Origin of the sequence: Lysobacter sp. CA199 (genome assembly GCF_052078715.1) — a bacterium.
Classification (GTDB): Bacteria; Pseudomonadota; Gammaproteobacteria; order Xanthomonadales; family Xanthomonadaceae; genus Lysobacter.
Map to the genome: position 1 here is coordinate 167,874 of NZ_JBQJIL010000012.1, position 56,740 is coordinate 224,613.

Sequence of the window (56,740 nt, forward strand, 5' to 3'; positions counted from 1 at the left end):
GCCCAGCCCAGGCCGGTGGTGCGGGTGGAGGTTTCGAACACGATCGGCGCCAGCGCGTACAGGCCGGCCATGGATCCGAACACCGTGGCGCCCAGCACGAATGCGATGGGAAAGGCCAACGACAAGTTCTGGCTGGCGGCGCCGAACGCGAACAGCGCGAGCGAGGCGAGCAGCATGCACGCGATGGTCAAGGTACTGAGCGATCGCCGGGCGGCGAACCAACCGAACAAGCTGCCGCCGACGATGCCGCCCAGGTTGAGCAGCACGCCGCCGGTGATGCCTTGTTGCGCCGACAGGCCCGCGGACACCAGCAACTTGGGTGTCCAGCTCAGCACGAAGTAGAAGCTGAACATCAACAGAAAGAATGCGGCGGCGATCAGCAGCGAGGTGCGCAGCAGATGCGGCGCGAACAGCGCGCGATAGCCGCTTCGTTGCGCCGGATCCGCGACCGCCGCGGCCGGCAGTTCAGTCAATGCCGGCAAGCGCATGCGCTGCAGCAGGTCGTTCAATCGCGGCAACGCGTTGGACGGCCGCCGGCTGATCAGGAAGTCCATCGACTCGGGCAGCATGCGCAGGACCACGGGGATCGCGATCAGCGAGGCCAGCGCGCCGGTGGCGAAGACCGCCTGCCAGTTCCAATGCTCCAGCAAGGCCGACGCGATCAAACCGCCGATGGTCGCGCCGACCGGGTATCCGGTGGCCTGCAGCGCGACGGCGGTACTGCGCCATTTATCCGCGGCGTATTCGGCGGTGATCACGCCGACGCTGGCGAGCATGCCGCCGATCCCGACGCCGGTCAGCGCACGCAACAAAGCCAGCTCGCCGACATCGCGCGCGAACGCTGAAAGCCCCATGCCGAGCGTCAACACGATCAGGCACCACAGGATGATGGTGCGGCGTCCGTAGCGATCGGCCCATGGCGCCAGAAACAGCGAGCCGGCGGCCATGCCGAACAGTCCGGCGCTGAACAACCCGCCCAATTGCGTGCCCGACAACCGCCATTCCTGCGAGATGTGCGGGGCAGTGAACGCCATGACCATGACGTCGAAGCCGTCGAGCATGTTCAACGCGATGCACAGCCCGATCGCGATCCATTGGAACCGGCTCATGCGCTGCAAACTGACCGAAGGGCTCGCTGTGACTGTGCTCATGATGCTCCACCGTAGTCGTTGATTCGGTGCGAATCGGCCGAGCGCTCCCGTCCGTGCCCTGTGTGGGCGCCGGGTGTGGATGAGCGATGAGCGGTCGATCCCGTCCCGCGCTCGGCATCGGTTGAGGCCGCGCGCCATTCCGGCGAATCGTCTGGCGTTTCCACGAGGGCGAAGACGACAACCCGCGAAACGGACGAGCGCCTGGAACGCAGGCAACGCTAGGGGTATCGCACTGCAGCATTCAAGTGCGAATATCGAATGCGTGTGCGGTATTCGCACAAGCGGTTGGGCGGCGGATCGTTGCGGCTCCGCTAGGCGGGCATCGATGCGCGGCGGATTTGTTTCCGGCGCGACAGGATCGGCAAGAGCGAATCCCCTCATCCGCTTTCAAGAGGGGAACGGCGACGGCAAGGCCAACCTCTTTAAGCCGCGGTTACGTCGCGCAGTTCCCATCCGCCGCCGGCCAGCAAGCGCAGACGATGCTTGAGCACCGTGCCCGACAGTGCGGTGACCGCCACCAGGTCCATGCGCAGATCGCGCTGCTCGCCCTGCACGGTCGCATTCGGATCGGTCGCGCCCAGGCTCGGGTCGACTTCGTCCGGATCGGGTTGCTTCGCGCGCCAGCGTTCGAACAGCGCGTCGCCGCGCAACGCGGCTTGCAACTGCGCGGCGAAACCTTCCGCGCTGACCGCTGTGAACGACAGATCGGCGTCGTTGCCGCGCGCGCGTTGGCTGTCGGGAATGCTGAGATAGTAACGAGTGGCCATCGGTTGTCTCGGGAGAGAAGCAGCGGTCAGATTAATCACGGCCGCATACGCCGAGCGTGAATGCCGGGTTGCCGAATCGGGATTCTGTCGACCGCTGTCGCGGTTTCGGTGCGGTGGATGTGGGGCGCCTGGATCCGCTCACGCCGGCGCGCAAAGAAACAAGCCCCGCCAGCGTGCGGGGCTTGTGATTACGCGGCGCCGATCAGTCTTCCTCGCTGTCGTGCGCCGCATGCGGCCCATGCCCCTTCGGGCAATGACACACCGAGGTCGGCCCGAATTCCACGCCGAAGGTCTGGCCGTCGCGATGGCGCTGCCAGTAGAAGTTCGGCGCCTTCTCGGCCTTGTTGCCCAGCTCGGCCATGTCCGCGTCGACGTCGAACAAACGGCCGTCGACCATCACATAGCGCGTGTCGATGGTGGCGCGGATGTTTTCCAGCGGATTGGAATTGAGCACGACCAGATCGGCCTTCTTGCCCGGCTCCAGCGAGCCCAACTGCTTGGACAAGCCCAGGTAGTCGGCGCCGTCGATGGTCGCCGCGCGCAGCGCTTCGAAATGGCTCATGCCGCCTTGGGCCAGCATCCAGATTTCCCAGTTCGCCGACAGGCCCTGCAACTGGCCGTGGCCGCCGACCTGGATCTTGACCCCGGCATCGCGCAGCTTCTTGACCTGCTTGGACACCTGGACATGCCAGTAGTCCCAATCCGGCGCGGTTTCGCGGCGGATCGAACGCGCATCCAGGGTCTCGCGCGGGAAGAAGCGGTTGAGCTTCTTGTCTTCCCAGACGTTGTCGCGCGCGTACCACCAGTACTCGCCCGACAAGCCGCCATAGCTCACCACCAGGGTCGGGGTGTTGCGCACGTCGGTCTGTCGCCACAGTTCGGTCACGTCCTTGTACAGCGGCGCGACCGGGATGTTGTGCTCGATGCCGGTAGCGCCGTCGAGGATCATCGGCAGGTTGTGGTTGAAGGTCGATCCGCCTTCCTCGACCACCAGCATGTTCAATTCGCGCGCGGCCTGGTTGATCTGCTGATGCTGCTCGCGGCGCGGCTGGTTGTAGCTCTTGACCGAGAACGCGCCGTTGGCCTTCATTCGGCGCAGATGGCTGAGCGCGTCGTCGATGGAGTTGATCACCGCCTTGAAGTCGCCGTCGGCACCGTACAGGATCGTGCCGGTGGAGAACACGCGCGGGCCGACCATCTTGCCGGCCTTGACCAACTCGGCTTCGGAGAACACGAACTCGGTGGTCGCCGAGGGGTCGTGCATGGTAGTGATGCCGAAGGCGAGGTTGGTGTAGTACGCCCAGTTCTGTTGCGGCACCACGCCCTGGCCGAAGTGCGCGGCGTGCGCGTGCACGTCGATGTAGCCGGGCAGGATGGTCTTGCCGCTGGCGTCGATGCTGCGCGCGCCGGCCGGGATATCGACCGAGCCGCTCGGGCCGACCGCGACGATTTCGTCGCCGCGCACCACCACGGTGCCGTCCTCGATCACTTCCTGCTTGCTCTGCGCATCGCGCATCGTCACCACCCGCGCATGGGTGAAGGCGACGGTGTCCTTGGGCGCGTACACCGGGATATGCAGGCCGACCCGGATGCCGGGCTCGTCGGCCGAAGGCTTGGCCAAGGTGGCCGGCGCGCCGGGCAGGAACGAGAATGCCTGGTTCAGCGGTCGCGAGTAGTAGCGATTACCGACCATCCAATGCAGCGACTTGGAATCGGCCGACCAATGCAGATAGCTGCCGACATCGGCGCTGACCTGAGCCACTGGCAGCGCCTTGCTGTCCTTGCTCAATTCCACCGACGCGCTGGCGGTCATCAGCGGCGCGACATAAGCGTTGAACAGTTCGGTGAACGCCACCCACTTGCCGTCGGGGCTGAGGCTGACCGAGTCGACGTACTTGAGGTTGAACGCCTCGCGCTCGTCCTCGCCGTTGAGCCCGACCGACATCAGTTTCTTCTTCAGGCCGCTGCCGGTGAGGTAGTACACGCGGCTGCCGTCGGCGCTGAACTGCGGGGTCTCGCCGCTGGTGGCCACGCGCACCGGGCGGCTGCCGTCGGCGTTCATCACGTAGATGCCGCGATCGACCGACCACAGGCTGCCGGTGAGGCCGCCGCCGCCGGTCTTGGCGTAGACGATGCGGCGGCCGTCGGGCGAGAAGCGCGGGCCGTAGTAGAAACCCTTGTCCTGGGTCAGGCGCTTGCCGCCGCCACCGCCGGCGCTGGTCACGTAGATCGCGCTGAGCGCCTGGTCCGACCAGGTCGTATAGAGCAGCTTGCCGCCGTCGGCGCTGAAGCTGGGCTGGTATTCGTAAAGGTTGTCGTTGCCGGTCAGCCGTTCGGGCTGGCCGTCGGGCAGACGCTTGCGCCACAGCTGACCGACCGCGTGGAAGATCAGGGTCTTGCCGTCGGCGCTGGTGGCGACATCGCGGATCATCTTCGGATCGAAGCGGCCCGCGTCCAGGGTTTGTTCGAAGCGCAACGGCTCGGCGACGGTTTGCTCGACGTGGGCGGTAAACGGAATCGCCGCATGCTTGCCGTCGGCGATCGCCACGCGCCACAGCTTGCCCTGCGCCCAGATCACCACCGATTTGGAATCGGGCGTCCAATCGAAATTGGCGTAGGGGCCGAAGATCGCCCAGGCTTCCTGCATGTCGTGCGAGAGCCCGTCCCACACCGGCCGTGCTTCGCCGCTGGCCAGATCGAGCACGTGCAGCACCGATTTGTCGCGGATGCGTTTGACGAAGGCCAGCGACTTGCCGTCGGGCGAAGGCTGCGGACGCACCGCGCCGCCAGCGGTATCGACCACCGTCGTGCTCTTGCCGCTGGCGCGCTCCAGGCGTTTGATCGAGTAGATGGTGTCGTGCGGGTTCTTGTTGTATTGGAAGGTGGGGCCGCTGCTGACGTCTTCGGAGTAGTAGACGTAACGCCCGTCCGGCGACACCGCCGGTTCGCCCAGGTCCTGCTGGTCGTTCTTCTGCTTGGTCAGCTGCAGACCGCCGCCGCCGCCGGCGGCGTGGTAGATCCACAACTCGCCGGCGCCGAGCGAGCGTTCGCCGGTGAAGTGCTTGCGGCCGATCAGGTATTGGCCGTCGGGCGTCCAGGCCGGGTTGTTGAGCAGGCGGAAGTCTTCCTTGGTCACCGCGGTGGCGCCGCTGCCGTCGGCCTTCATGCGCCACAGGTTGTTGCCGCCGCCGCGGTCGGAGGTGAAGGCGATCTCGCGGCCGTCGGGCGAGAAGCGCGGTTGCACGTCCCAGGCCGGGCCGCTGGTGATACGCCGGGCCTGACCGCCGCCAATCGGCAGCAGGTAGATGTCGCCGAGCAGGGAGAAGGCGATCTCGCGGCCGCCGGGGGCCACGTCCAGGTCCATCCAGGTGCCTTCGTCGGTGTCGAAGGCGATGGTCTTGGTCGGGCCGTGCGCGGCGGAGACGTCCCACTTCTTCTCGTCCTTGTCGCCGGGCTTGGCCGCGCCCTTGGCGGTCTGGGCCGAGGCGCGCGCCGGATCGGTGCCGGCGGGCTTGAGAGCGTCCTGCTCGAGTTGCGCGGCCGGTTTGTCGCCGTCTTTCTTCTCCTGCGGCGCGGGTTGCGGCGGAGTCTGGGCGAGGGCCGGGGCGGCGAGCGCGCTGGCGAGCGCGAGAACGAGCAGGCGGTGACGGGTCATCGGGCGGGTTACCTGGACGGACAAAGTCCGCAGGCTAACCCGCGAAGGCCCGCGCGGGCCTGGGCTGGAAGTCCTGGCTCTGCAAAAGAGCCTCGTCGCCCTCGATGCAGACTGTAGGAGCGGCGCAAGCCGCGACTGCGACATCACACCTACGACGCAAGCGCGGTATCGCAGTCGCGGCTTGCGCCGCTCCTACAGTCGCACGCCGGGATCGCGCCGGCTCAGGCTTCCCAATCGGCCTTCTCGGCCGCCAAGCCCAACACAAGCGCACCCTTGCCGACGTTGACCATGCCGGTCAGACTCATCACGCTTTCGTAGAGTTCCACGTTGTGCTCGCGGCAGGCCAGGCGCAGGGTCTCGTGGCCGGGCAGGGCGCGCAGTTCGCTGAGTTCGCCGCCGTAGCTCAGGCACACCGTCGGCGTCATCAGCTCATTGCGGCTCACCCGGCGCGCGGCGAATTCGAGCAGTTTCTGCGCGGCGTTCTCGTAGCCCTTGATCTTGGCCACCGGCCCGGTTTCGCCGCGGTTGCAGTGCAGGACCGGCTTGATGTCCAGCGCCGTGCCCAAGGTCGCACTGAGAAAACTCACGCTGCGGTCGCCGCGCACGCGGGTGCGCGCACGCAGGTAGTTGAGGTCGCGCGGAATCAGATAGCCGTGGGTGTGCAGCGCCAGATGTTCCAGGCGCGCGCGGATCTTCGGCGGGCCCTCGCCGGCATCGCGCAGGCGTACGGCTTCGACCGCGGTGATGCCTTGCGCGGCGAACAGGTTCAAGGTGTCGATCACCCGCAACGAGAACGGCGTGTTGATGCCGGCCGCGCTGCGCACCGGGCGGTAGTCGTTGAGGATCGCGAAACTGGCCTGATTGGCGTTTTCGAAGACCGGGCTGCGGGTCTTGGTGATCGTCATGCAGAACACGTAGTCGTAATCGATCGCCAATTGGCTGACGAACAGATCGCGCACCTGCTGCACGGTGAACGGCGTGGTCTCGGCCTCGAACCCGCGCTCGGCCAAGTGCGCATGCAGGAACTGCAGCGTGGCTTCTTCGTTGCGATGGTCGGCGAGCACGGCCTGGCCGATGCGCACGGTGATCGGCAGCAGATGAATATTGTGCTGCTGGAGGTAGTCGAGCGGCAGATCGCAAGCGGAGTCGACGACGATTCCAATGCGCATGGGTCCCCCCCGGGTCTTGGCGCGTGGCTATCGAATGTGTCCGCAGCATACCGTTTCGCGACGGAAGTCACGCAAGGACGCGGCTGCATCCTGTCGGGCTCGTTCAGGCCCGGCGTTGCACTCCTACCGGCAGCTGCTTCAGGCGTTGCATTTCCGAATCTTCAAGCCGTTCCGGGTGTTGCAGTGCGTCAAGGGCGAAATCGTGTGCGTCGTTGCCCCAGAACAACTCACTACCAATGCTCAGCGTAGGCACGCCGAATACACCGGCCAACAAGGCCGATTCGGTGTTCGCCCGCAGCGCCGATTTGGTCGCCTCACTGCCGACGGCCTCGCCGTCGACCTGCAACTGTGCGATCAGCGGGCTGAGCGCCTCGACACTGTCGCCTGCCTGTCCACGTCGCCAGATCCAGTCGAAGATCGCCTCCACCGCCTCGGGCGTGTTGCCGGCGGCCACGCACAGCCGCAGCGCGGCCAGCGGATTGAACGGATGCGCCGGCGGGAACCGCAGTTCGACCCCGTCGCGTCGCGCCTGCCACAGCACGTGGCGGTAGGTGAATTCGCGCTTGCCGGGAATTTCCGCCGGACCCTTCTGGCCGTGCGCGGCGAGGATCGCGCCGAACGCCACCGGCACCAGCTGGATCGAATGCTCGCCCAGCATCGGTCGCAATTTTTGCCATTGCAGATACGAGAACGGCGAGATGAAGTCGAAATACCAACGCAACGCGGTCTGCTCGGAAACCATGGCCGGACTCCTTACTTCCAGGCGCCGATGATCACCCCGTAAAGGATGAACTGAAGGATGTGGTAGCCGCTGTCGATCATCCACAGTTTGAGGCTGCGCTGGGCGAAGGCGTAGTTGATGCCGAAGCTCATCGACACGAAGAACACGCCGACCACGAAGCCGATGCCGAAGCCGTCGACCGCGGTTGCGAGGGGCGGCATCAGGATCGAAAAGATGGTGGCGGCGAGGAACGCGCAGACGATGGCCACTGCGAACACCCGTCCCGGATGGCCGGGCTTGGCGTTGGGATCCATGCCGGCCTCGCGGCACCAGGCGTTCTTGAACAAGGGGCCGTACCACAGGCCGCCGAGCACGAAGGCCGAAGCGGTGGCGGCGATGATCGCGAGCCAGTTGAGGTGGGCGATGGGCAGGTTCATGGCGGTGCTCCGGCAGCGGCCACGCCGGGAGCGTGCGTGGCGATGGCGGCAAGCATACGCCGAGGGCTGCGTGATTCGCCTTGGCTATTGCCGTTCCCGCTTTTTTGCTGTTCCCCCCTTTGAAAAAGGGGGGAAGGGGGGATTCGCTTTTCGCTTCTAGAGCGAAAACGCCAAGTCAAAAGCAAATCCCCCTAACCCCTTTTTTTCAAAGGGGGGAATCGGTAGGAGGGATTCGAAGGAACTGGCGGGCGATTTCGCTGCGTTTTGAGCCGCCGCCTCAACGCACTTCGGGCGTCGGATAGGCCCGCGGCAACCCGTTCTCCGGCCGCAGATAGCGATCGCGCAGTTCGGTCTGGCGGCTGCGCATCGGTATCGCGCGGCCGTCCATCCACACCTGCAAGGCCACGCTGCTGACGTCGAGCGGATCGCCGCTCCACAGCACCAGGTCGGCGCGGCGGCCCGGCGCGATCGAGCCGACTTCGCCGGCCACGCCGAAGGTTTCCGCCGGCACCCGGGTCAGTCCGGCCAGACCGTCGGCCCAGGGCAGGCCCGCGGCGACCGCGTTGCCGGCCAACTGGCGCACCTTGCGCGCGTTGTGGGACACGCCGCCTTCGCTGAAACCGACCGGCACGCCGGCCGCGCGCAGCCGTGCGGCGTTTTCCATGCTCGCGCCGATCTGATCGAAATCGCTGGGCAGGTTGGACAGCGGATTGACGAACACCGGCACCTTCGCCGCCGCCAGCTGCGGCGCCAGGCGCCAGGCCTCGCCGCCGCCGGCGATGGCGATGCGCAATTGGTGCCTGGACGACCAGCGCAGCAACTGACGGATGTCGGCGGCGCGATCGACGCCGAACACGATCCGCCCGCCGCCGCCGAAATATTTCTGCAGCGTCGCGCGGCCGGCCGGGGTCAGCAGCGCGGCGTGGTTGTCCGGGCCGATCCGGCCGCGGACTTCGTCGATCAGCTGATCCAGGATCATCCACTGAGCCGCGCGCGAGCTGCCGCTCAGGCCCAGGCTGTCCTTGCCCAGGCGCACGAACAGCACGCGTGGGCCGATCGGGTCCGGACCGCCGTCCAGGCGCTCGATGCCGCCTTGTCCGGCGACGATCGAACCGCCGGTCGCAGTGCCCGCGCCGAGCAGGGTCCAGCCGATGCCTTCGATGCGGGTGACCGGGATCACCACCGAATCCGGGTTGTAGGCCAAGGTCACGTCGAACTCGGGCCGCACCGTCATTTCCTTGGTGTCGGCGCCGAGCGCGACGGTCTGGTCGACGGTGGTCTTCTCGCCGGAGACTTCTTCCAGGCCGATTTCGGTGATGCCGGCGAACAGCGTCGGCGTCACCGGCTTGCCTTGCGCGTCGATCACCTGCGCGCCGGCCGGCGCGACCAGGCCCTTGCCGACCGCGCGCACCGCGCCGCCGGAGACCAGCACGTCGGCGTTCTCGAGCGAACCCTGCGCGCTGGCGGTGTGGACGGTGGCGTTGCGAATCAGCAGGTTCTGCGCGGACGCGGCGAAACTGACGCAGGCGAGCAGCGCGGAGAACAGCGGCGCGCGCGACAACACGGACACGCGGCTCATCGCACACCTCCTTGCGTGACCGTCTGCGCGGCCGGTTGCCCGAGCATGAAGTCCGACTTGGGCTGGCGCGACGGATCGGCGCGGTCGTAGATGCGCGCACCGTCGATGTAGACCTGCTCGGCCTTGGCGTAAACGCTGAACGGATTGCCGTTCCACACCACCACGTCGGCCATCTTGCCCGGCTCCAAGGTGCCGGTGCGTTCGGCGATGCCCAGCGATTTGGCCGGGTTCTGGGTCAGCCAGCGGATCGCGCGCTCGGGCGCGATGTCGATGCCGGCCAGGCGCGCGTGGGCGATCACCTTGGCCGCTTCCTGATTGAGCCGCTGGATGCCTTCCTCCGAATCGGAGTGGACGATCGCGCAGCTGTTGGCCGGACGGTCGACCAGGGCGATGTTTTCCTGGATGCCGTCGAAGGCTTCCATCTTGAAGCCCCACCAGTCGGCCCACAGCGCGCCGCAGACGTTTTCCTGCGCCAGGCGGTCGGCGATCTTGTAGGCCTCCACGCCGTGGTGGAAGGCGGCGACCTTGAAGCCGAACTCCTTGGCCAGATCGAGCATGGTGGTCATCTCGTCGGCGCGGTAGCAGTGGATGTGCACGCGGATGTCGCCCTTGATCGCCCCGGCCAGGGTGTCGAGCTTGAGATCGCGCTTGCCGCCGGTGTCCTTCTCGCTGTCGGCGGTGTTGGGCGCGGCGGTGGAGCTTTGCCACCAGCGCTTCTTCTTCGGCTCACTGTTCTTGGGCGAGGTCTTGCGCAGGTACTCGCTGGCGTCGATGAAGGCCGCGCGATAACCGGCGACGTTGCCCATGCGCGTGCCCGGCGAGACGTTGCGGCTGCCGTAGACGCGCTTGGGGTTCTCGCCGCAGGCCATCTTCAGGCCCCACGGCGCGCCGGGGAATTTCATCGCCTGGTAGGACGTCGCCGGCACGTTCTTGAGGGTGACGCCGCGGCCGCCGATCAGATTGCCCGAGCCGGGCAGGATCTGCAGCGAGGTGATGCCGCCGGCCAGCGCGGTCTCGAAACCCGGGTCCTGCGGCCAGATCGAATGCTCGGCCCAGACGTTGGGGGTGACCGGGCTGGTCATTTCATTGCCGTCGGCGTGAGCGCTCACGCCCGGGCTGGGATACACGCCCAGGTGGGAGTGGACGTCGATGATGCCCGGGGTGACCCATTTGCCGGTGGCATCGACGCGGGCGGCATCGGCGGGCGCGTCCAGCGCGCTGCCGACCGCGACGATCTTGCCGTCCCGCAGCAGCACGTCGGCGTTGTCCAGGCGCTGGCCGGTGCCGGTGAGCACGGTGGCGTGCTGCAGCAGCACCGGGCCGGCGCTCAATGCGCGGTAGGTGCTGGGATAAGGGTCCTGGGTGTAGCGCGAACTGGGCGCGGGCGAGCCGGACGCCGGCGCCGCGGCGGTTGCGGCCTGCACGGCGCCGGCGAGCAGCGCCAGGCCGCAGCCGGCCAAAAGCGGTCGAAGCATGATTTCCCCCGGGGAAAGCGGACAAAGGTGTCGAGCGGCGGGTAACCGGGGAACCCTAGCGGCCGGTTCATGCGCTGCCAACCCTGACTATCGTCATGGGCGGTGCGACAATGGCCGGACAACAACAAGAAAAAGGCCGATACGCATGAAAGACAAAGAACAGATCGTCGAAAACTGGCTGCCGCGCTACACCGGCGTGCCCCTGGACCAGTTCGGCCAGCACGTCCTGCTGACCAACTTCAGCGGCTACCTGCACACCTTCGCCCGCCTGACCGGCGCCGAAGTGGTCGGCCTGGACAAGCCGATGCCGAGCGCGACCTTCGACGGCATCACCATGATCAACTTCGGCATGGGCAGCCCGAACGCGGCGACCATGATGGACCTGCTCTCGGCGATCATGCCGCAGGCGGTGTTGTTCCTGGGCAAGTGCGGCGGCCTCAAGCGCAAGAACGAACTCGGCGACCTGGTCCTGCCGATCGCGGCGATCCGCGGCGAAGGCACCTCCAACGATTACCTGTTGCCCGAAGTGCCGGCGTTGCCGGCGTTCGCGCTGCAGCGCGCGGTTTCGACCATGATCCGCGACCTCGGCCACGATTACTGGACCGGCACCGTCTACACCACCAACCGCCGGGTCTGGGAACACGACGAAGCCTTCAAGGAACGCCTTCGCACGATGCGCTGCATGGCCATCGACATGGAGACCGCGACCGTGTTCGCGGCCGGCTTCGCCAACCGCATTCCCTGCGGCGCGCTGTTGCTGGTGTCGGACCAGCCGATGATCCCCGAAGGCGTCAAGACCGAGGCCTCCGATGCCAAGGTCAGCGCCGAGTTCGTCGACAACCACATCAATGTCGGCATCGAGGCCCTGAAGCTGATCCGCCGGCACGGCAAGTCGGTGCGGCATTTGCGCTTCGACGAGTAAGCCGGCCGCTTGAGCCGGCCCGCCCGCCCGCGCGCGACCGCGCCGTCGGAACGGCGCCGGCATTCGCTTTTGCCGCAGGCAGCCGACGCGGCTCGGATCAGGTGACGTCGATCAGGCCGAAGGTCCGTATCACCTCCGGGCCATGCGCCGGAAGCGGCGATTCGCGACGATGCGAGTGCAATCCCGCATCGTTGAGGAAACGTGCCATGGATGAGGTTTCCATTTGGCGGCTGTATGTGCTCAGAGGCATGTATCTGCTTCTGGTCGTGGGGCTGGGCATCACCATCTGGCCGGGCATCGTGTCGCCACCGCCGCATCTGTCGCATATGGGTGGTGTGGTGCGCGCCGTGCTCGGCGCGATCGCGCTGCTCGCGGTGGTCGGAATCCGCTACCCGCTCAAGATGCTGCCGTTGCTGTTGTTCGAATTGTTATGGAAGTGCGTCTGGGTGCTGGCCTTCGGCGTACCGCTGTGGCTGAACCGGCAGTTGGACGCGGGCACCGCCGAGACGCTCAACGATTGTCTGTTCGGGATCGCGGTGGTCGCGATCGCGCTGCCCTGGGGCCATGTGTTCAGACACTATCTGAAAGCTCCGGGCGACCGATGGCGCGCTCATCGCGCATAGAGGCGCAAGCTGGCTGGCGTCCCGTTGCGCTCGCCCGAGCGATCTGCAGGCGAGCCTGGATCACTACGTCGGCGCGCTCGGTTTCGCCACCGATTGGAAACACGGCGACGACTATGCATGCGCGTGCCGCGGTCGGGCCGCATTGACGCTGTGCGCGGACGACCAGTGTGCGCCGGGCACCTGGGCCCATGTCGGCATCAGCGATGCCGATGGGTTTCGCCGTGCTGCATGGCGCGGCGTTCGCGCGCCTGAACGGTTTACCCTGCGACGGCACGCGGAACCGCTGCTTTCATGAGGTTTTGCGACGCGCGACACGCGACATCCGAAGGGCTGAGACCTCAGCCGACGACAATGTCTTCCACGACCGGAGGACAGGTCATGGAACAGCTCATCTTCACCGTCATCGGCGCCCTGCTTACCTGGGCCTTCTACTTCATCCAACGCATCGCCGAACGTCGCGGCACGGTCGACGCGATCGAGCGCGGCAAGCAATTGCTGGCGCTCAAACAGGAACTCGACGGCGCGCACACCAGCGTGGAGGAACTGCGCCGGTTCGAGAACAAGCTGATCGGCAAGGCCGAGACCGCCGCGCGCATCGCCGACAATTATTTCGGCAAGGCCGAGGCGATCGCGCGCGACAGCGACGACGAGCGCGTGAGCCAGGCCGACATGAGCCAGCAGGCGATCGCCGAACTGGGTCGCGAGCAGACTCGTCTGGACGGGTTGGTCGAACACCTGCGCAAGCAGCTCGACGGCGAGGATCTGCGCGCGTTCGAGCAGGCGCATCAAGCCTGGTTGGCGTTTCGCGAACGCCATGCGCGCTTCGTCTCGCAATCGTACTCGTCCGGCCCGATCCGGCCGCTGATCTACGCGGTGACGATGGAAAGCGTTACCGTGGCCTGGATCAACGAGTTGGAAACGCAGTTGGGCGAGGACGCATGAGCCGACCGACGCAGTGACGACCCTCCTGTAGGAGCGGCGCGAGCCGCGACTGCGAAACCGCATAGACGTCGTAGGCGTGGTTTCGCGGTCGCGGCTCGCGCCGCTCCTACCGTCGCCTCGGCGAAGATCGCCTGCACGGTTTCGACACCTGGGCGGGGCGATGCTACGGTCTGGCCCATCCCACCCTGCACAGGCCGCTTATGTCCGCCACCGCTAAACACGTCGTCGATTTCTGGCGCAACGCCGGCCCCGCCCGCTGGTTCGACCGCGACGACCAGTTCGATCATCAATGCCGCAACGGCTTTCTCGAAACCCACCACGCCGCCGCGCGGCGCGAGCACGACGACTGGGTGGAACGCGACGCCGAGTCGGCGCTGGCGCTGTTGATCCTGCTCGACCAGATTCCGCGCAACGTGTTCCGCGGCAGCGCGCACTCGTATGCCACCGATCCATTGGCGCGCCACTACGCCCGGCGCGCGCTGGAACTGGGTCACGATCAACGCATTGATCCGGCGCTGCGCTCGTTCTTCTATCTGCCGCTGGAGCATTCGGAAGATCCCGCCGACCAACAGCGTTCGGTCGAACTGCACCGTGCGCTGCCGCCGGACGGCGACGGCAACGATGCCGCGCAATGGGCGGTGCAGCACCAACAGATCATCGAACGCTTCGGCCGCTTTCCGCATCGCAACGCGGCCCTCGGCCGACAGAGCACGGCGCAGGAGCAAGCCTATCTCGACGGCGGCGGCTTCAAGGGCTGACTCCGCCAGCCGGGGTATCGGTGAAAACCGGAGCGGCCGCGACGGTGATGTCGCGGCCGTTCTGTTTGGTGGCGTAACCAGCGAAATCGCGCTGGCGGTGCGCCGGAAAACTCAACCCATCGAGCGCGATGGCCGCACAGTTTCGTCCTGCTGCATCGCCAGTTGCTGATCACGCTGCGTCGATTGCGCCTGCGCGCTGCGGTCGACCGCCTGAGTGCTTTCGGCCAGCGGCTGCTGCATCGCCACCGTGGTCGGCACGGCCACGGCGTTGTGATGCACCGAGTGGTGATCGCCCTCCACGGCGAACAGATTCTTGGCGTCGGTGCCGAGCACCACCTTATTGATGTCTTTGAAGTTGGCGTTGACCGCGGCCGCGGTCAACGCGCCGGCCGCACGCGCGGTCGCGTCGTCGGAGGGCCGGCCGTGGCGCGAGTCGATCTCGTGCATGCCGGCCAAGGCCTTGTTGAACATCGGGTTATGCGAGTGGCCGGGATCGTTGAGCAGCGGCGTGCCGCGCGAGTCGTTGGCCGAGATACCTGGGAAGTTGATGCGCGGAATGCTGTTCTGCAAACGGTCCCAGCCGTCCTTGACCGCGCCGCGCACGCGGTCGCCGGCGTCCTGGATGCGCTCGCCGGCGTCCTGCACGCCCTGCTTGGCTTTGTCGTAGCCGTCCTGCACGCCCTGTTTGGCCTTGTCGTAGCCTTGCTGGACGCCCTGCTTGGCTTTCTCGTAGCCGTCCTGCACGCCTTGCTTGGCCTTTTCGTAGCCCTGGTGCAGGCCTTCCTTCGCGTCGTCGTAGCGGTGCTGAATCTCGCGCTTGAGCACGTCGGGCATGCCCGCGCCGGGCTCCTTTGGCAGCTTCCAGTCCGATAGATCCTTGCCGTTGGTGATGACTGCGCGCATCTGGTAGATGTCGTGGCGGAACGAGTCGAACATTTCCTTGTTCTTGCCGTAGGTCTGGCGGTTGGCGTCGCTGAGCAGCGGCGGCCCGGAGATCTCGTTTTGTTTGTAGAACTGGGTGACGCTGTGCGGATCGAAGCCGACTTTCCGGATGTCGGCGACGAATCCGCCGATGCCCTGGGTGCGCGGATCCTGTTTGTCCGCCAATAGATCCTTGGCGTCCTTGTCGATCGCGTACAGACGCACTTCGCCCAGATGCTTGCTGGCGGCGCTGACGATGTCGGTGGCGCGGACGTGGTTGACGATGTCGAGTTTGGCGCCCTTGGGCAGGTCCAGGTCGAGGCTGGCCGCGCCGTAGGCGTTGTAGGTTTCGCCGTGCAGGCCGTATTTGGCAGCGGTGATCTGCGCCAGCGTGCCGCCTTGCGAGTGGCCGGTCACCGAGACTTGTGCGGGATGGCCGTTGACGGGGAAGCGCTTGGCCAGTTCGAGCGCTCTTTCGGTAAGCGCGGATGCGGGTCCGATCTGAGGATTGGTGCGGTTGAACACCATGTTGCCGTTGCCGCCGACCCAGTCTTGTACGACTTGATTCAGTCCACCTTCCGAACCGCGGTGGGCGACGATGATTTCACCGGATTTCATGTCCCGGTAGATCGTGCCTTGATAGCCGCTGATGTGCGACTTAGTCTCCAGGACCATGTAGTCGCGGTCCCCGATCCTTTCTTTTTTCGAAGGGTCGGCGACACGATTCTGATAGGAGTCGTCGGCCAGGGCAGCATAAGAGCGGCTGGGCAGGGTCATTGTTCAATCTTCCTTGATTGGAAATTGACTTGGAAATCGCTGGCGGTCGGGAACTGTTCGCCAGCGAGTGTCATCGGGTGGAAATCAATCGGATCGGGCGAGAGGTCGAACAGCGATTTCTGCGCGAAGGTCACTTGCTCGTCGCCGCTCAAGATCGCTTCTTGCCAGGTGCCGGTGGAAAACACCGCGGGCTTGGCGAACAACATCACGCCCACCGCGGTCAACTCCCACGGGCAGACGCCGAGTCCGTAGTAATCCTCTTCCAGAATCATGTCGGTGAAGAAAATTCCGCGGTATTCGGTGTCCGATACTTTGCGCAGCTCCAGCGGGATGTCCTTGGTGGGGCGGTTGCGGACTCCTCCCAGCGCACGGGTCTGGTCGAGCGGGATGCAGGCATCTTTGTCGCGCGGAACGTCGAATTGCAGGTTTCCGGTGATCTTCTCGAACGGCCGCGGTACATCGCGGATCGTCATGACCACTTCGTACTGATGCTTCGGATTGGGATTGAGTTTGATCTCCGGCAACGGCACCGGTTGTTGGCAGGCGGCGGTCGAAACGGTCATCAAGGTCACCACTGAGGAAAGAAATAGGGACTTCACGGGCAGCATGCGGGAGGTCTCAGGGCAGCGCGGCCGGCGCCGGCGGACGCCGCATCGAGCGCGCCGATGGCGGTGCGGACCTGAGCGGTACGAACCAAGGCGGTAGCGTCGAGGGCGGGCGGCGGCGATAGCGGGGGAGGAAGCGGCCGGCGGCGCGGGCGCGCGGCTCGGGTGCAAACGCGGGACGGCGGGCCCGGCTCGCGAGCGGCGAGGCGGTTTGGAGCAAACCGGATGCGATTCGTCCTGAATCCATGGTGGGGCTCATCGCGCCGAATCAGGCGCATCGTGGATCGAGTATCCACGGGCCGTCCGAGGGAGGCAAGCCGCGGCGGCAGGCACAAAAACCAGCCTGAACCCGTTGCCGCGGCCTGCGTGGGAGAGCTTTCGGGCCCGCTGCGCCGCGGTAACCCGCCCCACAGACGACAAAGCCGCGCCCCTGGGGACGCGGCTTTCAGCACCGGCGTAATCCGCGCTCAGTACTTGGCGATGGCACTGTCCAGATCGGCCCAGGCATCGATGCCGCCTTCGACGTTGTAGATCTCGCGATAGCCCAGCTGACGGAAGTGCTCCGCGGCCTGGGCGCTGCGGCCGCCGTGGTGGCACAGGAACGCGATCGGGGTGTCCTTGGGCAGGGTTTCCAGCGCGTCGGTGCCGTGATCGAAGGTGTCGAAAGCCAGGGCGAGTCGGGCGATCGCACGTTCGTCGGGCGGACGCACGTCGACCAGGCGCAGCGAACCGGCGCGCAGACGCTCGCTGGCGTCGGCCGGGCTCAGCGCGCGTACCGCCGGCGGCGCGTTGGGGTTGGTGATGACCAGGCCGCGGCCGCGATCGTCGTCGGCCCAGTCGATCGACACGCCGTCGGCGCGGCGCGCGTTGATCCAATCGGTCTGCACGCGCACGCCTTCGACCTCGGTCGCCACCGCGCCGGCGTCGACCGGGGCCAACTGCAGGCGCACGTTGTGGCGCGCGTCGACTTCCAACTGCACCGCGTAGTTGTCGCCGGCATTGGCCACCGCTTCGCGCAGCATCTGCGCCGCCGCGGGGGTGATGCTCAGCCGCGGCGGGCTGCGGTCCGGCGCGGGCAGGCCCAGCGCGCCGTGCAGTTCGCCGCTGCCGGCCATCTGCTCGATGATGTCGCTGCCGCCGACCAACTGGCCGTCGATGTACAGCTGCGGGATCGTCGGCCACTCGCCATAGGTCTTGATGCCTTCGCGGATCTCCGCATCGGCCAGCACATCGACGTGGGCGTAGCCTTGCGGCAGCAGCGCGTTCAGCGCGCCGGAAGCCTTGGCCGAAAAACCGCACTGCGGCGCGTTCGGCGCGCCTTTCATGAACAGCACGACGCGGTTGGACTGGAGCAGGGTTTCGATGCGCGAACGCAGGGCGGGATCAAGGGACATGACGGTCTGTCTGGCGGGAATCCAGCCCACATGGGGGCGGCTCCGGCGTGCCGCAAGGTAGGATGGGCCGTTCGCGAGGCCGGCCGCGCCCGTATCGCATCCCGCCCGGAGCCCCGTCCCATCCGCATGAGCGTTCTTGCCCCCCATCGTTCGCCTCGCCGCCCCTGGGTCTGGCTGTGGCTGTTCGCCGCCTCGCAGTTGGCGGTGGCGGCGCTGTGGTGGCGGCTGGGCTGGGGCGTGGGCCTGACTGCGTTGCTGCTCAGCCACGCGGCGATGTTCTGGGGCACGTTGTGGCCGCGCTCGCGCCTGTTCGGCCCGGTGCTGACCCGGCTGTCGACCGATGCGCGCGCACTGTGGCTGACCATCGACGACGGTCCGTCCGAGGACACGCCGGCGATCCTGGACCTGCTCGATGCGCACGACGCCAAGGCGACATTCTTCCTGGTCGCCGAACGCGCCGCCGCGCGCGCCGAGCTGGCGCGCGAGATCGTCCGCCGCGGCCACGGCATCGGCAACCACAGCCTGTCGCATCCGCAGGCCTGGTTCTGGGCGCTGGGCCCGCGGCGCATGGCCGCGGAAATCGAGCAGGCCCAGTCGCGCCTGCAAGCGGTGACCGGCGTGACCCCGCGTTGGTTCCGCGCGGTGGTCGGCATGGCCAATCCGTTCGTGTCGGTGTCGTTGAAGAAACTGGCGCTGGCGCGGGTGGCCTGGAGCGCGCGCGGTTTCGACGGCGTACTTGGCGAACCGGACAAGGCGGTGGCGCGGATCGTCGCCGATTTCCGTCCCGGCGCGATCGTGTTGCTGCACGAAGGCGCGCCGCATGGCAACAACGTGGCGATCGTCGCAGGCGTGCTCGAGGCGATGAGGGACGGCGGTTACCGGGCGATCGTTCCGGAGTGATCGCGCCGGCCGAACGCTATGCGTTCGGGCGGGGAGTGAAGGCAGCCACGCTGGATGGCAACAGCATTCACGCCTGCGGCGCTCATCCCCTCACCCTAGCCCTCTCCCGCAAGCGGGAGAGGGAACACATACAGTGCGGGATCGCCGTGTTCTGGCAAATTGAGCGCCTCTCCTGTTGACGGGAGAGGGGTTGGGGTGAGGGCGGCGAAGTCGGTCGTAACAGCATTCGCGCCTTCGGTGCTCATCTGCGCCGCGCGACGATCAGCCAATTGTTGAACGGCGTATTGCCGTACAGCGGTGCCACCGTGGTGTCCAAGCCGTAGCCTTGCAACTGCGCGTGCAGGGCCTGCGCATCGGGATAGCAGCGCGGTGCCGACTGCATCCAGCCGATCAGCTTGGCCAGGCGGTCGGTGGTCTGGCCGAGACGGCCGCGGCGGCTGCCGTCGGCCACCGCGGTGCGGATCACCAGCCTCGCGCCGGGCGACAGCATCGCCGCGGTGAGCGCGATCAGATCGTGCTGGGTCGGCGCGTCGAGGTATTGCAGGACATCGAGAATCGCCACGCTGCCGCGATGTTCGGGCGGCCCGAGTGCCAGATCGACCACATCGAAACGCGCATCGGCCAGAGCGACCTTGGCCACGACCTTGCGCGCGCGGGAAATTTTGGCCGCGTCGTTATCGACGCCGCGATAAGCCATGGTCTGCCCGTCCAGGCGCAGCGCATGCGCCAACAGGCCCAGGCCGCAGCCCAGGTCCAGCACCGGCGCCTGGCTGCCGCGCAAGGCCTGCAGCACGCCCGGATACAACGGATCGCTGCCGAGCTTGGCGCGGCTGTAGTAGTAATCCCAGCGATTGCCCAGCGGATGCACCGGCAGAAACGCGCGGGCGATGGCTTGCGCGCGTTCGGGCGGCAGCGGCCGCGCCGCGTCGCCGGCGGCGTTCATCGTGGTTCTGCGTCTTGCAGCAGATCGCGCGCCACCGGCAGCGCCAGCGCGGTCCATTGCGCGTACATCGCCGCCGACGGGTGCAGGCCGTCCTCGGCCAGCATCTGCGGCTCGCTCGCGCGATCGCGCGATGCCGGGGCGATGTCGACGAAGGCCACGCCGTGGCGCGCGCAGACTTCGCCGGCGCTGATATTGAACACGTCCAACTCGGCGCCGATCGCGGCCGCGCCGCGTTTGTCGGTGGCGCCGAACGGAGTGGCGCCCCAATCGGGAATCGACAACACCAGCACCCGGTCGGCGCGGCCGCGCGCATAGCCGATCGCGCGTTCCAGCAGCTCGCGGAACTCGGCCGCGTATTGCACCGCGCTGCGGCCGCGGTACTGGTTGTTGACCCCGATCAGCAGGCTGACGAAATCCCATTGCCCCAACGGTTCGGCCAAGTCCAGCGCCAGCGCCAGCTCATCGGTGGTCCAGCCGGTGGTGGCGATGATCCGCGGCGCGGCCAGGCCGATGCCGTGTTCGCGCAACTGCACCGCCAACTGCACCGGCCAGCGGCCGGCTTCGGGCACGGCCTCGCCGATGGTGTAGCTGTCGCCGAGGGCCAGATACGTCAGGGCCATCGCAGCCTCAGGCGACGGCGGCCGCGCGTTGGCCCTGGCTGCGCGCGGCGTAGCGGTCGAGCACGCGCTCGATCCGGCCGAAGACTTCGCGCACATCGCTGGGCTGCGGCAGCAGGGTCACGCGGAAGTGATTGCGGTAGGGCACGTTGAAGCTGGAGCCTGGGACCACCAGCACGTCCTCGGTTTCCAGCAGCTCCAGGGCGAACTTGTGATCGTCGAAGCCTTGCGCGGCCGCGCCGGTCACCGCCGGGAACGCGTACAGCGCGCCGGCCGGGACGACCAGATCCAGATGTTCGCTGGCCTGCACCGCATCGATCACCGCGCGGCGCGCTTCGTACAGGCGTCCGCCCGGTTCGCACAGCGGGGTGATGGTGTCGGTGCCGTTGAGCGCGGCTTCGATCGCGAACTGGCCGGGCACGTTGGCGCACAGGCGCAGCGCGCCGAGCAGATCCATGGCGTGGTGGAAATCGCCGCTGGCGACCGGATCGCCCGACAGCACCGCCCAGCCCACGCGCCAGCCGCAGGCGCGGTGGACCTTGGACAGGCCGCCGAAGCTCAGGCAGGGCAGATCGCCGGCGATCGGCGCGACCGGAGTGAACTGCGCGCCGTCGTAAAGAATGGAGTCGTAGATCTCATCGCACATCAGCAGCAGCTTGTGCCTGGCGGCGATGGCGACGATGCGTTCGATCAGCGCACGCGGATACGCCGCGCCGGTCGGGTTGTTGGGGTTGATCAGCACGATCGCGCGGGTGCGACTGGAGACCAGTTGCTCGATCTCGTCCGGATCGGGCAGGAAGCCGTTCTCCGGCTGGCAGCGGTAGTACACCGGGCGGCCGTCGTTGAGGATGGTCGCGGCCGACCACAGCGGGTAGTCGGGCGAGGGCAGCAGCACTTCATCGCCCGGGTTCAGCAGCGCGCGCAGCGACAGGTCGATCAGCTCGCTGACGCCGTTGCCGATGAACACGCGCTCGGGCGAGGCATTGGGCGTGCCGCGCTTCTTGTGGAAGGCGGCGACGGCCTCGCGCGCGGCCGGCAGGCCCTGCTGGTGGGTGTAGGGGTCGGTGTCGGCGATGTGGTCGGCGATCGCGCGCTGCAGGTGCTCGGGCGCGCGGAACCCGAAGGCGCCGGGATTACCGATGTTGAGCTTGATCTGCTTGCGTCCCTGGGCCTCCAACTCGCGAGCTCGCCGGGCCAGTTCACCGCGGATTTCGTAACGGACTTCAGACAGGCGTTCGCGGGTTTTCAGGGGCGGAAGGGACATTGGAGCGGGCAGGGTCGGTGGATGGGCCTTCAGACTAGCTGAATCCGCCCGACTAAGCAGCTTGGCCGGGCCTGCGGCCGGGCCCGGCGTCTGCGGCGGCGCGCACGGTTCCCGGCTTTGCTCTGCGCCCGGGCCGGAGCGGAGCGCCGGGCGGGGGCGGGCGGTCCCGAGCGGTCCAAAGCCGGACGCGAAAGGCAAAACCTGCGGGCGGCCTATGTAGAATCGGGCCATGCCTGCCATCTGCCCGCGCCTTTGACCCCCGAACTCGCCGCCTTGCAGGCGATCGGATGGCCGATCACGGCCGAGGATATCTTGCCGGCCGACCCGGTCTGGCGCCAGCTGTTGGCCGATCATCCGCAGGCTCGCCCCGCGCGGGTCACCGAGCAGCACCGCAGCGGTTACGTCGTCTCCGATGGGCCCGACAGCGGCTATCGGGTCGAGTCCCTGCCCGAATGGCAGCGCGCGGCGAGCTACAAGAAAGGCTCGCTCGCGCCCGAACAGCGGCCCGGCGTCGGCGACTGGATGTTGGTCGAAGGCGAGCCCGAGCGCGCCAAGGTCGTGGCGTTGCTGCCGCGCTACAGCGCGATCAAGCGCGGCGCGGCCGGCGAGCATTACAAGCAGCAGCTGATCGCGGCCAACATCGACACGGTGTTCGTGGTCTGCGGTCTGGACGCCGACTTCAATCCGCGCCGGATCGAGCGTTATCTGTTGCTGGTGCGCGGCGGCGCCGAGCCGGTGATCGTGCTGACCAAGGCCGACGAAGCCACCGCCGCCAACGAACACGCAGTCGCGCAGGCCATCGGCGCCCTGATCGAACTGGCCCAGGGCGTGGCGATCCGCGCGGTCAACGCGCGCGATCGCGACGGCAGCGTCGCGGCGATGTCGCCGTGGCTGCAGCCGGGCCGCACGGTGGTGTTGGTCGGTTCCTCGGGCGCGGGAAAATCCACGCTCACCAACAGCCTGCTCGGCGTCGAACGCATGAAGACCGGCGCGGTGCGCGAGAGCGACGCGCGCGGCCGCCACACCACCACCCATCGCGCGCTGATTCCGCTGCCGTCGGGCGCGTGTCTGATCGACACCCCGGGCATGCGCGAACTCAAGCCGACCGGCGAAGAAGACGTAGCCGAGAACTTCAGCGACGTCGAAGCCCTGGCCGAACAATGCAAGTTCCGCGATTGCTCGCACGCCAGCGAACCCGGCTGCGCGGTGCGCGAGGCGATTCAGAGCGGCAAGCTCGATCCGCAGCGTTTCGCCAGTTATCTGAAATTGAGCGGCGAAGTCTCGGGCGCGGCCAGCAAGCTCGCCAACCGGCGCGCGCAGAAGGCCGACATCAAGACGCCCGGTAAGCCTTCGGGCAAGCGTTCGGACGATAAGCATGGGCGGCGTTGAGCGCGGGCGTGGTTTGAGGATCAGTCGCGTGGATGCGCTCTTCGCCTTTGCTTCCACAACATCCAAGAAGGCCGCCGCATGAGCGCCCTCCCCACCGATCTGAGTCCCGACATCCAGCACCACGCCGCGCTGGACGCGCGCATGGTCCGCGCCGCGCGCGGCATCAAGCTGCTGACCATGGCCAGCTGGCCGGCCGGATTGGAAGACGCGTTCCTGGCCGACTACGCGCGCGGCACCGCGGTGCTGCCGGTCATCCAGTACCCCAAGCACGACTTCAGCGAAGTGCGCGCCGAACTCGATGCGATCGCCGACGCCGCCGACCGCGATCATCCGCTCGGCGAGTACCTGATCGAATCGGCGCACTCCTGGGGCATCGCCGCGCAACTGCTCGAATGCCTGGGCACGCCCGCAGTCACAGATTACTCGGTGCAACTGTTCGGCAAGCCCGACGCGGCCCTGCCCGGGCAGGGGCCGAGCACGCGCGAGGCCGCCAATCACTTCATCTCCATCGCCAACGAACTCGACCGCGAGCTGATGTCGCCGGCCGAAACCGTTGAGATATCCGCGACCGCGCTGAGCCTGCAATTGCAGCGCGATCTGGACGACTATTTCGATGCCCGCGTGATCGAGGTGATCCTCGATCCCGACCTGATCGCCAAGGCCGCCGCCGGCGCTACCCGTATCCGCCTGCGCACCGGCGCGGCCTTCAGCGACTACGACCGCCACCAGTTGCTGCAGCACGAGGCTTTCGTGCATTCGCTGACCGCGCTCAACGGTCGCTTGCAGCCCATTCTGCCGAGCCTGGCGCTGTCCTCGCCGCGCAGCACCGCCACCCAGGAAGGTCTGGCGACCTTCGCCGAGCAGATCACCGGCAGCATCGACATCGGCAGGATGAAGCGGCTGAGCCTGCGCATCGACGCGGTGGCGATGGCCCTGGACGGCGCCGATTTCATCCAGGTGTTCCGTTACTTCATCGACGCCGGGCAATCGCCGGCCGACAGTTTCGCCTCGGCCCAGCGCGTGTTCCGCGGCGTGCCCACCGGCGGCGGCGCGGCCTTCACCAAAGACACCGTGTACCTGCGCGGCCTGGTCGGCGTGCACACCTTCTTCCGCTGGGCGCTGCGCCAGCAGAAGCTGCACCTGTGCCGCTGGCTGTTCGCCGGCAAGATGACCTTGGGCGACGTGCAGCGTTTCGAACCGCTGTTCCAGGACGGCGTGATCGCGCCGCCGCGCTGGATGCCGCCGTGGATCACCCGCGCCAACGGCTTGGCCGGGATGCTGGCGTTCTCGCTGTTCGCCAATCGGATTCGCCTCGATCACATGGCCGAGGGCGATTTCAGCGAGATCGGGTGATCGGGTCTTGCCCTATCCGACGGTAGGAGCTGCGCAAGCTGCGACCGCGAAACCTCGCTTACGCCGCATGTGGGGTTTCGCAGTCGCAGCTTGCGCAGCTCCTACCGTCGCTTCGATGCGGGATTACCCCATCCGCAAGCCGCCATTGACCGCATAGTCCGCGCCGGTCACGAAGGCCGCATCGTCGGACGCCAACCACGCGCACAAGCTCGCCACTTCCTCCGGTTTGCCCAACCGCCGCACCGGTACCGAGGCGGCCAGGCGATCGAGCACGTCGGGCGGGAACGCGCTGATCGCCGCGCTGGCGACGTAACCGGGCGAAAGCGTGTTGACGGTGACGCCGCGCGCGGCGAATTCCTGCGCCAGCGCGCGGGTGAAGCCGTGCATCGCCGACTTGGCGGTGGCGTAGTTGACCTGACCGATCTGGCCCTTCTGCGCGCTGACCGAACCGATGTTGATGATCCGGCCCCAGCCGCGCGCGGCCATGCCGTCGACCACTTGCTTGGTGATGTTGAACAGCGTGTGCAGGTTGCCGGCCATCACCGCATTCCAGTCGTCGCGGGTCATCTGCCGGAACAGCACGTCGCGAGTGCCGCCGGCGTTGTTGACCAGCACGTCGACCTCGCCGACCTCCGCTTTGACCTGGGCGAAGGCGGCCACGGTGGAATCCCAGTCGGCGGCGTTGCCTTCCGAGGCGATGAAGTCGTAACCCAACTCGCGCTGTTCGCGCAGCCAACCGGCCTTGCGCGGCGAATTGGGGCCGCAGCCGGCGACCACGGTGTGACCGCTCTGCGCGAGTTTCTGGCAGATCGCGGTACCCAGGCTGCCCATGCCGCTGGTGACGTAGGCGATGCGGAGTGTCATGGCGTCAGGTTCCTGTGGGTGAGCTCCCTGTAGGAGCGGCGCGAGCCGCGACCGCGACATCGCGGCTACGACGCAAGCGCGGTTCCGCGGTCGCGGCTCGCGCCGCTCCTGCAGGGGGCGATCAAGCGGCGAAGGGGTAGAGTGCGAACGCAAGCGAAGCGAGCATCAGGATCATCGAAATCATCACCGCCCATTTCAGCGTGAACTTCTGATGGTCGGCGAAATCCACGTTCGCCATGCCGACCAGCAGATAGGTCGACGGCACCAGCGGGCTCAACAGATGCACCGGTTGGCCGGCCAGCGAGGCGCGCGCCATTTCCACCGGGGTGATGCCGTAATGCCCGGCCGCTTCCGACAGGATCGGCAGCACGCCGAAATAGAACGCGTCGTTGGACATGAAGAAGGTGAAGGGCATACTGGCGATCGCGGTGATCACAGCCAGATGCGGACCCCAGGCGTCGGGAATCACCGCCAGGAAGCTGCGCGACATCGCCTCGACCATGCCGGTGTTGGACAAGATGCCGGTGAAGATGCCCGCGGCGAAGATCAGCGAGACCACCGCCAGCACGTTGCCGGCGTGGTTGCCGATGCGGCGGCGCTGTTCGGCCAGGTCGGGGTAGTTGATCACCAGCGCGATCGCGAAGCCGATCATGAACAACACCGGCAACGGCAGCAGGCCGAGAATCAGCGCCGTCATCAGCGCCACGGTCAGCCCGGCGTTGACCCACAGCAGCTTCGGCCGCTTGGTGTCCTCGCTGTCGGCCAGGGTCGGCAGATTGTCGCTGGCGGTATCGAGCTCGGGATTCCAGTCGGCGGCGTGGCCGTGCAAGGTCACGATGCCCAGGCGCCGGCGCTCGCGCAGACCCAGGTACCACGCCAACGCGATGATGCCGAGCAACGAGATCGCCATCGCCGGAATCAGCGGCACGAACACTTCGCTGGGATCCACGTGCAGCGCCGTCGCCGCGCGCGCGGTCGGTCCGCCCCACGGGGTCAGGTTCATCACCCCGCTGGCCAGGATGGTCACGCAGGTCAGGTTCAAGGCGTTCATGCGCAGGCGCTGGAACAGCGGCAGCATCGCCGAGACGGTGATCATGTAGGTGGTCGAGCCGTCGCCGTCGAGCGAGATCAGCATCGCCAGCACCGCGGTGCCGACCACGATCTTGACCGGATCGCCCTTGACCAGTTTGAGGATGCGCTTGACGATCGGATCGAACAGTCCGGCGTCGATCATCACCCCGAAGTAGAGGATCGCGAACATCAGCATCACGCCGGTCGGCGCGATCTTCTTGATCCCCTCGATCATCATCTCGCCGATGCCATGGCCGAAGCCGCCGGCCAGGGCGAAGACGATCGGGATCACGATCAGAGCCACCAGCGGCGACAGCCGCTTGCTCATGATCAAGTACATGAAGGTCAGGACCATGCCGAAGCCGAGGATGGTCAACATGAGGCGATTCCTTTGGATTTGATCGCGATGCGGATCGATTCGATTCGATGCGGCACGATCGGAAACGGCGAAACTCTTATCCCGTCGAACGGCGAAGCGATCACTCCGTCAAACGACGAAACTCCCACCCCGTCATTCCCGCGAACGCGGGCTCTGCTCCACTTCGGCGGAGCCGAATATCCAGGGCCTTTCGAGCGAAAGACTCAGAAGTCGTACTGAAACCGCCCGGTGATCGCACGCGTGCGATCCAGCGTCCTATCCGCCAACCGATCGCGATTGCGGCTCTCGATCCAGTCCAGCATGAAGCGCAGATTCGAGCGAAGATGCCAGTTCACGCCCAGGCTGGTCTGCTCCATCGACACGTCGTTAAAATCCGCTGCGCCGTTCAAATGCTGCTTGCCGCGAATCGTGTCGTAGCGCGCCGCCAACACCCAGGCGCCGCCACTACCAGCGGGTTTGACCCGGCCGAAGCGCCCGGACTTGCGGTCGTACGGCATGTTCTCGCCGGTGATGAACCAGCCGATCAGGCCGTAGGCCGAACGGATCTCGCCGCGCTGCGAACCATCGTCGAAATCCGCGCCGCTGAGCTCGGACTGCAGATAGATCGGCCCACGCGCCAGGCCGAATTCCAGCGAGTACTTGTCCACGTCCGTGTCCAGGCCGCGGCTGAAATTGACCAGCGTCGCGCGGCTGTTGTCGGACAGATGCCCGGCCGGGCGCGGCGCGATGCGCAAGCCGTTGGCGCCGTCGCGGCCGGGATGGTCGTAGTACTCGCGCGCCAGCGACAGGCCCAGATGCAAGGTGTCGCCGTCTTCGTTGCGCGGCGCCCAGGTGCCGCGCGCGCCGAACGCGCGGCCCTTGACCTGCCATACGTCGATGCTTTCCAGGCTGTAGACGCTGCCGCCGACGGTGTAATGATCGCGCGCGGTGATCCACGCCGCGCCGAGCCGGTACAAGGGCGCGACCGAACTGGCGAACATGCTGCGCTCCATGAACACGCCGTAGTTGGAGCTGATCCGGTCGTCCAGGGTGAAGTACTGCTTGAACTGGCCGATGGTCAGCTTGCCGGCCTTGAAATCGCGGGTGACGTAAACGTCCTTGGCCTCGACGTTGTCGCCGCTGAACTTGTCCTGCAAACCGGCGAAGTCGCCTTCGATCTTGTAGCCCCAGCCGTAGAACCGGCCGGACACATCGAGCCAGAGACGGCGCACTTCGGTGTCGTCCGGGTTGGCGGTGCCGCGGCGGTCGTCGTCGAACTCGGCGAAGTCCCAGTGAATGCGTCCGCCGAACTCGGCGGTGACGGGGCTTTCCTCGCCCTGCGCCGCATGAACGACGCCGGACGCGGCAAGCAGGCACAGCGCGACACACGCGCCGGCGTGGTGGACAACAGCCATCGATGTTTCTCCCGGCCCTGTATTCCCGCTGCATTTGCGCGACATGCGCGCGCCGCAGCGCTTATAGTTGGGCCGTCCCGACTGGACCGTCCCAACCCCTCCAGCGCAGGCTAGGCGGTCGAAGCTGTCAACGACCTGTCATCGCCGAGGGTTTTTTCTAAGGCCGCTGATTGAGTGCGGCTTCTGACTGGGCGACGGAGCCCGTTTAATGCGTATTCTTTTGGTGGAGGACAACGCGGATCTGGCCGACGCCATCGTCAGGCGCATGCGCCGCGACGGGCATGCGGTGGACTGGCAGCCCGACGGCCTGCAGGCGGCCAACGTGCTGCGTTATCAGAACTTCGATCTGGTCGTGCTCGACATCGGCCTGCCGCGGCTCAACGGCCTGGGCCTGCTGGCCGGATTGCGCGAGCGCGGCGACACCACGCCGGTGCTGATGCTGACCGCGCGCGACGGCATCGAGGATCGGGTCAAGGCGCTGGATTCCGGCGCCGACGACTACCTCAGCAAGCCGTTCGATTTTCGCGAATTCGAAGCGCGCTGCCGGGTGCTGCTGCGGCGCAACCGCGGCCAGGCCGCGGGCGTGGTGCAGATCGGCGGCTTCGTGTTCGATGCCGGCGCGCATCGGGTCACCCTGGATGGCGAGGCGATCGAGGTACCCAATCGCGAGTTCCGCCTGCTCGAAATCCTGATCGGAAAACTCGGCCAGGTGGTGAGCAAGGACGAGATCGGCAACGGCCTGTTCGGCTTCGACGATGAAGCCGGGCCCAATGCGATCGAACTCTACGTCGGGCGTTTGCGCAAACGACTCGCGCCGGCGCCGCTGCGCATCCTCACCGTGCGCGGCGCGGGCTATATGATCGAACACGTCCTGCCCGGCGCGGAGCGCGACGATGGCTGAGCCCGCGCGCGCAGTGCCGCCGCGTCGCGATTCGATACGCAAGACGCTGCTGATCTACCTGGGCGCGTTGTCGCTGATCGGCGCGGTGCTGTTGTTCCTGGCCGCGCGCAGTTACGGCCGCGACGCCGCCGATCGTTCCTACGATCACCTGCTGATCTCCTCGGCGCTGTCGATCGCCGACAGCGTGGCTCTGGTCGACGGACAGTGGCAGGTCGATCTGCCCTACGCCGCGCTGGATCTGTTGGCGATGGCGCCGGAAGACCGCGTCTACTACCGCGTCGCCAGCCGCGAGGGCCTCACTATCACCGGTTACGCCGATCTGCCCGCGCCGCCATCGCCGCCGGCCGACGGCAAACCGCGTTTGTTCGATGCGATGTATCGCGGCGAGCGCACCCGCTTCGTCGCGGTCTCGCGCTGGGTGGCGGGGCCGGTGGGGCAGGGGCAGGCGATCGTGCAGGTGGGGCAGACCCGGATTGCGCGGGAGGATTTGGCCGAGGATGTGGTGTTGCGGGCGCTGGTGGCGATCGTCGCAGTGTCATTGGCGGCGCTGCTTTTGGTCTGGATCGGCGTGCAGCGCGCGCTGCGGCCCTTGCGCAAACTCGAACGCGATCTGTCGCTGCGCGAGCCGTCGGATCTCAAACCGGTGGCCGGCGACGTCCCGCTGGAACTCGATCACATGGTCGGCGCGCTCAACCGCTTCATGGCGCGGCTGTCGGCCAGCAACGAAACCCTGCGCGCGTTCATGGGCGATGCCGCGCATCAGATGCGCACGCCGCTGGCGGCGCTGCGCGCGCAGGCGCAACTGGCGCTGGACGAGGACGATCCGGGCGAACAACGCCGCAGCCTGGTGATGATCGAGCGCAACGCCAGCCACATGAGCCGGCTGTTGAACCAGTTGCTCAGCGACGCCAGCGCGATCCACCGCTCGCATCTGCAGCAGTTCGAAACCGTCGATCTGGCCGAACTGCTGCATCAGGCGATCTTCGAATCGATCCCGCAGTCCGGCCCGCGCCCGGATCTGCGACTGGCCGCGACCAATCATCCGGTGCTGGTGCGCGGCGACGCGCTGTTGCTGCGCGAGGCGATCAAGAACCTGATCGACAATGCGCTCAAGCACGGCCAGCCGCGCCAGGCCGATCAGAAACAGAGCGGCGAGGGCGGTCCGTTGCAGATCGCCCTGACCGTAAGCGGCGAGGACACCGCGCCGACCGCGGTACTGACCGTGGCCGACCACGGGCCCGGCATCGCCGCGGCCGATGCGCAGACCGTGTTCGAACGCTTCGCCCGCGGCCGCGACGCCGCCGACGGCGGCGCCGGCCTCGGCCTGGCGATCGTCAAGCGCATCGTCGACAGCCACGGCGGCCGCATCGACCTGTCCAACCGGGTCGGCGGCGGTCTGATCGTCACCCTGAGCCTGCCGAGGGTTCCGGCATGAACCGTCCGATCCGTGTGCGATGGCCCGTCCGGTACGCACTCCTGGCCGCGCTCGCCCTGTTGCTGGCGCTGGCCGCGACCGCGCCGGCCCAGGCCGAGCCCGGCGACGTGCGCACCTTCAAGGCGCCGCAGACCCGCGCCGCGCAACTGCGCATCCACGGCTCGACCGACATCGAGAACTTCGCCGCGGTCATCGCCGACTACCAGCGGCTCAATCCCGGCACCGAGGTCGAATACTCCGACCTGGTCGCGCAGGACATCTACGCCCGCCACCTGCAGGCCGGCCCGCGCAGCGCCGATCTGCTGATCAGCAGCGGCATGGACCTGCAGACCAAGCTGGCCAACGACGGCCACGCCCTGGCTCATCGCTCGCCGGCCACCGCTGGGTTGCCGGCGTGGTCGCAATGGCGGCACGAAGCCTTCGGCATCAGTTACGAACCCATCGTCATCGTCTACAACAAACGCCTGCTGCCGGCGGCGCGGGTGCCGCATACCCGCCGCCAACTGCTGGCCCTGCTGCGCGATCCGGCCGCCAAGCTGTCCGGGCGGGTCGGCACCTACGATGTCGCCCGCAGCAGCGTGGGCTATCTGCTGGCGACCCAGGACCACCAGTTGGGCAGCATGGCCGGCGCCCTGCAGGCCGCGCTCGGCGACAACCGGGCGGTGCTGGAGGAACGCACCGGTCCCTTGCTCGACCGGGTCGCCCGCGGCGAACTGGCGCTGGCCTACAACGTGCTGGGTTCCTACGCCCAGGCCCGGATCGACGACGGCGCTCCGCTCGGCATCGTCCTGCCCGAGGACTACACCCTGGTGCTGTTGCGCACTGCGCTGATCCCGCGCACCGCGGCCAATGCCGCCGAGGCCGGGCGCTTTCTCGACTATCTGCTGTCCCCGCGCGGGCAGGCCATGCTGGCTCGCCACGTCGGCCTGCAGCCGGTGCTGCGTGGTCCCGGTGCGCCGCAGGGCCCGCAGGCCCGCGACGGCACCCGGGTGCGGGCGCTGCGGCCGATTCCGCTGGGGCCGGGCCTGCTGGTGTACCTGGACGGGCTCAAGCGCCGGCAGTTCCTGGAGGCCTGGCGCAGCACCGTTCAGCCGCAGCGCAAGGACGGGAGCGCCGTGCCGTGAGTCACCATACCCGGGCGTCGGTTGTGTGCGCGGGTTCGCGAATCGCGGACCGGCCGTTGCCGCAAAGCCCGTCCGCCCGGCACCGGCTACAAACGCAAACAACCCCAAAGTACTAATGAATGCCGCATGGCGGCGGCGCGAATCCGCCATGACGATCCATTAGACTGCTGATCCAACACCCTCGCGCCCTTGCCACGGTAGCCCCCAAGCGATGTCCGACAACGATCTGAAAACCGCCGCGCTCGACTATCACCGCCTCAGCCCGCCGGGCAAGATCAAGGTCACCGCGACCAAGCCGATGGTCACCCAGCGCGACCTGGCCCTGGCTTATTCGCCGGGCGTGGCCTACGCCTGCGAGGCCATCGTCGATGACCCCAACACCGCCAGCGAGCTCACCGCGCGCGGCAATCTGGTCGCGGTCATCACCAACGGCACTGCCGTGCTCGGCCTGGGCGACATCGGCCCACTGGCCGGCAAGCCGGTGATGGAAGGCAAGGGCGTGCTGTTCCAGAAGTTCGCCGGCATCGACGTGTTCGACATCGAGATCGACGAGCGCGATCCCGACAAGCTGGTCGACATCATCGCCTCGCTGGAGCCGACCTTCGGCGGCATCAACCTCGAAGACATCAAGGCGCCGGAGTGCTTCATCGTCGAGCGCAAGCTGCGCGAGCGGATGAAGATCCCGGTGTTCCACGACGATCAGCACGGCACCGCGATCATCGTCGGCTCCGCCGTGCTCAACGCGTTGGAAGTGGTCGGCAAGAAGATCGAAGACGTCAAGCTGGCCACCAGCGGCGCCGGCGCGGCCGGCATCGCCTGTCTGGACATGCTGGTCGCATTGGGCATGAAGCCGGAGAACATCCTCGCGGTCGATCGCGACGGCGTGCTCTACAGCGGCCGCGGCAACATGGACCCGGACAAGCAGCGCTACGCGCGCGACACCGACAAGCGCACCCTGGCCGACATCATCGTCGGCGCCGACGTGTTCCTGGGCCTGTCGGCCGGCGGCGTGCTCAAGCCGGAAATGGTCGCGACCATGGCCGACAAGCCGATCATCCTGGCGCTGGCCAATCCGTATCCGGAAATCCTGCCCGAGGACGCCAAGGCCGTGCGTCCGGACTGCATCATCGCCACCGGCCGTTCGGACTACCCGAACCAGGTCAACAACGCGCTGTGCTTCCCCTACATCTTCCGCGGCGCGCTCGATGTCGGCGCCACGGTCATCAACGAAGACATGAAACTGGCCTGCGTGCGCGCGATCGCCGCGATCGCGCGGATGGAATCGTCCGACCTCGGCGGCGCGTATGGCGGCGACGTCCCCACGTTCGGCCCTGAATACCTGATCCCGCGTCCGTTCGACCCGCGCCTGCTGGTGATGCTGGCCCCGGCCGTGGCCAAGGCGGCGATGGATTCCGGCGTCGCCAAGCGTCCGATCCACGACATGGACGCGTACGAAGAAAAACTCAGCCAGTACATCTACCGCACCGGTCTGCTGATGAAGCCGGTCTACGACCGCGCCCGCGCCGACCGCAAGCGCGTGGTCTACGCCGAAGGCGAAGAAGAGACCGTGCTGCGCGCGGTGCAGACGGTGATCGACGAAGAACTGGCCTATCCGATCCTGATCGGCCGCCCCGACGTCATCGACACCCGGATCAAGCGCCTGGGCCTGCGCATGCGCGAGGGCGTGGATTTCGAGTTGACCAACATCAACGACGATCCGCGCTTCAACGAATACTGGCAGCAGTACCACGCGCTGACCGAACGCCGCGGCGTGTCGCCTGCGGCGGCGAAGAACCTGCTGCGCTCGCGCCCGACCCTGATCGCCGCGCTGATGGTCGAACGCGGCGAAGCCGACGCGATGATTTCGGGCCTCGTCGGCCGCTTCCACAAGAAGCTCGGCTACATGCGCAGCATCTTCGACTTCGATCCGGGCGTGTCCGGCACCTCGGCGATGACCGGCGTGATCAACGACCAGGGCGCGTGGTTCTTCCTCGACACCCACGTCCAGGTCGACCCCAGCGCCGAGCAGATCGCCGAGGCGACCTTGCAGGCGACTTACCGCCTCAAGCTGTTCGGCATCGAGCCCAAGGTCGCGCTGCTGTCGCATTCCAACTACGGCAGCCACGACAACCCGTCAGCGGCGAAGATGCGCAAGGTCCGCCAGATCGTCAAACAGCGCCAGCCGAAACTCGAAATCGACGGCGAAATGCAGGCCGACACGGCATGGGACGACGTGCTGCGCAAGCGCATCTTCCCCAACGCGACCCTGCACGGCCGCGCCAACCTGTTCGTGCTGCCTAACCTGGACGCGGCCAACATCACCTACAACATGGTGCGGGTGATGACCGACGGCGTGGCCATCGGTCCGATCCTGATGGGCCTGGACAAGCCCGCGCATATCCTGACCCCGGCCTCGACTCCGCGCCGCGTCGTCAACATGACCGCGATCGCGGCCGTGGACGCGCAGATTCGTGCTTCGCGCGAGGCCGAGCGCAAGGGGCTTTCGGAAATCGGCGGGGTCTGATGCGACGCGCGCCGGCGAAGGAGGCGCTGTGAACGCCGTACTGGCCAGCGAAGCACCGCTGTCGATCGAGTTCGCGCCTGCGTTCGTGCCCGTGGCCGAGCCCTGGCCGCGGGTCAGCGTGCTGCTGCTGTGTTTCCGCGACGCGGACTATATCCGTGCCGCGATCGAAAGCGCCTTCGCCCAGACCGTGCCGTGCGAGATCATCGTCTCCAACGATTGCTCCGACGACGGCACCTTCGACATCGCCGAGGAAATGGTCGCCGCCTACTGCGGCCCGCACCGGGTCAGCGTGCGCTGCACCGAGCGCAATCTCGGCGTGTCGGCGCATTTCAACGAGGCGATGGCGCTGGCCCACGGCGAAATCATCGTGATGATGGCCGGCGACGACATCGCTTATCCCGAACGCGTTGACACCATCGTGCGCGCGTTCGACGACACGCCCGGCGCGATGGTGCTCGGCAGCGATTTCGACGGCATCGACAGCAACGGCGGGCCGATCAAGGTCAGCTTTCGCAAGCGCCCGGAGCGCTACGAACTCGATTACTACGTGCGCATCGGCCGGCTGATCGGCCTGCTCGGCGCGACCATGGCGTTCCGGCGTTGCGTGTTCGACCGCTTCGGCCCGCTGATCGGGCCGATCGAAGACAACGCCCTGAGCCTGCGCGGTGCGCTGCTCGGCCAATCGCTGTGCCTGCGCCAGTCGCTGATCCGGTACCGTCGTCATCCCGGCAGCGTCAGCGGCACGGTGTTCGCACGCGACGAACCGCCCGAAGTCGCCACCCGCCGTCGGTACGAGCGCACCGTGCAGTTCTATCGCGGCACCGCCGACGATCTTGAATACTGCATGCGGCAGATGCCGGAGCTGTCCCCGCGCAAGCGGCGAATGGCCGAACACGTACTGGCGATGTACCGCATCGAAGCCGACGCGCGCGAAGCCTTCATCGCCCAACCGCGCTGGCGCTGGCTCGGCCCGGTAGTGCGCGGCCTGACCCAGCGCGGCCTGCGCCGCAAGAGCGCCGAGCGCGCCCTGAAGCTGCTGATGCCGCGGTCCTGGTTCGGACTGCGCTGAACCCGCGGCGGAATCGATCGGCCCGACGCATCCCGCCTTTGTGGAGAGGATCTCCAGATTGGACGTGAATCGCTCTTGTGCGAGGGCCCTTCAGGCCCGACGCTTTTCGCTCAGATCGCCAATAACCCCCAAGGTCCGCCCCGCATGAGCTGGTACCTCACCCTGCGCCCCGCCTCATCGCAAGCCGAGCCGGCGGACACCGTGGACCTCATCGCCTACCTCGACGCGCAGCCCGAGCTGCGCCAGATCGGCCCGGTCGAATTCGAATCGGTACCCGGCCAACCGCAGATGCTGATGATCCTGGCCAAGACCAACCCGAACGGCGGCTACAGCAGCGACGGCAAATTCATCCCGCGGATCGACATCGTCGAACTGATCTGCCCGTACTCCGAACCGCCCGCGTGGTACGACGCCCTGGCCGCGCGCATCGCCGCGTTTCTGGGCTGGCAAGCGATCGAAGAAAGCGAATCCCGCCAGATCTGGCCGCGCCAAGAAAACCGACTGTAGGAGCGCCGCGAGCCGCGACCGCGCCATCGCGCTTGCGTCGTAACTGAGAGGTCGCGGTCGCGGCTTGCGCCGCTCCTACATGAGCAATCATCGAGCTGATTTGCCCGCCATGCCCGCGCGCATAGCGGTCGAAGAAAGCGAATCCCGCCAGATTTGGTCGTGGTAAGGCAGCCGACTGTAGGAGCGGCGCAAGCCGCGACCGCGCCATCGCGCGTGCGTCGTAACTGAGAGGTCGTGGTCGTGGCTTGCGCCGCTCCTACCGGCGCCGGCGGCACCTCACCGCAGCGAATCCACGTGATAATCCGCGTGCGCCCGCTCGAAGAACTCGCGGCCCAAGGCCTCGGCCGAGGCCAGCGGCTCCCGCGGATCGTCCGACACGCCGCCGCGCTGATCGCCTTGACCGTGCACCACGCCGATGAACTGCGAATGCGTGTAACGGGCGTATTCCTGCATCTGGTGGACCATGCTCAGCGCGATCGACGGATAGATCTCCTCCGACGCGGTCAGCAGCGCCACCCGCTTGCCCTGGATGCGCTGGCGCACCCGCGCCGAATCCGGGTAGCTGCGCGCCACGAAACAGAACATGCGGTCGAAGAACGCCTTGGCCTGCGCCGACATGCCGTACCAGTACACCGGCGAGCACAACGCCAGCCCGTCGGCTTCGAGGAAACGGTCGAAAAAGAAGTCGCTGTAGCCGTCGTCGATGCGGCAGCGGCCGTGCTCGTCGCGGCATTGGCGGCAATCGCGCAGCAGGGAGCGCAGGTGGTCGTCGACGAATTCCAGCGAGGCGTCCAACCCGGCCGCCCGCGCGCCGCGCAAGGTGGCCTGGGCGAGCGCGGCGCTGTTGCCGTTGCGGCGAGGGCTGGCGACGAGGATCAGCAGGCGGCGAGGGTGGGGCGAGGTCATGGCAGCGGCGGTCCGAAGAGGGCTGCAATGAATCTAGTTCCGCCCACTGTCCGGCTCAAATGACGATAATTGAGCCGGCATGAGCCAAATTCAGGTCTGAAGCCATGTTCGTCGAACTCCCCCTGACCGCCTTGCGCAGCTTCGAAGCCGCCGCGCGTCTGTGCAGCTTCAAGGCCGCCGCCGAGGAACTGCACGTGACCCCGACCGCGATCTCGCACCAGATCCGGCAACTCGAAAACTGGCTAGGCCGCGCCTTGTTCCAGCGCCAGCCGCGCGGCGTGGCCTTGACCGACGACGGCCGCCGGCTGTTCCGCGACGTGCACGGCGCCCTGCTCGAAGTCGCCCAGTCCGTTGCCGTGCTGCGCCCGCGGCCCGACACCGGCGGCCTCACCGTCACCACCACCGCATCCTTCGCGGCGTTGTGGCTGGTGCCGCGGCTGGGCCGGTTCTACGCCCGTCACTCGGGCATCGCAGTGCGCATCGATACGTGCGCGCGGCCGATCGACCTGGAGCAGGACGCCAGCGTCGATATCGCGATCCGCTACGGCGGCGCGGTGCCGGCCGGCCTGCACCGGCACGGCGCGATGCAGGAGTTCTTCGGCGTGTACGGCGCGGTGGGGCAAGCGCGCGCGGAAGCGGCGAAACAGCCGCCGACGCTGATCACCGTGGAGTGGGGCGGCTCGCAGTTGTACGAGTGCACTTGGGAAAAGTGGTGCGCCGCCGCCGGCCTGGACTGGATGCAGCGCACACCGAGGATGCGCGCCTACGACGAGGAGCACTACGCCTTGTACGCGGCCGGGGCCGGGCAGGGCTTGGTCCTGGCCAGTTCGGTGGTCACCGCCGGCAGCGTCGCGCGCGGCCTGTTGGAACCGTATCGGCCCGAAATCAGCGTGCCAGGCGAGACGTATCACGTGCTGTGCGTCCCGGGGCGCGAACGGCATCCGCCGGTGAAGGCGTTTTTGAGATGGCTCGATGAGGAGATGAGTCCTTCGTAGCCGCAGGTTCGCAACACACGCCGCATTGCCGCGAAATCTTTTGTGGGAGGGCCTTCAGGCCCGACGCTTTTCGATCAGATCGCCGCTGACTGAAAGAAAAGCGTCGGGCCTGAAGGCCCTCCCACAAAAGACCTCGCAGCAATCACGGTAGCTGCTTTCACGACAGGTGCCGCCCTCACCGCACCTCGACCCGCTCCGGCAACCACCGCATCGCAAACTCCCGCAACAACTTCACCCGCGCCGAGCGCCGCATGTCCGGGTGAATCGCGAACCACAACTCGGTCGGCACCTCGGTCATCGGCGCCGAAATCCGCTTCACTCCACCGGCCGCATCGGCGTAATAGCAAGGCAGCAAGGCTCGCCCGATCCCCGCCTGACACGCCGCCAACGCCGCAGGCAGCGAGTTGACCCGCATCGCGATCCGCTCCGGCGCCACGTTCGTACGCAACCAATGCGCCGACGACAGATGCGACAGCACATCGTCGAAACCGATCCAATCGCCGTCGGCCAAACCCGCGCGCTTACCGATCTTGGTCGCGCCGGCCGCATACGCTGCGGTCGAAATCGACGCGATCCGCCGCACCGACAAGCCATCGGGCATCAACGCGCTCGCACGCAACGCCACGTCCGCATCGGGCTGCTGCAGATTCACGAACGCATTGGCGACGATCAAGTCGCAACGCACCTGCGGATGCTCGGCGCTGAACGCCGCGCACATCCGCGCCGCGACGCCGGCCAGCGTGTCGGGCAGGGTGATGCGCAAGCGTCCTTCGGCCTGCGTGTCGCGCCCGGCCAACTGACGCTGCAGCCGATCGGCATCGTCGAGAATCCGCTGCGCCGCCGCGATCGCGATGGCCCCGGCCTCCGTCGCCACATACCCGCTGCGACTGCGCCGGAACAACGCCGCGCCCGCGCGCGCCTCGATCGCCGCCAAGCGCCGGAACGCACTGGAATGATCCAGCGCCAAGGCCTTGGCCGCGCCGCTGAGGCTGCCGTGCGCGCCGATCGCGCGCAGCAGATCGAAGTCTTCCAAAGACAGACGAGGTTGTCGCATCCGCAAGCAATCCTTGTATTCGCGCCGTATTCCGGGCATCGGGGCGTTCGATGAGAGTAGCGCCACTCCCCCACGGACACACGCGATGAAGCTCTACTACACCCCGCACACCTGCTCCTTCGCCCCGCACATCGTCCTGCGCGAACTGGGTATCGACGCCGAACTGAGCCGCGTGCGCATCGGCCCCGACCCCAGCGTCGTCGCCGACGGCCGCGACTTCCGCGAACTCGGCGCATTGGCCTACGTGCCGCTGCTGGAACTCGACGACGGCCGCGTGCTGCACGAAGGCGTGTCGATCCTGCAATACCTCGCCGACCTGCACCCCGACAGCGGCCTCGCCCCCGCGCACGGCAGCGTCGAGCGGATCGAGTTGAACCAGTGGCTGATCTTCATCAGCTCCGAACTGCACAAACTCTTCAGCCCCTGGCTGTTCCATCCCGAGTACGGCGAAACCCCGGCCAAGATCGCACGCGACCGCCTGCAGCCGCGCCTGGCGTTGGTCGACGCACATCTGGCGAAGAACGAATTCGTCCTCGGCCAGCGTTTCAGTATCGCCGACGCCTACCTCTACACCATCGCCGGCTGGACCCGCGCGCTGAAGATGGACATGACCGCGTACCCGAACCTCGATGCCTACCTCGACCGCATCGGCCAGCGCGACAGCGTCCGCGATGCGCTGCGCCGCGAACGCGAGGATGCGCGGGTGCGAGCCGAGAGCGCCCGCGCATGAAAGCCTCGACCGCATGGACCATGCTGATCGCCGCCGGTTTGATCGACGTGGCCTGGGCCTTGTCGATGAAACTCTCGCAGGGCTACACCCGGCCGGGTTGGACAGCCGTCTCGCTGATCTCGCTGGCCGCCTTCGTCTGGCTGCTGGGCCGCGCGCTGACCGCATTGCCGGTCGGCGTCGCCTATGCCGTGTGGACCGGCATCGGCGCCGCCGGCACCGTGCTGATCGGCTCGATGATGTTCGGCGAATCGATTACGCCGCTGAAACTGGGCGGGGTAGGGCTGATTGTCGGCGGCATCGTGCTGCTGCGCAGTGCGCCGGGGTGAGCGACGCGGTGTGGCGGTTGTTCGCGTCGTTGTTCAATTGACGCGGTCGCGGCTCGCGCCGCTCCTACATGAGCTACCTGTAGGAACGGCGCAAGCCGCGACCGCGCAACCAAACGCCGTGACCGTCACCCGATCACAACCACACAACCCCAATCACCTGCGCGCCCAAACCGCCCCCCAATACGGATACTCCCGCACCCGCCGCACCAACCCCGCCCGGACCGGATTCATCACCACATACCGCGCCGTCGCCAACAGCGCGTCCTCGCGACGCAACGCCTGATCGTGATACGCCCGCGCCCAAACCGCCGCCGGCACCACTTGGCCCAGCACCGCCCGCACCCGTCGCGAACTCGCGCATTTGAGCTGCCGCGCCAATGCCGGCAAACAATCGCGCTCATCCAATTCGACCAGCCCGTGCCAGTGATCCGGCATCAACACCCAAGCCAACAACGTCGAATGCCGCCACGACCGCGCATCCAACAACGCCGACACCGCCGCCTCGGCCAAGCGCGTATCGGCGAACCAAGGCTGCCGGTGTTCAGTCACGAAGGTCAGCAGATAAATGCGCCCTGCCTCGGAAGCGCGCCCGCGCCGCAACGCAGCATGGCCACGTTTTGTCGCGAGAGTAGCGATGGGAACAGATACGGGAGCAAGCAATTCGTCCATGCACCAACCGTCGCTTGGCCGGACCTTTCGCCAAATCGGGAAAAACCGTCGCCGCGTGTCGGGTTAATCCAGATTCCGCCGTAGCACCGTCGCCCGAAACAGCGAGGTCGCGGCTCGCGCCGCTCCTACAGTCGGAAACGCCCCACCCGCCGCCCTGTAGGAGCGGCGCAAGCCGCGACCACGAAACCACACCCACAGCAAATCCAAACGCAAATCGCCCCACCACACGCCCCCGTATCCACCCGTCCAGCCACCGTCCTCAAACCCCCTAGCCAATACGAACTACCCCGCCCCACCGACCACCCAAAGCAAGCCGAACCCCGCCCCCCGTTTGTTAGACTCCACGCTCTAATCCGCCCCCACAAAACACGAGGCGCGGCCACGGGGCCGCGAGATAGATGAACCAGCCGCTTGCCAGCTCTCTGCACGACCTCCTGCTGAACGACCCCGACCCGACCGAAACCCAGGAATGGGTCGAATCCGTCCAGGCCGTCATCGCCCGCGACGGCGCCGAGCGCGCCCATCAGCTGCTGGAAGGCATGGTCGAGGTCACCCGCCGCGCCGGCGCCCACCTCCCGTTCCAGCCAACTACCGAATACATCAACACCATCCCCGTACACATGGAGGCCAAGAGCCCCGGCGACAACGCGATGGAATGGCGGATCCGCTCGCTGATCCGCTGGAACGCCATGGCCATGGTCGTCCGCGCCAACCGCAAGCCCGGCGACCTCGGCGGCCACATCGCCAGCTTCGCCTCCGCGGCCACCCTCTACGACGTCGGCTTCAACCACTTCTGGCGCGCGCCCTCGGCCGACCACCCGGGCGACTTGATCGGCGTACAAGGCCACAGCTCCCCCGGCATCTACGCGCGCTCCTTCCTCGAAGGCCGCATGAGCGAATCCCAGCTCGACAACTTCCGCATGGAAGTCGACGGCCGCGGCGTCAGCTCCTACCCGCACCCGTGGCTGATGCCCGATTACTGGCAAGTCCCGACCGTATCGATGGGCCTGGGCCCCATCAGCGCCATCTACCAGGCGCGCAACTGGAAATACCTCGAAGGCCGCGGCCTGATGCCGAAGTCCGACCGCAAGGTCTGGGCCTTCTTGGGCGACGGCGAAACCGACGAACCCGAGTCGCTGGGCGCCATCTCTGTCGCCGGCCGCGAAGGCCTCGACAACCTGGTCTTCGTCGTCAACTGCAACCTGCAGCGCCTCGACGGCCCAGTACGCGGCAACGGCAAGATCATCCAGGAACTTGAAGGCCAATTCCGCGGCGCCGGCTGGAATGTCATCAAGACCATCTGGGGCAGCTACTGGGACCCGCTGCTCGCGCGCGACACCACCGGCAAGCTGCGCCAACTGATGATGGAAACCGTCGACGGCGAATACCAGAACTGCAAGGCCTTCGGCGGCAAATACACCCGCGACAACTTCTTCGGCAAATACCCCGAGACCGCCGCCCTCGTCGCCAACCTGTCGGATGACGACATCTGGCGCCTCAACCGCGGCGGCCACGACCCGCACAAGGTCTATGCCGCCTACCAGGAAGCCGTCAACACCAAGGACATGCCCACCGTCATCCTGGCCAAGACCGTCAAGGGCTACGGCATGGGCGCGTCGGGCGAATCGCTCAACCCGACCCACGGCACCAAGAAGATGGACGACGAGGCCGTCCGCCTGTTCCGCGACCGCTTCAACATCCCCGTTACCGACGAACAACTGAAAGACGGCGCCGTCCCGTTCTACCACCCCGGCGAAAAATCGCCGGAAGTCGAATACATGCTCGAGCGCCGCAAGGCCCTCGGCGGCTTCCTGCCGCAGCGCCGCCGCAAAGCCAGCACCTCGCTGGACGTGCCCAAGCTCGAAGCCTTCGACCGCCTGCTCAAGAGCACCGGCGAACGCGAAATCAGCACCACCATGTCGTTCGTGCAAGCGCTCAACATCGCCCTGCGCGACAAACAAGTCGGCCCGCGCATCGTCCCCATCGTGGCCGATGAAGCGCGCACCTTCGGCATGGAAGGCCTGTTCCGCCAACTCGGCATCTACGCCCCGCACGGTCAGAAGTACAAGCCGGTCGATCGCGACCAACTGATGTACTACCGCGAAGACACCACCGGCCAAGTGCTGGAAGAAGGCATCACCGAAGCAGGCGCGTTCTCGTCCTGGCTCGCCGCCGCGACCAGCTACAGCACCAACGACCTGCAGATGCTGCCGTTCTACATCTACTACTCGATGTTCGGCTTCCAGCGCATCGGCGACAGCGCCTGGCAAGCCGCCGACATGCGCGCGCGCGGCTTCCTGCTCGGCGCCACCGCCGGCCGCACCACCCTCAACGGCGAAGGCCTGCAACACGAAGACGGCCACAGCATGGTCCAGGCCGGCCTGATCCCGAACTGCCGCAGCTACGACCCGACCTACAGCTTTGAGGTCGTGACCCTGCTGCAACACGGCATGCAGCGCATGCTGACCGAACAACAGGATGAGTACTGGTACCTCACCCTGATGAACGAAAACTACACCCACCCTGATATGCCCGAAGGCAGCGCCGACGGCATCATCAAGGGCATGTACCTGCTGAAGGACGCCGGCAAGCCCAAGAAAGGCGAACTGCGCGTGCAACTGCTAGGCAGCGGCACCATCCTGCGCGAAGCCATCGCCGCCGCCGAGTTGCTCGACAAAGACTTCGGCGTCACCGCGGATATCTGGTCTTGCCCGAGCTTCAACGAACTCGCTCGCGACGCGAGCGATGTTGAGCGTTGGAACCGACTCAATCCGGAAGCGAAGACCGCGCGTAAGCCGTACATCACTGAGCTGCTGGAAGGGCGTGTGGGTCCGGCGATCGCCGCGACCGACTACATCCGCATGTACCCCGAGCAAGTGCGCGCGTTCGTGCCGATGCGCTACACCGTGCTGGGCACCGACGGGTTCGGTCGTTCCGATACCCGCGCCAACTTGCGTCGTCACTTCGAAGTCGACCGGTACTACATCGCGCATGCGGCCATTGCGGCGCTGGCGGCGGAAGGGAAGATGACTGGGAAGGATGTGGCGAGGGCTATCAAGCAGTACAAGATTGATGTGGAGAAGCCGAATCCGTTGGGGGTTTGAGATATATTTTCTTGTAAAGCTTAATCTTGATTCCCTGCGTCGCTTTTTCGCGGGATTAGCCTGAAAAAAGCGGAGTTAAATTATTCGATTCTGGCGAAAAGTGTGAACGATACCCCTCAGCTTGCCTTTGATTTCCCACCCGCGCGGACGCCTGACAGTGTTACGCCCGACGAGCTTTTCGATCGTCCCACGATCGAGCTTCTCCGTGGGATAAAGGAAAGCTCCCGGTTCGAACATAAATCGGTGAGCTACTCGCCGAAAGATCTCGCCGAATATTTCAGTATGTGGGCGAATACGGCACCAGATGGTGGCGTCGTTATCGTTGGGATTGATAAGCAGGGAGTTTGGGAAGGTTGCGAGAAAGTAGGGGTTGACAAGGTTAACCGTCTAGAGCAGGCGGCGTATCAGTACTGCCCGGATTCAAATTGCAATTTTAGAAAATTCCAGTTCCTACGCGAAGATGGTGTTCAGGACTATTTGCTTCTGTTTCGAGTGAAATATCATCCTTCTAAAGTTGTTAAAACGGTCGATAAGAAGGTTTTCACGAGGAAAGGCGACAGTAAGGTTGAGCTAAAATCTCACGAAGAAATACGATCGCTCCAGATGGATAAAGGAGAGGTCTCGTTTGAGCGCGAAGACTCAACTCTTGTATTTCCCGATGATTTTGATCGTGAGCTGGTTAAAGAATTTGTTCAATCGTTTATTGAAACCCGGGGTCTCGATAATAATCACACTACGCCAGATGTATTGACGCTTGCTAAGCTTGGCAAGTTCTACGAAGGTGTTTTTCGGCCAAATATGGCTTGCGTTTTGCTGCTCGCCAAGGACCCTCGAGATGTGCTTCCGGGCGCAAGAATACGGTTCTTACGCTTTGATGGCGAATCAGAGGGGACGGGTGAGAAGTGGAATGCGGTAAAGGATATATGGATTGATGGCCCGGTCCCTTACTTGATTCAAGAGGCGGAGAAGGTTCTACTTACGCAGCTTAGAAACTTTTCCAAGCTGAATAAAGATGGGAAATTTTACACTTCGTCGGAATATCCTCGGTTTGCATGGTATGAGGCAATTGTGAATGCTTGCGTTCATCGTAGCTATGGCGACGGAATGAAGAACATGAGCATTTTTGTAAAAATGTTTGATGATCGTCTGATTGTCGAGAGTCCTGGCGCCTTCCCTCCGTTTGTAAACGAGCAAAATATCTACGATGTTCATCATCCGCGCAATCCATGTTTGATGGAGGCGATGTATTATTTGCAGTATGTGCGCTGTGCCCATGAGGGTACGAAAAGAATTCGCGAAGAAATGAAGAGTATGGAGCTTCCTCGGCCAGAGTTTGCTCAAGAGCAAGTTGGGCATGCAACGGTGCGTGTGACGTTAAGGAATAATATTAAGCAGCGAAAAGTTTGGGTGGACTCGGATGTGGCTCAATTGATTGGTGCTTCTATCGCGCGTAATCTGAGTGAATCTGAGAAGCGTGCTTTGAATTTCGCGGCCGAGTATGGGCAGATCAGCGTTAGTGAAGCGCAGAGACTAACAGGAAAGACTTGGCCTTCTGCTCGGAGTATGTTGAATCGACTGGCTGCGAAGGGATTATTAATACATATTCATCGCGATGATATTGAGCGTGATCCGCAAGCGAGGTATGTCTTTCCACCCGTTGGAAAAGGTGATGAGTAGCAAAGATTGCAGGGCATGGGAGGTAGAGTTTCGATTTATATAGAAAGATGTTGAATGCACTCAGGCCGATAGGGGTGATAGGTGTAACGCTTGTTGGCTCCATAGCTCTTCTGTTGTTCTTGCTGCGTTATGTTTCACAATCGCTGGTTCTTTCGGCCGGCATCAGCACTAAGGAGAAATCTATGGCTAAAACATTAACCTCTCGTATCCGCATTTTTCTGAGCTCCACGATAGAAACCATGTGGGCTATTGGAGTCGGGGGCGTTGTTGGACACCTATCGACCTAAGTGCATTTGAAGTGTCGCCAAACTAAAAAGCCGAGCTAACAGCTCGGCTTTTTAGTTTGGCGCGATCTGAAGTATCTAGTAGGCCGAGGAGAACCCAATTCTCATCGCCTGAATCACAGGCTCGGCCACAACGAGGCAATGTAAGCTAGTTCTGCATCGATCATTGGCTTGAGAGGTTTTTTGCCTGGTGTGTGTTCGAATATTTTCGAATTTTTTACGTCCAGGATTCCGATCCTTGCATTGTTTTTTATCAACGGCCGGAGCGTTTTCTCCATCAACTCAGTTATTAATTCGGCTCTGGGTTTTGTGAGCTTTTCCGATTTCATATACATTTTCACTATGTAATTGAGGCCATCAATATTAATCCCAAGTTCCGGGTTCACTGAGACATCAATTCCTGAGTTGCTATATGTCGAGGTTGCCGGTGTAAACCACGAAAGTGTTCTCTTGCCCCACCATTTTGAATAGCCTTTTACCATGCCTGGGTAATGAGCTAATCGTTTTTCGTCTGTCGTTTTCAATAGGATGCTTTTAAGTTCAGACTTTTCGTCATCACGTTTATGCAATTCAATGATCCCGTCACGGAATATTTTATAGAAATCCTGTGCGGGGCCATATTCAGGACGATTCTTTATCTGAGCCACCTTAGTCGCTTTGGGCGTTCCAGACTTGGAAACAACATCTACGAAGTCGGTCAAAGATATCTTTGCCATTCCTTGTATCCCCCTGTTAGTAGTTGCGTTGATCTATCTTCACGCAAGGCGGCGTTCAGAACGAACGCATAGATACAAACGCGTTTGGATACGGAGCCGGGCCAGCAGCTTGAACTCTTATGGTTCAAGCGGTCGGGCTAGACATGTAGTTACGTTTAACGTAATTTACGCTCCGAAGGTTTGAAGCCATCCTTCTACACATGGCCCAGACCGAAGTAGACGCCCGCTCAATCTTTGCCCAGCGCTTGAAGCAGGCCAGGGAAGATGCCGGGCTAACCCAAAAGGAGCTGGGTATGACCATAGGTCTACCGCAAGAAACCGCGGCCGTGCGGATCAACCGCTACGAGAAGGCGGTCCATGACGCCGATCTGGCGACCGCGCGCCGCATCGCCGAGGCCTTGGGCGTCCCGCTCGCCTTCCTCTACGCCGAAACCGACACCATGGCCGAGGCCATCCTGACCTTGGGCCTGTTGTCCAAACCCGAGCAGCGCAAGGCCGTGGCCGACCTCAAGGCCCGCCTGACCCAGTCGGTCGCCGCGCGCGACAAGTCCTAGTCGCCACGGCCATTCGGCGCGCGCATCACGCATCATGTTGGCCCCAGGGGCGCGCTGACGATTAGGCGACGCCCCGGCTTCCCAATAGGACCTGCGCAGGCAATGTATGAAGATCAGAGGCTATAGCGTCGAAAGCGACGAGGCAGAAGAAGCCCGCCACGTGGATCTGGCCGAGATCAATCTATGGGCCAATCCCGCCGAACTCAGGCGGATTGCCGCGTTCCTGGCCAATGCGGCCGACGCCATGGATCGTATGGGCGCCACCTATGACCATGAGCATTTGTCCGATCGCCAGCGTGGTTTCGACGATTCACCGCACTTCGTGGTGATGCGGGCGAAGTAGGGTAGGCAGCTTTGCGCAAGCCGCGCCGCCATTCCACTCGCTGCCGTCTTCGTCTCAAGGGACGTTGCGCCTGCAGCAGCTCGTAGAAACTGTGCTAATTGCGTGTCGAGTGGATTCTCCTGCGCGCGTTTGTTGGGCATCATCCGCGGATGCGCTATTGGTGGGTCAATCAGAATCAAACGTACGCACATGAGGTGCGGGGCGGCTATTTGTGGTCGCCGAAGCTCAAAGCCAACGGCCACCGCAATCCCTTTTATGAGTACATGCGAGAGGTGGCCCCGGGCGACGTTGTGTTCTCCTTTGCTGACGGGTGGATCAAGACCGTGGGCATCATTGCCTCGCACGGTTATGAGGCGCCCAAGCCACGCGAGTTCGGACAGGTCGGCGCGTACTGGGATCAGGTGGGTTGGCGGGTCGATGTGCGCTTTCACGAACTAACCTCTGCGGTCCGCCCCGCCGATCACATGACCCAGTTGGCGCCTTTGCTGCCCAAACGGTACGCACCGTTACGGGCCAATGGCCATGGCCTGCAAAGCATCTACTTGACCTTGTTGCCCGAGCCTTTTGCCTTGGCGCTGGCCGACGTAATTGGCCGTCAGGCGCATTCGATCATCAATGGCCTACGCATCGCCGATGCGGCGGTGACTCCCGTCGGGCAGGGACTGATCGAATGGGAAGAGCACCAGATCGCGGAGTTACGCGCAGACGCCGGACTCCCCGAGACCACCAAGCAAGCCGTCGTCCAAGCGCGTCGCGGCCAAGGGTTGTTCAAGCAGCGCGTCATGCAGATCGAAGCGCGATGCCGCCTTACAGGCGTAGACCGGGTGGAGCATCTGCGAGCCAGTCACTGCAAACCCTGGCGCGATGCCAGTAATCACGAGCGCCTCGACGGCGAGAACGGCTTGCTACTGACTCCCGATGCCGATCATCTCTTTGATCGGGGCTTCCTCAGCTTCGAAGACAGCGGGCGAGTTCTGATCTCTCCTGTCGCCCATATCCCATCCCTGCAACGGATGGGGCTCGATCCGGCGACGCTCGCCAATACCCATGCCTTCAGTAGTGGTCAGCGCGCTTATCTGGAATACCATCGTGCCAACGTGTTTCTGCAGGCACGTCTAAAAAGCTAAACCATTCGAATGAAGGAAGGGCGCACATGGATCTGTTCGCAACAATCTCGACATTCTTATCTAATCTAGTGGTTAGGCGGCTAGGCGATCGCGCCGCCGCACGCCACAGCGTGCGTAAAGCGCTCCCATGGTCGTCTGTGGAAAAGGTGTCGGGGCGCGCGCGAGAGATCCTTGAAAAATCCAGCGTGGGAGAAGGCTCCATTGAGCGAACAATGGCGCACCTCTGCGAGCAACTGCCGGACATGAAGCTCTCGACAATAGAGGGGTTTGTTCATGGGGCTGCGGAGATGAATCCAGAGCAGGCGCGAGCGATATGCGGCGCGCTAGGGGCGTCCTATGACTATCTGTGGCGTGGCGATGGTCGCCCCTTCTATGCGGAGGATGAGTACCCGCCTCTCGTGAAAGATTACTTCTCGCTGTTCCTAGGAGATGGTATCGAAGCCGTGCTCTTCGTCCGAGGCGACCAGATGCCACACGTCGGCTACGTGGTGCTGAAGTACGATGAGTTTCGATATCGGGTGCTGCCGCACCGTTGGCACATTAGTCGCGAGAACGGCCACGGAGGATCACTTGCGCTGTCCGAGTTAGCACGTCTAAGCGAGAACATTCACAAGACCCATTCCTACAGTGCGGTCGTCAGAGGAATCGAAGCCTCTTCGAAAATCGCTGAAGGGGTCTTAGACGGAGAGTTGCATCCTCGGTCGTTATGGGCGGAGAAATACAAGCCAAGCCACTGGTGGGATGATCTAGCCGATATCGACCACTTGCGCCCCTGCGCTAACAAATATTCGTCGCTTTACGACCAAGAATTCTTTGCCGCTCAACGTCTTATTAAGTGGGTGAGGGAAGTTGGCTAATCCCGAAATCTATCCGTCGCGTAGGCCTTGGGCGTCCCGCTCGCCTTCCTCTACGCCGAAACCGACACCATGGCCGAGGCCATCCTGACCTTGGGCCTGTTGTCCAAACCCGAGCAGCGCAAGGCCGTGGCCGACCTCAAGGCCCGCCTCGCGCAAGCGTCCGCCGGCCGCGCAGGTTCGTAAGCCGGGCTCTGGTGTGCGTAGCGCCGGCATTGCGTCGGATCGCACGGGCGTTTCCTCAGTCCGAAGCGCCACGCCGGATGCCCGTCCGGGCCTGCGTGTGGTCCCGAGCCTCATTGCGGACAGCCACGGAGGCCCTCGCGAATCCCGCTGAGGGATGACGGAGAGTGAATTCGGGACTCGCGAGAGCGAAATCCGCACTCCCGACGCCGACGCCACACTCGCGAAAGCGAAATCCACTCTCCGGCAAGCCGATTTCACTCTCGCGAATCTGAAATCCGGACTCCGGAAAGCCGACGCCGCACTCGCGAGTCCGAAATTCGCTCTCCGTAGTCCCGCCGCGGCTTTCGCGAAGCCAAAAAAGCCCTAAGGGAATGACTCGCCCGCTTTCCTTCAAGGCTTCTTCGCTTTCCGGAATGTATTTTTTGCTCATCGATGTGCCCTGTCGGCACACCTTGCCCGCGTCGCGGCCTTCCGCTGGAGCGCCGATGACTAGGGATAGGGAAGGGGCGTCGTCTTGAATCCGGGCGCGCGCTGCCGCGCGGAGAGTTCGACGCGCTTGTCTGGAACCTCCCTGCTGTGCCCCGCGTATGCCTGTCCAAAGCTGAGGTTTGGCGAGTGAGGCGAACGCGCGCGCGTTGTCTATCTCAAAGAGTTGCTTCGCCAACAAGTAACATGATGCCGCCTACATGCGTCGCCATGCACCCGATCTCACAGGCATCAACGCGGGGTTTCCGCGATCTCCAGCGAAGTAAGGCACTGTCGCTTTAGGTCCGAAGAGGTGAGTCCGACTGACATGCCGCTGTCTGTCGCCAGATAAACGCCAGCGCGTCGGGACTGATCCAGTCGAGATGGGTCCGGGCGAGAGATTGCGATGGCTTGCTGGATCGGGAAGCAGGGCGAGCTGTCGATTTCAATCAGCACGTGGCGGCCATCGTCCATTGGTAGATAGCGTCGCACCACGTAGCCATCGTTAAGCTTCAACGGATTCTGTTGTTCGAGTTGGCTCGTAACGGCCGACTGATCGTTTATGGGGAAGTGGTTGCGAAGAGCCCCGGTCAAACGATCGAAGCCCGCAGGGCCTGTCCGAAGCGGCAGGGTGATCAAGCCTTCGATGCTAAGTTCGTCTTGTGTGTCGGCTTGACGTTGTCCTGGTGTTGAACAGGCGCTCGTCAGGCTTATCAGTGCAATAACTAGTGCCGACGCAGCGCTTTTGCGTACATCTAATGCACATATTTTCACCGTCTTCTCCCTGGCTCCGGGCGGTTCTAGCATAAGGCCTCTAGTTCACTGAAGGCAGAGCATGGAACGTCCCGAAGAGCATTCGCTGACTACGCGCAGCCAAGACTACTTGAAGGCGCATCCAGGATTTCAGGCGATGCCGTCGCGAATGCAAGACTGGATTCTTCACTCGCCCCATGCCAGCGAAGGCTTCGGCAGGTTCTTCCAGAAGGGCGGTTTTATCGAGGCGAAGGAGGAGGTGTCCTTGCCTTACTACCATGCCACCGAGCCGCCGCGGATCGTGGTGAGTAAGAAGGACTATGATGCCCTGCACGGCCCGGACGCTAAGCGGGCGATCGAGCTGGAACTGTCGATGTTCACCACCTTGGCTCATGAGATCGGGCACGACAAGTTCAATCCGGGGGCGATGCCGTTCATTGGGCAGGGCGAGCATGAGTATGTTGCCTATCGAGCAAAGCTCGAAGCCGGCGCTATCTTCAACGCGTTCCCGATCTTCACCGAACTCAAGGGATACGGTGAGTTTCAACCGCGTTGGAAAGACATCGGCTATGCGCAGGGTGGCGGGCTGGGAACCGCTGCCATTTACATAGACTGGTCCAGGGGCAGCCTGACCGATGAGCAGGCTGTTGCGAGGTTGGCCGCGCCGATTCCCAACTTTCCGTACACGCGCCAAGAACCGTTGGTTGACCAGAACAGCGATGGCGTCCTAACCCAGCGTGACGCGTACCTGCGCGATTATCGGTTGTTGATGCAGCGTTCTTCCGATCGCGGAGGAGCGCAGGTGCAAGGCTCGGAGTCTGCCGGAGAGCGCCGGCACTCTGTTTCCTCCAGCCCGGATCACTCGGATCACAATCTCTACTCCCAGATAGCCAGCCATGTACGCGATCAAGATCGGCAGCACGGCCGCCAATGGGACGAAACCAGCGAGCGCATGACTGCAAGCCTGCTGGCCTTGGCCAAAGAGGGCGGCCTGTCGCGGGTGGATCACGTGGTCTTCAGCAACAAGAGCGGCCAGGTTGCCGCCGGCGAGAACGTCTTCGTCGTGCAAGGTCGGCTGGACGACCCGGCGCACCTGCGCGCGCATATGAAAACCGACGAGGCTGCGCGTACGCCGGAGGCGGTATCGTTCGATAAAGTGGAGGCGCTCAACGAGCGCATCGCTCAGCACTCGGCTCAGGCCCAGGCGCTCGGGCAGACGCCGGACGAACCATCCAAGGGGAATATGGGTGGCCGATGACGACACTGCACTATAACGACGGCCAGGACGTGCGCCTGGGCAACAGCATCCGCTGGGGAAGCGATGCGACTGGCGTGGTCATCGTCATGATCGCCGAACAGACGGCGCTGCCCGGCCATGCGGCGGCGGAGTGGGCGTATCTCCAGCACGGATGCATGATCGAGGTCTCGACGGCTGGCTTGTTCTATTACGACGCCGAGGATCTGACGCACGACGCCAACCTGGTATTGCTGTCCCGATGGGCTGGGCCGTAACGACACCAGCCGCGAACTACGCGCGTGCAGTTGATTCGGTCGCGCAATCACGTATCATCCGGCCACCCCAACGCGCCGCACCGGCGCCTCTGCCGCCTCCCGGCCTGCTTCGCGATTCAGTCGGAATCGCCACCGCATCTCTCGATTCTTCTCCATGCTGCGCACCGTCGCCGTTCGTTCTCGGCTGTGGCGACGCTGCTTGCGACTTCCCAGTACCCGTTCCCGTAACCCGCGGCTGAGCCGCCTGATTCCATGATCTCCGAACCCTCGCTTGACGCTTGGATCGATGCATTCATCAAACTTCATCTTGAGCCCGAAGAATCCCGCATGAGTCCGGACAATCCCTTGTCCTGGGCGGACGAGCGAACCATATTCATCCTCGAAACCGTAGACCGCGAAACGATGTGGCAGTTCGTCATGGGCGTGCTGGCCCGCAATCCACCGGACGCTGTGCTCGGGTATCTGGCTGCGGGTCCGCTGGAAGACATGATCGCCGACTTCGGCGACTATTTCATTGAGCGCATCGAGCGCACGGCGCTGAACAATGCCGCGTTCCGTGAGTTGCTTCATGGGGTATGGAAGAACTGCACGCCGGATGCGATCTGGCAGCGTGTCGAGATCGCGCGTGGCGCTGCAACCGATGGCGTTGAATCTCGACTGTCTTGACCCTGTCATGCGCATGGCATCGAATCCACGCAACGGCTCAAATGCCGGGAGACGAGCCATGGCGTCGTTCCGCAGTCCACGCACAATGGATCGGTGCTCGGGTTTCCTGCTGTTGTTGCTGGCCGCATGGCCAGCAACAACCAGCGCCCAACCTCCCACTTGGCGAACCGTCAGCGACAAGGACGGCATCCGCCTGGAAGCGCGGAGTCTTCCCGACGAACGTTTCGATGAGCTTCGTGTCACCACGTCGTTGAAAGCTTCGCCGGAAACCATCGCCGACTACCTGCTCGGCAAGTACCTCGACGAAAAGAACAAGAACATCGTCCGCACCTTCATCCATCGCGGACCGGACAAGGCCGTCTGGTCCGACGTGCTCAGCACGTCGGTGGCCAGCGATCGTTGTTACTCGATGCGATTCGAGCGGCAAGCCCTCGCCAACGGCGGGATACGGGTGAAGTTCGTATCGCTCGACTATGCCGGCAAAGAACCCAAGCCCGACTGCATCGCGCTGCGCGCGCGCGGGGAGTGGACCATGACGCCGAACGGCGCGGGGACGCGATTGACGTACGCGTCTCTGACCGACATCGGCGGCAAGGCGCCCGCGTTTCTGGTGCACCGTTCGCTTTCCTCGGCCGCCGTCTCCAGCGTGCGCAAAGTGGTCGCGGGCGCGTCGGGATTGGCGCTGCCTCGGGGTATCGGGGACTGAGTGGTGCCGAGCGCCCGGAGATTGGGCGACGTTTTCCTATTGGACATGCGTCTTGTGCACACTCCGTCGATCAACGCGACGAAGCATCCGCGGATGATGGCGACGTCGCGTTGCTTTCCGAACTCCTGATTGTGTTTTTAGTCGCCGCCGCCCAGGCCCTGTTTACGAATGTGATCGGGCACGTAGCGTGGGCCATGAGACGATTACCCGTACGCCCGCGGTTTGTAGCGCGATACCGTAATCCTGCGTCCCGCTTGGCTTGAATGCGCATATCCGCCTTGGCTATAGGAGAACCGCAATGGTCAGCAAGAACACGATCTGTCTTTGGTACGGCGGCGGCGCGCTGGACGCCGCGAAGTTCTATGCGCAAACGTTTCCGGACAGCGCGGTGGGCGAGGTGCATCACGCGCCCGGCGATTATCCCGATGGCAAGCAAGGCGAGATTTTGACGGTCGAGTTCACGGTGATGGGCATCCCGTGCCTGGGCTTGAACGGCGGGCCCTCGTTCAAGCACAACGAGGCGTTTTCGTTTCAGGTCGCGACCGACGACCAGGCTGAAACGGACCGCTTGTGGAATGCGATCGTCGGCAATGGCGGCAAGGAAAGCGAATGCGGCTGGTGCAAGGACAAGTGGGGTCTGTCGTGGCAGATCACGCCGCGTGCGCTGACCGCCGCGGTCACCGATCCCGATCCGGCGGCGGCCAAGCGCGCGTTCGACGCCATGATGAAGATGCAGAAGATCGATATCGCTGCGATCGAGGCCGCACGGCGCGGTTGAAGCGTCGCGATCGATCGTTCGCCCGCGTCAGGCGGTGCGACGGCGCCGGGTCACGGCGCTGCCGTCAACGTTCGGGTTCGCCGAACCATCGCGTCGCAGCGCTGGCCGCTTCGTCCGGATCGGCGTTGCTGTCGCTCGTCCAGGCGACCACGCCATCCGGGCGCACGAGCACGGCGCTCAGACCCAACCGGTCGGTGGCGTCGCTGGCGACATAGGTGATGCGGTCGCTCCAGCGGTGTGCGAGCGCTCGGAACGGCGCATCGGCGCCGAAGTCGAGGAACAGCCCCTTGCCGTCGTGCAGCAGCTCGCCGAGTCTGGTTCCACCGCTCAACTCGAAATCGGGAGCACTACGGCCCACCAGCGGGTGGCCGTCGCCGAGGTCGTAGCGCAGGCCGACACCCCAGAGGCGTTCGGCGAAATAGGTGGCGCCATCGCGCGTGTCGACCAGGTCGCGGATGATGGCTTCGAGCGCGCGCGAACTCGGGCTGGGCCGCATCAGTGCGACTTGTGCGCGCGACCAGTCGAGCACCTGCGTGCCGACCGGATGGCGTTCGCTCTGATAGCTGTCGAGCAGATCGGCCGGCGCGTTGCCGCGCACGGTCGCGGCCAGCTTCCATCCCAGGTTCATCGCATCGCCCAGCCCGAGGTTGAGGCCTTGGCCGCCCAACGGGGAGTGAATGTGTGCGGCGTCGCCGGCGAGCAGCACTCGTCCGTTGCGGTACGCCGTGGCCTGTTGGGTGCGATCGGTCCAGGTCGTGGCCAACCGAAGCGAGGTCAACGTGACGTCGGTACCGGTGATATGCCGCAACACGTCCTGCACATGCTCCAGCGTGATCGGCTGGGTGCGGTGATAAGCGCCGCCGTCGAATGCGACCATCGCGATGGTCCCGGGCTGCATCTGAAAGTACATGCCGGTCGGCGTGTAATGACGGCCCAGCTTGAGCGTGTCCGGATCGGCGATCGTGACTTGAACCGAGTAACCGGTGAATTCGGGATCGGTGCCGGCGAATTCGAAGCCGCCGGCTTTGCGCACGATGCTGCGGCCGCCATCGCAACCGACCAGCCAGCGTGCGCGGAAGGTTTCGTCGCCGGCGCGAACGGTCACTTCGTCGTCCGACGCGTCGAGCGCTTCGACGCGCAGGCCGCGCTTGATCTCGACGCCGTTCGCGCCGGCACGCGCGGTCAGGACGGTTTCGATGTGGTCCATGTCGGCCGCCAGGTTGGTGTCGGCCGGCGTGGGCAGGCGATACCGCCAGCGCGAGCTGTCGATATTCGCGAAGTCCAAAGGAATTCCGGCGAAATGGCCGGCCTGGCGTTGCTGCTTCTGCGCGGCCGGCGCGGCCGCGTCGTCTTTCGCGCGTGGCGGGGGTGCCAGGTCGCCGAGTAATCCGCGGCGATAAAAGGCTTCGACGGTCTGCGCCGAAAGGCCGCGCCTGCCGAACGGCAGCCGCTTCAACGGCGAGTCCGGGTCCTCGACCTGTTCCAGTACCAGCACCGACAGGCCCGCCAGGCGAAGCTCGCAGGCGAGAAACAGGCCAACGGGGCCGGCACCGGCGATCATGACGTCGTAAATCAAAGGTCGTTCCTCGAGCGGGTTGGCCGTTACGGTGGGGCAGCGGAAGTCGCGTCGATTCGATTGCGATTCGGCGGCGATCAGTTTGCTTCTGCCTGCGTACTTTAATGATCGCTTGGGGTCGATAACGTACCCAGTCGGTTTGTTGGCGGTGCGGGGCGACAACAGCGGGCGTCGGGTTGCGTGTGCCCTCATCCGGCCCTTCGGGCCACCTTCTCCCGCTTGCGGGAGAAGGGACATCAGGTACGGGCCTCCCGCTTGCGGGAGAAGGGACATCAGGTACGGGCCTCCCGCTTGCGGGAGAAGGGACATCAGGTACGGGCCTCCCGCTTGCGGGAGAAGGGACATCAGGTACGGGCCTCCCGCTCGAGGGAGAAGGGAAACCAAGCAGGGGCTTCGCGCTTGCGGGAGAAGAGAAGGCACGGAGCTGTTCGACCAACGGCGATCTTCGTCTGTCCATATCGTCAATACCGGTCGGCCATCACCTATTTGACGGCCCACCCACCAGGCGCTACGGTCGGTCGCTCACCGCTACGGAGGACGGCTCTTGCGCCCGTTAATCGTTCCAACCCTCCTGGTCCTTTGCATCTCGGCCTGCAACGCCCCGGAGAGCAACACCAACCAACCCCTTCCCGCCAATTCCGGTCTGCAGCCGGTGGCTCAGAACCGTGGGGTGGCCAAGCTCAATCCGCAGCCTCAGGGTGCTCACGACGTGTTGCTGAACATTCAGGGCGCGCCGGGTCCGTTCGCAGTGGTCCTGGCTTCGGCGCAGTTCGATGTGATCAACGAGAACGAATGCGGCCAGATCGACCCCAGTTCCGGTACCGCCGCGCGCATCACCAGCCACGAGCCGCTGGTGCTCAAGCGGATGACGGGTACCGAGTATCGGGCCACGGTGTATCTCGATCAGATGCTCGACGAGGACTACTACAGTCGCGGTGTCTGCCGCTGGCAACTGACCGCGCTGCAAACCCAACTGCAGGCCACCGGCGCGAAAGAGGAGACGGTGTTCCGATCCACCCTGACGGCCGAACAGTTGCAGGCCAAACAGCCGGTGGATACGTATTACTGGAAAGGCGGATACCCGCGCTCCACCGCGGTCGGTTATCGCGACTCGGGTCATCCCACTGCC

The 56,740-nt window shown here is 64.9% G+C and carries 53 protein-coding genes (2 of these 53 only partly in view); 30 read left to right on the forward strand and 23 right to left on the reverse strand.

All coding sequences use genetic code 11. The annotated features are described in order from the left end of the window. The 8 genes from ACTOWJ_RS22040 to ACTOWJ_RS22075 form a co-directional block, all read right to left on the reverse strand. Positions 1-1,151 carry the 5' portion of an MFS transporter gene (locus tag ACTOWJ_RS22040; protein ID WP_441336758.1) on the reverse strand. Its footprint begins 154 nt before the window's first position, so the window shows 1,151 of its 1,305 coding nt (coding positions 1-1,151); its start codon is at positions 1,149-1,151; the stop codon falls past the left edge of the window. A gap of 422 nt (positions 1,152-1,573) precedes the next feature. Then, positions 1,574-1,918, reverse strand: a complete 345-nt coding sequence (locus ACTOWJ_RS22045) for a hypothetical protein (protein WP_441336759.1) — start codon at positions 1,916-1,918, stop codon at positions 1,574-1,576. Positions 1,919-2,120: 202 nt separating this feature from the next. Next, positions 2,121-5,573 (reverse strand): amidohydrolase family protein, encoded by a 3,453-nt coding sequence (locus ACTOWJ_RS22050; protein ID WP_441336760.1) that lies wholly within the window; start codon positions 5,571-5,573, stop codon positions 2,121-2,123. Between the two features lie 221 nt (positions 5,574-5,794). Beyond that, positions 5,795-6,742, reverse strand: coding sequence for a DegV family protein (locus tag ACTOWJ_RS22055; protein ID WP_441336761.1), 948 nt, complete (start codon positions 6,740-6,742; stop codon positions 5,795-5,797). A gap of 103 nt (positions 6,743-6,845) precedes the next feature. Beyond that, entirely contained in the window at positions 6,846-7,484 is a 639-nt protein-coding gene (locus ACTOWJ_RS22060; protein ID WP_441336762.1) for a 2-hydroxychromene-2-carboxylate isomerase, read from the reverse strand. An 11-nt stretch (positions 7,485-7,495) separates the two neighbouring features. Next, positions 7,496-7,900, reverse strand: a complete 405-nt coding sequence (locus ACTOWJ_RS22065; protein WP_441336763.1) for a DUF1761 domain-containing protein — start codon at positions 7,898-7,900, stop codon at positions 7,496-7,498. A 277-nt stretch (positions 7,901-8,177) separates the two neighbouring features. After that, a complete protein-coding gene (locus tag ACTOWJ_RS22070; protein WP_441336764.1) occupies positions 8,178-9,479 on the reverse strand; it encodes an amidohydrolase family protein in 1,302 nt (433 codons plus the stop codon). Further along, positions 9,476-10,954 carry an amidohydrolase gene (locus ACTOWJ_RS22075; protein ID WP_441336765.1) on the reverse strand — a complete coding sequence of 493 codons (1,479 nt, stop codon included), beginning with the start codon at positions 10,952-10,954 and terminating at the stop codon, positions 9,476-9,478. The genes ACTOWJ_RS22070 and ACTOWJ_RS22075 overlap by 4 nt, the downstream gene beginning before the upstream one ends. 145 nt (positions 10,955-11,099) lie before the next feature. On the opposite strand from ACTOWJ_RS22075, the gene ACTOWJ_RS22080 reads away from it, so the two are divergent. The 4 genes from ACTOWJ_RS22080 (at position 11,100) to ACTOWJ_RS22095 (ending at position 14,199) form a co-directional block, all read left to right on the forward strand. After that, positions 11,100-11,876 carry an AMP nucleosidase gene (locus tag ACTOWJ_RS22080; protein WP_441336766.1) on the forward strand — a complete coding sequence of 259 codons (777 nt, stop codon included), beginning with the start codon at positions 11,100-11,102 and terminating at the stop codon, positions 11,874-11,876. A 206-nt stretch (positions 11,877-12,082) separates the two neighbouring features. Further along, complete coding sequence (locus ACTOWJ_RS22085; protein ID WP_441336767.1) at positions 12,083-12,499, forward strand: hypothetical protein; 417 nt, start codon at positions 12,083-12,085, stop codon at positions 12,497-12,499. A gap of 378 nt (positions 12,500-12,877) precedes the next feature. Continuing rightward, positions 12,878-13,441 (forward strand): lysozyme inhibitor LprI family protein, encoded by a 564-nt coding sequence (locus ACTOWJ_RS22090; RefSeq protein WP_441336768.1) that lies wholly within the window; start codon positions 12,878-12,880, stop codon positions 13,439-13,441. A 200-nt stretch (positions 13,442-13,641) separates the two neighbouring features. Beyond that, a complete protein-coding gene (locus ACTOWJ_RS22095; RefSeq protein WP_441336769.1) occupies positions 13,642-14,199 on the forward strand; it encodes a DUF924 family protein in 558 nt (185 codons plus the stop codon). Positions 14,200-14,310: 111 nt separating this feature from the next. Here the strand turns inward: ACTOWJ_RS22095 and ACTOWJ_RS22100 are convergent, their stop codons facing one another. From ACTOWJ_RS22100 to grxD, 3 genes are all read right to left on the reverse strand, one after another. Beyond that, positions 14,311-15,897: an XVIPCD domain-containing protein gene (locus ACTOWJ_RS22100; protein ID WP_441336770.1), complete on the reverse strand. Its 1,587-nt coding sequence runs from the start codon at positions 15,895-15,897 to the stop codon at positions 14,311-14,313. Next, complete coding sequence (locus ACTOWJ_RS22105) at positions 15,894-16,505, reverse strand: hypothetical protein (protein ID WP_441336771.1); 612 nt, start codon at positions 16,503-16,505, stop codon at positions 15,894-15,896. Before ACTOWJ_RS22105 ends, ACTOWJ_RS22100 begins: the two co-directional genes overlap by 4 nt. Positions 16,506-16,969: 464 nt before the next feature. Continuing rightward, on the reverse strand, positions 16,970-17,896 hold the full coding sequence (gene grxD / locus ACTOWJ_RS22110) for a Grx4 family monothiol glutaredoxin (protein ID WP_441336772.1): 927 nt from the start codon (positions 17,894-17,896) through the stop codon (positions 16,970-16,972). A 126-nt stretch (positions 17,897-18,022) separates the two neighbouring features. Here grxD and ACTOWJ_RS22115 point away from each other — a divergent pair, with 126 nt between their 5' ends. After that, on the forward strand, positions 18,023-18,796 hold the full coding sequence (locus ACTOWJ_RS22115) for a polysaccharide deacetylase family protein (protein WP_441336773.1): 774 nt from the start codon (positions 18,023-18,025) through the stop codon (positions 18,794-18,796). 241 nt (positions 18,797-19,037) lie between these two features. Here ACTOWJ_RS22115 and ACTOWJ_RS22120 read toward each other — a convergent pair whose 3' ends face one another. The 3 genes from ACTOWJ_RS22120 to ACTOWJ_RS22130 are packed head-to-tail and all read right to left on the reverse strand — an operon-like array spanning position 19,038 to position 21,620. Then, positions 19,038-19,709: a methyltransferase domain-containing protein gene (locus ACTOWJ_RS22120; RefSeq protein ID WP_441336852.1), complete on the reverse strand. Its 672-nt coding sequence runs from the start codon at positions 19,707-19,709 to the stop codon at positions 19,038-19,040. A gap of 26 nt (positions 19,710-19,735) precedes the next feature. After that, positions 19,736-20,359 (reverse strand): SGNH/GDSL hydrolase family protein, encoded by a 624-nt coding sequence (locus tag ACTOWJ_RS22125; RefSeq protein ID WP_441336774.1) that lies wholly within the window; start codon positions 20,357-20,359, stop codon positions 19,736-19,738. Between the two features lie 7 nt (positions 20,360-20,366). Beyond that, positions 20,367-21,620 carry a pyridoxal phosphate-dependent aminotransferase gene (locus tag ACTOWJ_RS22130; RefSeq protein WP_441336775.1) on the reverse strand — a complete coding sequence of 418 codons (1,254 nt, stop codon included), beginning with the start codon at positions 21,618-21,620 and terminating at the stop codon, positions 20,367-20,369. Positions 21,621-21,860: 240 nt separating this feature from the next. Between ACTOWJ_RS22130 and rsgA the strand changes: the two genes are divergently transcribed. Both rsgA and ACTOWJ_RS22140 read left to right on the forward strand, forming a co-directional pair. Next, positions 21,861-23,009: a ribosome small subunit-dependent GTPase A gene (gene rsgA, locus ACTOWJ_RS22135; protein WP_441336853.1), complete on the forward strand. Its 1,149-nt coding sequence runs from the start codon at positions 21,861-21,863 to the stop codon at positions 23,007-23,009. A gap of 78 nt (positions 23,010-23,087) precedes the next feature. Beyond that, positions 23,088-24,362, forward strand: a complete 1,275-nt coding sequence (locus ACTOWJ_RS22140) for a flavohemoglobin expression-modulating QEGLA motif protein (protein ID WP_441336776.1) — start codon at positions 23,088-23,090, stop codon at positions 24,360-24,362. A 123-nt stretch (positions 24,363-24,485) separates the two neighbouring features. On the opposite strand, the gene phbB is transcribed toward ACTOWJ_RS22140, so the two are convergent. From phbB to ACTOWJ_RS22155, 3 genes are all read right to left on the reverse strand, one after another. Further along, entirely contained in the window at positions 24,486-25,226 is a 741-nt protein-coding gene (gene phbB, locus ACTOWJ_RS22145; RefSeq protein ID WP_441336777.1) for an acetoacetyl-CoA reductase, read from the reverse strand. Between the two features lie 121 nt (positions 25,227-25,347). Next, complete coding sequence (locus tag ACTOWJ_RS22150) at positions 25,348-26,676, reverse strand: CitMHS family transporter (protein ID WP_441336778.1); 1,329 nt, start codon at positions 26,674-26,676, stop codon at positions 25,348-25,350. Between the two features lie 203 nt (positions 26,677-26,879). After that, the gene (locus ACTOWJ_RS22155) at positions 26,880-28,070 is read right to left on the reverse strand and encodes an OprO/OprP family phosphate-selective porin (protein ID WP_441336779.1); all 1,191 of its coding nucleotides are present in this window, start codon (positions 28,068-28,070) and stop codon (positions 26,880-26,882) included. A 208-nt stretch (positions 28,071-28,278) separates the two neighbouring features. Here ACTOWJ_RS22155 and ACTOWJ_RS22160 point away from each other — a divergent pair, with 208 nt between their 5' ends. From ACTOWJ_RS22160 to ACTOWJ_RS22185, 6 genes are all read left to right on the forward strand, one after another. After that, positions 28,279-28,971, forward strand: coding sequence for a response regulator (locus ACTOWJ_RS22160; RefSeq protein WP_441336780.1), 693 nt, complete (start codon positions 28,279-28,281; stop codon positions 28,969-28,971). Then, the gene (locus ACTOWJ_RS22165) at positions 28,964-30,406 is read left to right on the forward strand and encodes a sensor histidine kinase N-terminal domain-containing protein (protein WP_441336781.1); all 1,443 of its coding nucleotides are present in this window, start codon (positions 28,964-28,966) and stop codon (positions 30,404-30,406) included. The genes ACTOWJ_RS22160 and ACTOWJ_RS22165 overlap by 8 nt, the downstream gene beginning before the upstream one ends. 41 nt (positions 30,407-30,447) lie before the next feature. Next, positions 30,448-31,530: an ABC transporter substrate-binding protein gene (locus ACTOWJ_RS22170; protein ID WP_441336854.1), complete on the forward strand. Its 1,083-nt coding sequence runs from the start codon at positions 30,448-30,450 to the stop codon at positions 31,528-31,530. 211 nt (positions 31,531-31,741) lie between these two features. Next, the gene (locus ACTOWJ_RS22175) at positions 31,742-34,054 is read left to right on the forward strand and encodes an NADP-dependent malic enzyme (RefSeq protein WP_441336782.1); all 2,313 of its coding nucleotides are present in this window, start codon (positions 31,742-31,744) and stop codon (positions 34,052-34,054) included. A gap of 28 nt (positions 34,055-34,082) precedes the next feature. Then, the gene (locus tag ACTOWJ_RS22180; RefSeq protein ID WP_441336783.1) at positions 34,083-35,123 is read left to right on the forward strand and encodes a glycosyltransferase; all 1,041 of its coding nucleotides are present in this window, start codon (positions 34,083-34,085) and stop codon (positions 35,121-35,123) included. A gap of 144 nt (positions 35,124-35,267) precedes the next feature. Then, positions 35,268-35,630 carry a hypothetical protein gene (locus ACTOWJ_RS22185; RefSeq protein WP_441336784.1) on the forward strand — a complete coding sequence of 121 codons (363 nt, stop codon included), beginning with the start codon at positions 35,268-35,270 and terminating at the stop codon, positions 35,628-35,630. Between the two features lie 276 nt (positions 35,631-35,906). On the opposite strand, the gene ACTOWJ_RS22190 is transcribed toward ACTOWJ_RS22185, so the two are convergent. Further along, positions 35,907-36,536, reverse strand: coding sequence for a flavodoxin family protein (locus ACTOWJ_RS22190; protein WP_441336785.1), 630 nt, complete (start codon positions 36,534-36,536; stop codon positions 35,907-35,909). A 104-nt stretch (positions 36,537-36,640) separates the two neighbouring features. Between ACTOWJ_RS22190 and ACTOWJ_RS22195 the strand changes: the two genes are divergently transcribed. After that, entirely contained in the window at positions 36,641-37,531 is an 891-nt protein-coding gene (locus ACTOWJ_RS22195) for a LysR family transcriptional regulator (RefSeq protein WP_441336786.1), read from the forward strand. 42 nt (positions 37,532-37,573) lie between these two features. After that, positions 37,574-37,624, forward strand: a complete 51-nt coding sequence (locus ACTOWJ_RS22200) for a DUF6053 domain-containing protein (RefSeq protein WP_441336855.1) — start codon at positions 37,574-37,576, stop codon at positions 37,622-37,624. Positions 37,625-37,706: 82 nt separating this feature from the next. Here ACTOWJ_RS22200 and ACTOWJ_RS22205 read toward each other — a convergent pair whose 3' ends face one another. After that, positions 37,707-38,585: a LysR family transcriptional regulator gene (locus ACTOWJ_RS22205; protein ID WP_441336787.1), complete on the reverse strand. Its 879-nt coding sequence runs from the start codon at positions 38,583-38,585 to the stop codon at positions 37,707-37,709. Between the two features lie 85 nt (positions 38,586-38,670). Between ACTOWJ_RS22205 and ACTOWJ_RS22210 the strand changes: the two genes are divergently transcribed. Both ACTOWJ_RS22210 and ACTOWJ_RS22215 read left to right on the forward strand, forming a co-directional pair. Next, positions 38,671-39,315 (forward strand): glutathione binding-like protein, encoded by a 645-nt coding sequence (locus ACTOWJ_RS22210; RefSeq protein WP_441336788.1) that lies wholly within the window; start codon positions 38,671-38,673, stop codon positions 39,313-39,315. Beyond that, entirely contained in the window at positions 39,312-39,641 is a 330-nt protein-coding gene (locus tag ACTOWJ_RS22215) for a DMT family transporter (RefSeq protein ID WP_441336789.1), read from the forward strand. The genes ACTOWJ_RS22210 and ACTOWJ_RS22215 overlap by 4 nt, the downstream gene beginning before the upstream one ends. A 153-nt stretch (positions 39,642-39,794) precedes the next feature. Here the strand turns inward: ACTOWJ_RS22215 and ACTOWJ_RS22220 are convergent, their stop codons facing one another. Next, complete coding sequence (locus tag ACTOWJ_RS22220) at positions 39,795-40,310, reverse strand: REP-associated tyrosine transposase (protein ID WP_441336790.1); 516 nt, start codon at positions 40,308-40,310, stop codon at positions 39,795-39,797. Between the two features lie 398 nt (positions 40,311-40,708). Here ACTOWJ_RS22220 and aceE point away from each other — a divergent pair, with 398 nt between their 5' ends. Continuing rightward, on the forward strand, positions 40,709-43,414 hold the full coding sequence (aceE, locus tag ACTOWJ_RS22225) for a pyruvate dehydrogenase (acetyl-transferring), homodimeric type (protein ID WP_441336791.1): 2,706 nt from the start codon (positions 40,709-40,711) through the stop codon (positions 43,412-43,414). A gap of 102 nt (positions 43,415-43,516) precedes the next feature. Further along, a complete protein-coding gene (locus tag ACTOWJ_RS22230) occupies positions 43,517-45,091 on the forward strand; it encodes an ATP-binding protein (RefSeq protein WP_441336792.1) in 1,575 nt (524 codons plus the stop codon). Between the two features lie 400 nt (positions 45,092-45,491). On the opposite strand, the gene ACTOWJ_RS22235 is transcribed toward ACTOWJ_RS22230, so the two are convergent. After that, entirely contained in the window at positions 45,492-46,091 is a 600-nt protein-coding gene (locus tag ACTOWJ_RS22235) for a hypothetical protein (protein ID WP_441336793.1), read from the reverse strand. 200 nt (positions 46,092-46,291) lie between these two features. Here ACTOWJ_RS22235 and ACTOWJ_RS22240 point away from each other — a divergent pair, with 200 nt between their 5' ends. From ACTOWJ_RS22240 to ACTOWJ_RS22260, 5 genes are all read left to right on the forward strand, one after another. Continuing rightward, positions 46,292-46,645, forward strand: coding sequence for a helix-turn-helix domain-containing protein (locus ACTOWJ_RS22240; protein WP_441336794.1), 354 nt, complete (start codon positions 46,292-46,294; stop codon positions 46,643-46,645). 106 nt (positions 46,646-46,751) lie between these two features. Continuing rightward, complete coding sequence (locus ACTOWJ_RS22245) at positions 46,752-46,988, forward strand: Imm32 family immunity protein (protein WP_441336795.1); 237 nt, start codon at positions 46,752-46,754, stop codon at positions 46,986-46,988. A 98-nt stretch (positions 46,989-47,086) separates the two neighbouring features. Continuing rightward, positions 47,087-48,115 (forward strand): HNH endonuclease, encoded by a 1,029-nt coding sequence (locus ACTOWJ_RS22250; protein ID WP_441336796.1) that lies wholly within the window; start codon positions 47,087-47,089, stop codon positions 48,113-48,115. Between the two features lie 26 nt (positions 48,116-48,141). Beyond that, positions 48,142-48,972, forward strand: coding sequence for a hypothetical protein (locus ACTOWJ_RS22255; protein WP_441336797.1), 831 nt, complete (start codon positions 48,142-48,144; stop codon positions 48,970-48,972). Positions 48,973-48,999: 27 nt separating this feature from the next. Further along, the gene (locus tag ACTOWJ_RS22260) at positions 49,000-49,155 is read left to right on the forward strand and encodes a hypothetical protein (RefSeq protein ID WP_441336798.1); all 156 of its coding nucleotides are present in this window, start codon (positions 49,000-49,002) and stop codon (positions 49,153-49,155) included. A gap of 717 nt (positions 49,156-49,872) precedes the next feature. On the opposite strand, the gene ACTOWJ_RS22265 is transcribed toward ACTOWJ_RS22260, so the two are convergent. Beyond that, a complete protein-coding gene (locus tag ACTOWJ_RS22265) occupies positions 49,873-50,394 on the reverse strand; it encodes a hypothetical protein (RefSeq protein WP_441336799.1) in 522 nt (173 codons plus the stop codon). A 61-nt stretch (positions 50,395-50,455) separates the two neighbouring features. Between ACTOWJ_RS22265 and ACTOWJ_RS22270 the strand changes: the two genes are divergently transcribed. From ACTOWJ_RS22270 to ACTOWJ_RS22290, 5 genes are all read left to right on the forward strand, one after another. After that, positions 50,456-51,631 (forward strand): XVIPCD domain-containing protein, encoded by a 1,176-nt coding sequence (locus ACTOWJ_RS22270; RefSeq protein ID WP_441336800.1) that lies wholly within the window; start codon positions 50,456-50,458, stop codon positions 51,629-51,631. Next, positions 51,628-51,885, forward strand: a complete 258-nt coding sequence (locus tag ACTOWJ_RS22275; protein WP_441336801.1) for a hypothetical protein — start codon at positions 51,628-51,630, stop codon at positions 51,883-51,885. Before ACTOWJ_RS22270 ends, ACTOWJ_RS22275 begins: the two co-directional genes overlap by 4 nt. 252 nt (positions 51,886-52,137) lie before the next feature. Next, positions 52,138-52,551, forward strand: coding sequence for a DUF6869 domain-containing protein (locus ACTOWJ_RS22280; protein ID WP_441336802.1), 414 nt, complete (start codon positions 52,138-52,140; stop codon positions 52,549-52,551). Positions 52,552-52,609: 58 nt separating this feature from the next. Next, positions 52,610-53,257, forward strand: a complete 648-nt coding sequence (locus tag ACTOWJ_RS22285; RefSeq protein ID WP_441336803.1) for a hypothetical protein — start codon at positions 52,610-52,612, stop codon at positions 53,255-53,257. Between the two features lie 298 nt (positions 53,258-53,555). Continuing rightward, positions 53,556-54,035 carry a VOC family protein gene (locus ACTOWJ_RS22290; RefSeq protein ID WP_441336804.1) on the forward strand — a complete coding sequence of 160 codons (480 nt, stop codon included), beginning with the start codon at positions 53,556-53,558 and terminating at the stop codon, positions 54,033-54,035. Positions 54,036-54,099: 64 nt separating this feature from the next. Here the strand turns inward: ACTOWJ_RS22290 and ACTOWJ_RS22295 are convergent, their stop codons facing one another. Next, positions 54,100-55,611 carry an FAD-dependent monooxygenase gene (locus ACTOWJ_RS22295; protein WP_441336805.1) on the reverse strand — a complete coding sequence of 504 codons (1,512 nt, stop codon included), beginning with the start codon at positions 55,609-55,611 and terminating at the stop codon, positions 54,100-54,102. Between the two features lie 544 nt (positions 55,612-56,155). Here ACTOWJ_RS22295 and ACTOWJ_RS22300 point away from each other — a divergent pair. Continuing rightward, positions 56,156-56,740, forward strand: the 5' portion of a protein-coding gene (locus ACTOWJ_RS22300) for a hypothetical protein (protein WP_441336806.1). Its footprint extends 60 nt past the window's final position; the window shows 585 of its 645 coding nt (coding positions 1-585); it begins with the start codon at positions 56,156-56,158; the stop codon falls past the right edge of the window.

Coding starts and splice junctions, on each gene's coding strand:
- ACTOWJ_RS22185 (WP_441336784.1), top strand. CDS start 35,268: ATGAGCTGGTACCTCACCCTGCGCCCCGCCTCATCGCAAGCCGAGCCG.
- ACTOWJ_RS22175 (WP_441336782.1), top strand. CDS start 31,742: ATGTCCGACAACGATCTGAAAACCGCCGCGCTCGACTATCACCGCCTC.
- ACTOWJ_RS22280 (WP_441336802.1), top strand. CDS start 52,138: ATGATCTCCGAACCCTCGCTTGACGCTTGGATCGATGCATTCATCAAA.
- ACTOWJ_RS22100 (WP_441336770.1), bottom strand. CDS start 15,897: ATGACCCTGCCCAGCCGCTCTTATGCTGCCCTGGCCGACGACTCCTAT.
- grxD (WP_441336772.1), bottom strand. CDS start 17,896: ATGTCCCTTGATCCCGCCCTGCGTTCGCGCATCGAAACCCTGCTCCAG.
- ACTOWJ_RS22285 (WP_441336803.1), top strand. CDS start 52,610: ATGGCGTCGTTCCGCAGTCCACGCACAATGGATCGGTGCTCGGGTTTC.
- ACTOWJ_RS22125 (WP_441336774.1), bottom strand. CDS start 20,359: ATGGCCCTGACGTATCTGGCCCTCGGCGACAGCTACACCATCGGCGAG.
- ACTOWJ_RS22275 (WP_441336801.1), top strand. CDS start 51,628: ATGACGACACTGCACTATAACGACGGCCAGGACGTGCGCCTGGGCAAC.
- ACTOWJ_RS22255 (WP_441336797.1), top strand. CDS start 48,142: ATGGATCTGTTCGCAACAATCTCGACATTCTTATCTAATCTAGTGGTT.
- ACTOWJ_RS22270 (WP_441336800.1), top strand. CDS start 50,456: ATGGAACGTCCCGAAGAGCATTCGCTGACTACGCGCAGCCAAGACTAC.
- aceE (WP_441336791.1), top strand. CDS start 40,709: ATGAACCAGCCGCTTGCCAGCTCTCTGCACGACCTCCTGCTGAACGAC.
- ACTOWJ_RS22115 (WP_441336773.1), top strand. CDS start 18,023: ATGAGCGTTCTTGCCCCCCATCGTTCGCCTCGCCGCCCCTGGGTCTGG.
- ACTOWJ_RS22050 (WP_441336760.1), bottom strand. CDS start 5,573: ATGACCCGTCACCGCCTGCTCGTTCTCGCGCTCGCCAGCGCGCTCGCC.
- ACTOWJ_RS22095 (WP_441336769.1), top strand. CDS start 13,642: ATGTCCGCCACCGCTAAACACGTCGTCGATTTCTGGCGCAACGCCGGC.
- ACTOWJ_RS22080 (WP_441336766.1), top strand. CDS start 11,100: ATGAAAGACAAAGAACAGATCGTCGAAAACTGGCTGCCGCGCTACACC.
- ACTOWJ_RS22160 (WP_441336780.1), top strand. CDS start 28,279: ATGCGTATTCTTTTGGTGGAGGACAACGCGGATCTGGCCGACGCCATC.
- ACTOWJ_RS22290 (WP_441336804.1), top strand. CDS start 53,556: ATGGTCAGCAAGAACACGATCTGTCTTTGGTACGGCGGCGGCGCGCTG.
- ACTOWJ_RS22055 (WP_441336761.1), bottom strand. CDS start 6,742: ATGCGCATTGGAATCGTCGTCGACTCCGCTTGCGATCTGCCGCTCGAC.
- ACTOWJ_RS22070 (WP_441336764.1), bottom strand. CDS start 9,479: ATGAGCCGCGTGTCCGTGTTGTCGCGCGCGCCGCTGTTCTCCGCGCTG.
- ACTOWJ_RS22215 (WP_441336789.1), top strand. CDS start 39,312: ATGAAAGCCTCGACCGCATGGACCATGCTGATCGCCGCCGGTTTGATC.
- ACTOWJ_RS22240 (WP_441336794.1), top strand. CDS start 46,292: ATGGCCCAGACCGAAGTAGACGCCCGCTCAATCTTTGCCCAGCGCTTG.
- ACTOWJ_RS22045 (WP_441336759.1), bottom strand. CDS start 1,918: ATGGCCACTCGTTACTATCTCAGCATTCCCGACAGCCAACGCGCGCGC.
- ACTOWJ_RS22220 (WP_441336790.1), bottom strand. CDS start 40,310: ATGGACGAATTGCTTGCTCCCGTATCTGTTCCCATCGCTACTCTCGCG.
- ACTOWJ_RS22140 (WP_441336776.1), top strand. CDS start 23,088: ATGAGCGCCCTCCCCACCGATCTGAGTCCCGACATCCAGCACCACGCC.
- ACTOWJ_RS22085 (WP_441336767.1), top strand. CDS start 12,083: ATGGATGAGGTTTCCATTTGGCGGCTGTATGTGCTCAGAGGCATGTAT.
- ACTOWJ_RS22235 (WP_441336793.1), bottom strand. CDS start 46,091: ATGGCAAAGATATCTTTGACCGACTTCGTAGATGTTGTTTCCAAGTCT.
- ACTOWJ_RS22245 (WP_441336795.1), top strand. CDS start 46,752: ATGAAGATCAGAGGCTATAGCGTCGAAAGCGACGAGGCAGAAGAAGCC.
- ACTOWJ_RS22090 (WP_441336768.1), top strand. CDS start 12,878: ATGGAACAGCTCATCTTCACCGTCATCGGCGCCCTGCTTACCTGGGCC.
- ACTOWJ_RS22190 (WP_441336785.1), bottom strand. CDS start 36,536: ATGACCTCGCCCCACCCTCGCCGCCTGCTGATCCTCGTCGCCAGCCCT.
- ACTOWJ_RS22155 (WP_441336779.1), bottom strand. CDS start 28,070: ATGGCTGTTGTCCACCACGCCGGCGCGTGTGTCGCGCTGTGCCTGCTT.
- ACTOWJ_RS22060 (WP_441336762.1), bottom strand. CDS start 7,484: ATGGTTTCCGAGCAGACCGCGTTGCGTTGGTATTTCGACTTCATCTCG.
- ACTOWJ_RS22075 (WP_441336765.1), bottom strand. CDS start 10,954: ATGCTTCGACCGCTTTTGGCCGGCTGCGGCCTGGCGCTGCTCGCCGGC.
- ACTOWJ_RS22210 (WP_441336788.1), top strand. CDS start 38,671: ATGAAGCTCTACTACACCCCGCACACCTGCTCCTTCGCCCCGCACATC.
- ACTOWJ_RS22195 (WP_441336786.1), top strand. CDS start 36,641: ATGTTCGTCGAACTCCCCCTGACCGCCTTGCGCAGCTTCGAAGCCGCC.
- ACTOWJ_RS22065 (WP_441336763.1), bottom strand. CDS start 7,900: ATGAACCTGCCCATCGCCCACCTCAACTGGCTCGCGATCATCGCCGCC.
- phbB (WP_441336777.1), bottom strand. CDS start 25,226: ATGACACTCCGCATCGCCTACGTCACCAGCGGCATGGGCAGCCTGGGT.
- ACTOWJ_RS22205 (WP_441336787.1), bottom strand. CDS start 38,585: ATGCGACAACCTCGTCTGTCTTTGGAAGACTTCGATCTGCTGCGCGCG.
- ACTOWJ_RS22105 (WP_441336771.1), bottom strand. CDS start 16,505: ATGCTGCCCGTGAAGTCCCTATTTCTTTCCTCAGTGGTGACCTTGATG.
- ACTOWJ_RS22150 (WP_441336778.1), bottom strand. CDS start 26,676: ATGTTGACCATCCTCGGCTTCGGCATGGTCCTGACCTTCATGTACTTG.
- ACTOWJ_RS22165 (WP_441336781.1), top strand. CDS start 28,964: ATGGCTGAGCCCGCGCGCGCAGTGCCGCCGCGTCGCGATTCGATACGC.
- ACTOWJ_RS22130 (WP_441336775.1), bottom strand. CDS start 21,620: ATGTCCCTTCCGCCCCTGAAAACCCGCGAACGCCTGTCTGAAGTCCGT.